The organism is Nitratireductor sp. WH36-1 (assembly GCF_058725515.1).
Map to the genome: position 1 here is coordinate 172,324 of NZ_JBZXDP010000002.1, position 57,671 is coordinate 229,994.

General features: G+C 62.5%; 51 protein-coding genes (2 of these 51 only partly in view). 17 read left to right on the plus strand and 34 right to left on the minus strand.

Annotated elements, in window-relative coordinates; genetic code table 11:
- On the minus strand, positions 1-952 hold the 5' portion of the coding sequence (gene proX / locus AC4PTT_RS19955; RefSeq protein WP_245447824.1) for a glycine betaine/L-proline ABC transporter substrate-binding protein ProX. 35 nt of this gene lie to the left of the window's left edge; only the first 952 of its 987 coding nucleotides appear in the window; the start codon lies at positions 950-952; its stop codon lies beyond the left edge, outside the window.
- Between the two features lie 325 nt (positions 953-1,277).
- Here proX and AC4PTT_RS19960 point away from each other — a divergent pair, with 325 nt between their 5' ends.
- A complete protein-coding gene (locus AC4PTT_RS19960; protein WP_475079843.1) occupies positions 1,278-1,712 on the plus strand; it encodes a YbaN family protein in 435 nt (144 codons plus the stop codon).
- A gap of 39 nt (positions 1,713-1,751) precedes the next feature.
- Here AC4PTT_RS19960 and rbsK read toward each other — a convergent pair whose 3' ends face one another.
- The 6 genes from rbsK to AC4PTT_RS19990 form a co-directional block, all read right to left on the minus strand.
- Complete coding sequence (gene rbsK / locus AC4PTT_RS19965) at positions 1,752-2,696, minus strand: ribokinase (RefSeq protein ID WP_492162834.1); 945 nt, start codon at positions 2,694-2,696, stop codon at positions 1,752-1,754.
- Positions 2,697-2,699: 3 nt separating this feature from the next.
- Complete coding sequence (locus AC4PTT_RS19970; RefSeq protein ID WP_492162835.1) at positions 2,700-3,806, minus strand: aldose 1-epimerase family protein; 1,107 nt, start codon at positions 3,804-3,806, stop codon at positions 2,700-2,702.
- Positions 3,803-4,813, minus strand: a complete 1,011-nt coding sequence (locus tag AC4PTT_RS19975) for an ABC transporter permease (RefSeq protein WP_492162836.1) — start codon at positions 4,811-4,813, stop codon at positions 3,803-3,805. The genes AC4PTT_RS19970 and AC4PTT_RS19975 overlap by 4 nt, the downstream gene beginning before the upstream one ends.
- A gap of 11 nt (positions 4,814-4,824) precedes the next feature.
- Positions 4,825-5,802, minus strand: coding sequence for an ABC transporter permease (locus AC4PTT_RS19980; protein WP_492162837.1), 978 nt, complete (start codon positions 5,800-5,802; stop codon positions 4,825-4,827).
- A gap of 9 nt (positions 5,803-5,811) precedes the next feature.
- Positions 5,812-7,308 (minus strand): sugar ABC transporter ATP-binding protein, encoded by a 1,497-nt coding sequence (locus AC4PTT_RS19985; protein ID WP_492162838.1) that lies wholly within the window; start codon positions 7,306-7,308, stop codon positions 5,812-5,814.
- Positions 7,309-7,408: 100 nt separating this feature from the next.
- Complete coding sequence (locus AC4PTT_RS19990; RefSeq protein WP_113156819.1) at positions 7,409-8,455, minus strand: autoinducer 2 ABC transporter substrate-binding protein; 1,047 nt, start codon at positions 8,453-8,455, stop codon at positions 7,409-7,411.
- A gap of 225 nt (positions 8,456-8,680) precedes the next feature.
- Here AC4PTT_RS19990 and AC4PTT_RS19995 point away from each other — a divergent pair, with 225 nt between their 5' ends.
- Positions 8,681-9,397, plus strand: coding sequence for a DeoR/GlpR family DNA-binding transcription regulator (locus AC4PTT_RS19995; RefSeq protein WP_224873285.1), 717 nt, complete (start codon positions 8,681-8,683; stop codon positions 9,395-9,397).
- A gap of 2 nt (positions 9,398-9,399) precedes the next feature.
- Here AC4PTT_RS19995 and AC4PTT_RS20000 read toward each other — a convergent pair whose 3' ends face one another.
- From AC4PTT_RS20000 to AC4PTT_RS20025, 6 genes are all read right to left on the minus strand, one after another.
- Complete coding sequence (locus tag AC4PTT_RS20000; RefSeq protein ID WP_492162839.1) at positions 9,400-10,092, minus strand: HAD family hydrolase; 693 nt, start codon at positions 10,090-10,092, stop codon at positions 9,400-9,402.
- Positions 10,089-11,618 carry an alkaline phosphatase D family protein gene (locus AC4PTT_RS20005; RefSeq protein WP_492162840.1) on the minus strand — a complete coding sequence of 510 codons (1,530 nt, stop codon included), beginning with the start codon at positions 11,616-11,618 and terminating at the stop codon, positions 10,089-10,091. The genes AC4PTT_RS20000 and AC4PTT_RS20005 overlap by 4 nt, the downstream gene beginning before the upstream one ends.
- A complete protein-coding gene (locus tag AC4PTT_RS20010; protein ID WP_492162841.1) occupies positions 11,615-12,373 on the minus strand; it encodes a glycerophosphodiester phosphodiesterase family protein in 759 nt (252 codons plus the stop codon). Before AC4PTT_RS20010 ends, AC4PTT_RS20005 begins: the two co-directional genes overlap by 4 nt.
- Positions 12,374-12,401: 28 nt before the next feature.
- On the minus strand, positions 12,402-13,325 hold the full coding sequence (locus AC4PTT_RS20015; protein WP_206552853.1) for an ABC transporter permease subunit: 924 nt from the start codon (positions 13,323-13,325) through the stop codon (positions 12,402-12,404).
- Positions 13,326-13,328: 3 nt separating this feature from the next.
- Positions 13,329-14,237 carry an ABC transporter permease subunit gene (locus tag AC4PTT_RS20020; protein WP_492162842.1) on the minus strand — a complete coding sequence of 303 codons (909 nt, stop codon included), beginning with the start codon at positions 14,235-14,237 and terminating at the stop codon, positions 13,329-13,331.
- Between the two features lie 67 nt (positions 14,238-14,304).
- Positions 14,305-15,633 (minus strand): extracellular solute-binding protein, encoded by a 1,329-nt coding sequence (locus AC4PTT_RS20025; protein WP_317088232.1) that lies wholly within the window; start codon positions 15,631-15,633, stop codon positions 14,305-14,307.
- Between the two features lie 207 nt (positions 15,634-15,840).
- Between AC4PTT_RS20025 and AC4PTT_RS20030 the strand changes: the two genes are divergently transcribed.
- Positions 15,841-16,809 carry a sugar-binding transcriptional regulator gene (locus AC4PTT_RS20030; protein WP_113156813.1) on the plus strand — a complete coding sequence of 323 codons (969 nt, stop codon included), beginning with the start codon at positions 15,841-15,843 and terminating at the stop codon, positions 16,807-16,809.
- Between the two features lie 10 nt (positions 16,810-16,819).
- Here the strand turns inward: AC4PTT_RS20030 and AC4PTT_RS20035 are convergent, their stop codons facing one another.
- Positions 16,820-17,614: a helix-turn-helix domain-containing protein gene (locus tag AC4PTT_RS20035; protein ID WP_206548552.1), complete on the minus strand. Its 795-nt coding sequence runs from the start codon at positions 17,612-17,614 to the stop codon at positions 16,820-16,822.
- A gap of 203 nt (positions 17,615-17,817) precedes the next feature.
- On the opposite strand from AC4PTT_RS20035, the gene AC4PTT_RS20040 reads away from it, so the two are divergent.
- The 5 genes from AC4PTT_RS20040 to AC4PTT_RS20060 all read left to right on the plus strand — a co-directional run bounded on the left by AC4PTT_RS20040 (position 17,818) and on the right by AC4PTT_RS20060 (position 25,022).
- The gene (locus AC4PTT_RS20040; protein WP_492162843.1) at positions 17,818-19,419 is read left to right on the plus strand and encodes an ABC transporter substrate-binding protein; all 1,602 of its coding nucleotides are present in this window, start codon (positions 17,818-17,820) and stop codon (positions 19,417-19,419) included.
- 66 nt (positions 19,420-19,485) lie between these two features.
- On the plus strand, positions 19,486-20,487 hold the full coding sequence (locus tag AC4PTT_RS20045; RefSeq protein ID WP_492162844.1) for an ABC transporter permease: 1,002 nt from the start codon (positions 19,486-19,488) through the stop codon (positions 20,485-20,487).
- Positions 20,484-21,317: an ABC transporter permease gene (locus tag AC4PTT_RS20050; RefSeq protein WP_113156809.1), complete on the plus strand. Its 834-nt coding sequence runs from the start codon at positions 20,484-20,486 to the stop codon at positions 21,315-21,317. Before AC4PTT_RS20045 ends, AC4PTT_RS20050 begins: the two co-directional genes overlap by 4 nt.
- Entirely contained in the window at positions 21,310-22,962 is a 1,653-nt protein-coding gene (locus AC4PTT_RS20055) for an ABC transporter ATP-binding protein (protein ID WP_492162845.1), read from the plus strand. Before AC4PTT_RS20050 ends, AC4PTT_RS20055 begins: the two co-directional genes overlap by 8 nt.
- Before the next feature lie 65 nt (positions 22,963-23,027).
- Positions 23,028-25,022 (plus strand): CocE/NonD family hydrolase, encoded by a 1,995-nt coding sequence (locus AC4PTT_RS20060; RefSeq protein ID WP_492162846.1) that lies wholly within the window; start codon positions 23,028-23,030, stop codon positions 25,020-25,022.
- 76 nt (positions 25,023-25,098) lie between these two features.
- Here AC4PTT_RS20060 and AC4PTT_RS20065 read toward each other — a convergent pair whose 3' ends face one another.
- The 10 genes from AC4PTT_RS20065 to AC4PTT_RS20110 all read right to left on the minus strand — a co-directional run bounded on the left by AC4PTT_RS20065 (position 25,099) and on the right by AC4PTT_RS20110 (position 37,953).
- Positions 25,099-26,469: a M20/M25/M40 family metallo-hydrolase gene (locus AC4PTT_RS20065; protein ID WP_492162847.1), complete on the minus strand. Its 1,371-nt coding sequence runs from the start codon at positions 26,467-26,469 to the stop codon at positions 25,099-25,101.
- Complete coding sequence (locus tag AC4PTT_RS20070) at positions 26,466-28,508, minus strand: hydantoinase/oxoprolinase family protein (RefSeq protein ID WP_492162848.1); 2,043 nt, start codon at positions 28,506-28,508, stop codon at positions 26,466-26,468. Before AC4PTT_RS20070 ends, AC4PTT_RS20065 begins: the two co-directional genes overlap by 4 nt.
- A complete protein-coding gene (locus tag AC4PTT_RS20075; protein WP_492162849.1) occupies positions 28,495-30,321 on the minus strand; it encodes a hydantoinase B/oxoprolinase family protein in 1,827 nt (608 codons plus the stop codon). Before AC4PTT_RS20075 ends, AC4PTT_RS20070 begins: the two co-directional genes overlap by 14 nt.
- Positions 30,322-30,359: 38 nt before the next feature.
- Positions 30,360-31,355 carry an NADPH:quinone reductase gene (locus tag AC4PTT_RS20080; protein WP_492162850.1) on the minus strand — a complete coding sequence of 332 codons (996 nt, stop codon included), beginning with the start codon at positions 31,353-31,355 and terminating at the stop codon, positions 30,360-30,362.
- Between the two features lie 28 nt (positions 31,356-31,383).
- On the minus strand, positions 31,384-32,364 hold the full coding sequence (locus AC4PTT_RS20085) for an ABC transporter ATP-binding protein (protein WP_492162851.1): 981 nt from the start codon (positions 32,362-32,364) through the stop codon (positions 31,384-31,386).
- 8 nt (positions 32,365-32,372) lie between these two features.
- Complete coding sequence (locus AC4PTT_RS20090) at positions 32,373-33,392, minus strand: ABC transporter ATP-binding protein (protein ID WP_492162852.1); 1,020 nt, start codon at positions 33,390-33,392, stop codon at positions 32,373-32,375.
- A complete protein-coding gene (locus AC4PTT_RS20095; protein ID WP_492162853.1) occupies positions 33,389-34,282 on the minus strand; it encodes an ABC transporter permease in 894 nt (297 codons plus the stop codon). The genes AC4PTT_RS20090 and AC4PTT_RS20095 overlap by 4 nt, the downstream gene beginning before the upstream one ends.
- Positions 34,279-35,256, minus strand: coding sequence for an ABC transporter permease (locus tag AC4PTT_RS20100; RefSeq protein WP_065818244.1), 978 nt, complete (start codon positions 35,254-35,256; stop codon positions 34,279-34,281). The genes AC4PTT_RS20095 and AC4PTT_RS20100 overlap by 4 nt, the downstream gene beginning before the upstream one ends.
- A gap of 113 nt (positions 35,257-35,369) precedes the next feature.
- Complete coding sequence (locus AC4PTT_RS20105; protein ID WP_206544944.1) at positions 35,370-37,013, minus strand: ABC transporter substrate-binding protein; 1,644 nt, start codon at positions 37,011-37,013, stop codon at positions 35,370-35,372.
- Between the two features lie 58 nt (positions 37,014-37,071).
- Positions 37,072-37,953 (minus strand): aspartate/glutamate racemase family protein, encoded by an 882-nt coding sequence (locus AC4PTT_RS20110; RefSeq protein WP_297558721.1) that lies wholly within the window; start codon positions 37,951-37,953, stop codon positions 37,072-37,074.
- Here AC4PTT_RS20110 and AC4PTT_RS20115 point away from each other — a divergent pair.
- Complete coding sequence (locus AC4PTT_RS20115; protein WP_432515617.1) at positions 37,952-38,767, plus strand: IclR family transcriptional regulator; 816 nt, start codon at positions 37,952-37,954, stop codon at positions 38,765-38,767. The genes AC4PTT_RS20110 and AC4PTT_RS20115 overlap by 2 nt on opposite strands.
- Positions 38,768-38,944: 177 nt before the next feature.
- Positions 38,945-40,672, plus strand: a complete 1,728-nt coding sequence (locus AC4PTT_RS20120) for a M28 family peptidase (protein WP_492162854.1) — start codon at positions 38,945-38,947, stop codon at positions 40,670-40,672.
- A gap of 76 nt (positions 40,673-40,748) precedes the next feature.
- Here the strand turns inward: AC4PTT_RS20120 and AC4PTT_RS20125 are convergent, their stop codons facing one another.
- Positions 40,749-42,227 carry a serine hydrolase domain-containing protein gene (locus tag AC4PTT_RS20125; RefSeq protein WP_492162855.1) on the minus strand — a complete coding sequence of 493 codons (1,479 nt, stop codon included), beginning with the start codon at positions 42,225-42,227 and terminating at the stop codon, positions 40,749-40,751.
- 236 nt (positions 42,228-42,463) lie between these two features.
- On the opposite strand from AC4PTT_RS20125, the gene AC4PTT_RS20130 reads away from it, so the two are divergent.
- From AC4PTT_RS20130 to AC4PTT_RS20160, 7 genes are all read left to right on the plus strand, one after another.
- Complete coding sequence (locus tag AC4PTT_RS20130) at positions 42,464-44,317, plus strand: cation:proton antiporter (RefSeq protein WP_492162856.1); 1,854 nt, start codon at positions 42,464-42,466, stop codon at positions 44,315-44,317.
- Positions 44,318-44,637: 320 nt separating this feature from the next.
- Positions 44,638-45,810, plus strand: coding sequence for a substrate-binding domain-containing protein (locus AC4PTT_RS20135; protein WP_206544956.1), 1,173 nt, complete (start codon positions 44,638-44,640; stop codon positions 45,808-45,810).
- Positions 45,811-45,879: 69 nt separating this feature from the next.
- Positions 45,880-46,644, plus strand: a complete 765-nt coding sequence (locus AC4PTT_RS20140; RefSeq protein WP_113156788.1) for an ABC transporter ATP-binding protein — start codon at positions 45,880-45,882, stop codon at positions 46,642-46,644.
- Complete coding sequence (locus AC4PTT_RS20145) at positions 46,637-47,359, plus strand: ABC transporter ATP-binding protein (protein WP_206544957.1); 723 nt, start codon at positions 46,637-46,639, stop codon at positions 47,357-47,359. Before AC4PTT_RS20140 ends, AC4PTT_RS20145 begins: the two co-directional genes overlap by 8 nt.
- A 97-nt stretch (positions 47,360-47,456) precedes the next feature.
- Complete coding sequence (locus AC4PTT_RS20150) at positions 47,457-48,488, plus strand: branched-chain amino acid ABC transporter permease (protein ID WP_113156786.1); 1,032 nt, start codon at positions 47,457-47,459, stop codon at positions 48,486-48,488.
- A gap of 1 nt (position 48,489) precedes the next feature.
- A complete protein-coding gene (locus AC4PTT_RS20155; protein ID WP_206544958.1) occupies positions 48,490-49,542 on the plus strand; it encodes a branched-chain amino acid ABC transporter permease in 1,053 nt (350 codons plus the stop codon).
- A gap of 2 nt (positions 49,543-49,544) precedes the next feature.
- Entirely contained in the window at positions 49,545-50,306 is a 762-nt protein-coding gene (locus tag AC4PTT_RS20160; protein ID WP_492162857.1) for an alpha/beta fold hydrolase, read from the plus strand.
- A gap of 4 nt (positions 50,307-50,310) precedes the next feature.
- On the opposite strand, the gene AC4PTT_RS20165 is transcribed toward AC4PTT_RS20160, so the two are convergent.
- From AC4PTT_RS20165 to AC4PTT_RS20205, 9 genes are all read right to left on the minus strand, one after another.
- Complete coding sequence (locus AC4PTT_RS20165) at positions 50,311-50,670, minus strand: hotdog family protein (protein ID WP_113156783.1); 360 nt, start codon at positions 50,668-50,670, stop codon at positions 50,311-50,313.
- Entirely contained in the window at positions 50,667-51,020 is a 354-nt protein-coding gene (locus AC4PTT_RS20170; protein ID WP_206544960.1) for a MaoC/PaaZ C-terminal domain-containing protein, read from the minus strand. The genes AC4PTT_RS20165 and AC4PTT_RS20170 overlap by 4 nt, the downstream gene beginning before the upstream one ends.
- Positions 51,013-52,503: a class I adenylate-forming enzyme family protein gene (locus AC4PTT_RS20175; RefSeq protein WP_492162858.1), complete on the minus strand. Its 1,491-nt coding sequence runs from the start codon at positions 52,501-52,503 to the stop codon at positions 51,013-51,015. Before AC4PTT_RS20175 ends, AC4PTT_RS20170 begins: the two co-directional genes overlap by 8 nt.
- 1 nt (position 52,504) lies before the next feature.
- Positions 52,505-53,284 carry an enoyl-CoA hydratase/isomerase family protein gene (locus tag AC4PTT_RS20180; RefSeq protein ID WP_492162859.1) on the minus strand — a complete coding sequence of 260 codons (780 nt, stop codon included), beginning with the start codon at positions 53,282-53,284 and terminating at the stop codon, positions 52,505-52,507.
- Positions 53,281-53,871: a TetR/AcrR family transcriptional regulator gene (locus tag AC4PTT_RS20185; RefSeq protein WP_113156779.1), complete on the minus strand. Its 591-nt coding sequence runs from the start codon at positions 53,869-53,871 to the stop codon at positions 53,281-53,283. Before AC4PTT_RS20185 ends, AC4PTT_RS20180 begins: the two co-directional genes overlap by 4 nt.
- A 163-nt stretch (positions 53,872-54,034) precedes the next feature.
- On the minus strand, positions 54,035-55,402 hold the full coding sequence (gene gdhA, locus AC4PTT_RS20190) for an NADP-specific glutamate dehydrogenase (RefSeq protein ID WP_206544963.1): 1,368 nt from the start codon (positions 55,400-55,402) through the stop codon (positions 54,035-54,037).
- 312 nt (positions 55,403-55,714) lie between these two features.
- A complete protein-coding gene (locus tag AC4PTT_RS20195) occupies positions 55,715-56,380 on the minus strand; it encodes an HD domain-containing protein (protein WP_420507667.1) in 666 nt (221 codons plus the stop codon).
- Between the two features lie 16 nt (positions 56,381-56,396).
- Positions 56,397-57,041, minus strand: a complete 645-nt coding sequence (locus AC4PTT_RS20200; RefSeq protein WP_492162860.1) for an HAD family hydrolase — start codon at positions 57,039-57,041, stop codon at positions 56,397-56,399.
- Positions 57,038-57,671, minus strand: partial view of an ABC transporter ATP-binding protein gene (locus AC4PTT_RS20205; RefSeq protein WP_492162861.1) — the 3' portion only. The gene runs 431 nt beyond the window's last position; 634 of the gene's 1,065 nt are visible here — the last part of the coding sequence; the start codon falls outside the window, past its right edge; its stop codon occupies positions 57,038-57,040. The genes AC4PTT_RS20200 and AC4PTT_RS20205 overlap by 4 nt, the downstream gene beginning before the upstream one ends.

Genomic DNA, 57,671 nt, shown 5'->3' on the forward strand with positions numbered 1-57,671 from the left:
CATCAACGGTTTTGCGATTGGCTTCAATCCACTCCGAAGCCTGTCGCTTCAGGTCTTCAGCACTGTCCTCGCCATTCCGCATTGCGGCGTTCTGGGCGAAGATGAAATCGAGCGGGATCGAAGCTTTCTCGAGCAGAACCTTCGCGGCAGGATTGGCTTCAAGAAACGCGTCGTTTGCAACCGGCCGGATATCATTGACCGGCCAGCCCAGCTGACAGGGCTCGGCAACGCAGCCTTCAACCCCCTCAACCGTCGCGAATTCGGCAAGATGCGCCTGTTCTTCCGGCAAGGCGACCTCCGGGGTCTGAATCCACACGACATCTTCACCGGGTTTCAGGGCATCAACCGTCCAGTTCGGCGTCCAGGTGTAGAACAGGATCGGCTGGCCCTGCTCAAAGGCTGCGATCGTGTCTGCCATGGAAGCGGAATATCCGGCCTTGATCGGATTGATGGCTTCACGCAGATCGAACGCATCCATGTGGAACTGAATCATCAGTTCGCAGCCCCAGCCGGGCGGGCACGCGGTCATGTCCGCCAGCCCGTCGCCATTGCGGTCAAACGCTTCGCGCACCTCGGGACGCTTGAAATCATCCAGCGTCTTAATGTCAAACTTCTCGGCGGAAGCCTTGTCTACGAGATATCCCTGCAATGCGCCCTTCTCGACCACATAGCCCGTGGGCGTAGCCGCGAAACCGGGCTGGTCGACATAGGTATTGTGGAGCGGGAACCAGCCGTCGGGATAAAGATCCATGTCTCCCTGCGACACGGATACATAGGCAACGGGAACATCGAGCGTGACCGGTTCGGCCACGTCGTAACCCAGTTCCTCAAGAAGCTGGGCGTAAACCGCGCTCATGATCCAGCCGGTATCGTCGTTTGGCTGAGCAATCGAAACCGAAACACCATCGCCTGGCTGCACAGTTTCCGCAAAGGTGATTGGCGCGGTCGCCATCAATGCGAAAGCACTTGCAGATGCCACTCCAAATTTACGAAATTTATTGAAATACATACCCATCGAAAAACCTCACATTTCACTAACACTTACGAACAGGCGTTACATAGAAATACAGAGACACATGGGTGAATGCGGCGAATTATCCATTCACAACTAATTTTGGACACCAGAGTTCTCAGATCAGCTCTCCTGCTCTGCGGCCATCACTCAGGCACAGGCGGAACCGGTCAACGACGAGGCGGCTGCGTTGATCACCACGAACATGCTTCAATGAAGCGCACTGCTGCGGTCATAGGATTTCCGCAGTTCTCGGTGTATCGGAATGGAGGTGGAAAGGTCTGTGGATCTGCCTGTCGACGGAGATCGGTCATTGAGAATTGCGCCCGCATTCGAGAATGCAAAGCGTGCAATATTGCTCGTTCTGGGGCTGGTGATGCTGTTGCTCGCCGTGATCGGCGCGTTTCTTCCCGTCATGCCGACCACGATCTTCCTGATCCTCGCCGCATGGTTCTTCGCGCGCTCATCGCCGAGGCTTGAGCGCAGGCTTATGGAACATCCGAGCTACGGTCCGGTTCTGCGCGGCTGGCGCGATCACGGCATCGTCCCGCGCCGCGCGAAGCTCTTCGCAGTCACCGGCATCAGCTGCGGCTACGTCATTTCCCTCTTTGCCTATCAGCCGGGTCTGCCGCTCGCGATCACCCTCGCCGTGGCGATGGCCGCCATCGCCGTGTGGATCGTGAGCCGCCCGGAGGGCTGAGCCAGCCGGGCAGTCATCTGCCCGACTGCGCAAGAGGCACTATTGTGGAAGCGCTTCGCAGAACGCATCGAAATCGTTGGCCGACGCATAGGACTTCTGTGTCCCGCGCCGGCCCACGGAATAGGCTGCATAGCGGGCCGCCCGGTTCAGCGCCGTCTCGGTCTCGCCCGTTGCTGCAAAGAAATGCGCGAAAGAGCCGATAAAGGCGTCGCCCGCGCCAGTCGTGTCCACCGGGGCGACGCTCACAGGCTCGATGGTCGTGAAGCGGTCCGCTGTCACACGGCGCGCGCCACGCGAGCCGAGTGTCACGATGACGGTGCCAATGCCCTTCTCGATCAGGCTGCGCGCGGCCGCCATGATCTCTTCCTCCGTGTCCGTGGGCATGCCTGAAAGAAGCGCAAGCTCGCTTTCGTTTGGAACAAGGAAGCTCAGGCTCTTGAGGTCAGAAACACTCAGCGCCGAAGTCGCGGGCGCCGGGTTCAGGATGGTCGGCACGCCCCATTCCGCCGCGCGGCGAACCGTGTGGTAGATCGTCTCCAGCGGGATCTCCAGCTGCATGAGAATGAGGTCCGCATCGCGCAGCACATCCTCGGCGGCATCGACGTCGGCCGGGAGCAGGTCTTCATTCGCACCCTTCACGATGAGAATGGAGTTCTCACCGCTCTCATCGACAAAAATGGGGGCAACGCCGGACGACTTTCCGGCGACCTTGGCGACATGACGGATATCGATCCCGTGATCGGAGAAATTCCGGAGCGTGTTGTCGCCGAACAGATCATCGCCAACCCTTGAGACCATGCTCACCTGCGAACCGAGCTTCGCAGCCGCAACGGCCTGGTTTGCACCCTTGCCCCCGCACCCGCTCTCAAAGCTTGGCGCTTCCAGCGTTTCGCCCGGCGCCGGCATGCGGGAGACATAGGTGATCAGATCGACCATGTTGGAGCCGACAACGGCAATGCGACCGGTTCTGCTGTTTGACGTCATGGCTCAGTCCTTGCTCGTCTGGTTGACTTCGGCAATTGCGGCGGGCGCTTCCTGCGCACTCAGATATCCAAGCGTCACGGGGAAACGCGCGGTCTCGCCCGGCGGCAGAATGCGCACATGCCCCTTGGCTTTCTCGGCGGTGTAACCTTCCGGCTCGCAGGTGGAGGGCAGCGCAAAGGCTGCGACCTGCGCATCGCCATCGTTCAGGATCCAGCGCACACAGTGCGGCAGATCTTCCGGGCGGTAGCTGACGGAACAGGCGTCACCCTCTGGAAGCACCATCACCAGCCGCGTGCTGCCTTCGGCATTCGTTCCAAGCCCGCGCACGTAAAACACCTGCTCCGGGCTGTAGAGCGCCGGCTCGTCCAGCGTCTGCATGCGCGCGGGGTTTCCCGAAAGGTCATCCAGAAGATCCAGAAACGCCTGCGAGGGCGTCACATGACCGGGGATGGTCCTGCGAACGACCGTGCCTTCCGGTGAAAACGCCGCCGGTTGATGGATCTGCGCGCCCGCCACGAAATCGAAATTCGCGTGCAGCATGTACATGAGCTCCATCGGATGCGCCGACAGGTTCTCAACCGCCATCTCGACCTCGATCAGCCCGCTGTCCGCGCGCAGCCGAACCCGCGGCCTTGCGATGTAATGCGGCCCGAAGCCCATCACATATTCGGTCTCGCTGCACAGCTCGACAAATGCGCCTGCATCATCGCACCCGAAGCGCAGATGCGCGCTGTCCATGCCGGCGACCGGCATTTCGCCATGTAGGGGATGATCGTCTTCCGGGCCGGGTGCGCCATTGCGCAGAACGCCTGCGTGGTAGGCGAAAGCGCCATAGGTCTCGATGATCGACGCGCCCTTGCGCGGATGGGGAAACACATTCCCCATGGTGAGCCTGCGCCCGTCGAACACGGCATCCCAGATCATCTGCCCCAGATAGGGCAGAACCGTAACCTGCCCGCGCCGGTTCTCGATCCGCAGCCCCTCGACGGACGAAGGATAGCGGAACGCCGTTACAGTGAACCCGTCGCCCGTGGCCAGCACAAGGTCGCCGCGTGCAGGGAACATTTCGGGCGAAAGGTTGAAGACGGTATCGCTGTCACGAGCGCTCATTTCGACGACCTCAGATAGTTGATTGCAATCACCAGAACCAGGAAGCCGCCCCACATCGCATCGATCAGGAAGTTGGAGGCGCGCATCATCTGCATGCCGGACGAGAGGAACATGAGCGCCACCAGCGCCAGAAGCACCCCGAGAACACGCCCCTTGCCGCCGGCGGGGTTCGTGCCGCCAAGCACAGCGATGAGAACGGCCTGCAACAGATAAGACGCACCGAAATCCGCCTTGGCCGAGTTGGTGCGGCCCGAGAGCAGAATGCCCGCAATCGCCGCCATGAGCCCGGTCAACGCGTAGCTGTAGAGGATCATGCGGGAGCTGCGGATGCCTGCAAATACGGCGGCGCGCGCATTGGTGCCGATCAGCATCAGGTTCACGCCCAGATGCGTGCGGCGCAAGAGAATGGCCACCACGGACGCCACGACGATCAGGATCCAGAACGGCGTCGCCACACCAAGCAGTTTGCCGGTGCCGATCCAGTTCCAGGTCTGCGGGAAACCGACAATGGCCGGACCGCCGGTCAGAACGAGCGCGAGGCCCGCAAATACCTGCCCGGTGCCGAGCGTCGCCAGAATGGGAATGATGCGCAGTCGCGCGATCAGGACGCCATTGACCAGCCCCGCCGCGAGCCCCACCAGAAGCGCGATGATCACGCCCATCGCCGTGTGGAGCACAAGACCGACGCCGCCCGCCGCAAGTGCTTCGGCGACAACGGGATGGCGGAAATAGACCCCCGCCGTGATCGCAGCCAGATTGGCGATAGCGACGATGGACAGATCGATGCCGCCCGTCAGCATGGCCACCATCATGGCAATGCACAGAATGCCCAGCTCGGGCATGATGTAGGTGATGGACTCGAAATTGTAGTAGCGCAGGAACTTGTCCGGGTTGAGCCCGGCCATCAGCACGAAGATCAGCACCGTGATCACGGCCAGCTGCGCGATGGAAGCGTCATTCCCAAGGAGCCGTTGAACCAGGCTCTTCTCTTCGGCTTTGGCAGTCATGTCGTCTCCCCTCAAGCCAGTTTCTTCCGGTCGCGCCATGCGGTGATGGCGGTCGCTGCGATGATGATCATGCCGACGACGACACGCTGCCAGGTGGTGTCCACCTTCATCAGGATCAGCGAGTTCTTGACCATGACGAGCGTGAACACGCCGATCATCGTGCCGAGCACGGAACCGCGCCCGCCGAAGATCGACGCGCCGCCAAGCACGACGGCCGCAATCACATCAAGCTCCAGCCCCATGAAGTCGCGCGGGTTGGCCTGCCAGATCATCGAACTGTGCAGAAGCCCCGCAAAGCCCGCCAGAAGGCCCGCCGTGCAATAGACGAAGAAGATGGTGCGCCGCGTGTTGACGCCGGCGCGCCGCGCCGATTCCGGATCACCGCCATAGGCGTAGACAGAACGGCCGGTCATGGTGTGGCGAAGGATGATGTGGATCACCAGCGCAATCGCCAGATAGACCAGGATCATTGCCGTCAGCCCGACCGTCGCCCCGTACTGCGCGGTGACGGTCGTCAGATCCTGCTTGCCGAACGCGATCAGCGCGTCGGGCATCTTGTTGATGTTCACGATGGAGGTGCCGAGCAGGCCCAGCACCAGCCCGCGAATGATGGAGGCAGTGCCCAGCGTGACGATCAGCGGGATCATCTTGAACCGGTCGATGATGAAGGCGTTGAACGCGCCGAGCAGCACACCGATCACCGACGCCGCGATGAATGGCAGCAGAACGCCGTCATAATCGAGCGCGACCATGGTGCGCACCGTGATGTAGAGGGCCGCCGCCGAAATCGCCGGGAACGAAACGTCGATGCCGCCGGATATCATGATCAGCAGCACGCCGAGCGCCATGATGCCGATGACCACATTGGCCTTCGCCAGGCTGAACAGATTGGCGACGCCCCAGAAAGCCGGATTGATCAGGCCGATCAGCACCATCACCGCCAGCAGGACGAGGGCAATCACGGCCTCCGTGGATTGGAACCTTTTCATCATACCGCCTTACTTGAGTGCCTTGAGGCTGTCGTTGATGGCGTCTTCGGTCATCTCCGCGCCCGAGAACGCGCCGACAAAACGCCCCTCATGCATGACATGAATGCGATTGCAGTTGCCGGTCAGCTCCGGCACGTCATCCGAAATCATCAGGACGGCAACGCCTTCCTCGCGCGCCAGATCGCGAATGATGTGGTGGATCTTGGCCTTGGAGCCTACGTCGACGCCCACCGTCGGACCGTTGAGGATCAGCACCTTCGCGCCGGTCAGGAGCCAGCGCCCCAGCATGACGCGCTGCGCATTGCCGCCCGACAGATTGCCCACCGCCGTTTCGGGCGACGGGGCCGCAATCTGCATGGCCGCGAACATCTCTTCCGTCTTCCCGCGCATCGCATCACGGTCGAGAAAGAGGCCACGCCGCAGACGGTCCAGAATGCTCACAACCATATTGCGCTCGATGGATTGCGTCAGGAAAAGGCCCTCGCTCAGCCGGTCTTCCGGCACATAGGCGATGCCAAGGCTGATCGCCTCCTGCACCGAGCGGGGAAGAACATCCTTTCCCGCAACGCGAAACCGTCTGGCACTGGCGTTTTCCATTCCAAAAAGCGCCCGCGCCAGTTCGGTTCGGCCGGAACCGATCAGGCCGGAAATGCCGACAATCTCTCCTGGCCGCAGCGTCAGGCTCACATCATCGACGCTTCCGGAAACAGTGAGCCCCTCAACCTCCAGCGCGGGCGCCGCGTCGGCGGGGATTTCGGGCTCATAGGGCTCTTCGTCCAGTTCAAGCCCAGTCATGGCGCGGGTGATGGCCGGTTCGTCGAATTCGCTCATCGCGCCTTCGGCAACCTTTTTGCCATTCCGGAACACGGTCAGGCGCTCCGAAATTTCCAGCATCTCGCGCATCTTGTGACTGACGAAGAGAACCGCGATGCCCTGTTTCTGGAGATCGCGAACGATGCCGAACAGCGCATCGACCTCATGGCCGGTGAGCGCCGTGGTCGGCTCGTCCATGACGATCAGCCGGGCGCGGGCAAGAAGCGCGCGCGCAATCGCGACGATCTGCTTTCCCGAAGTCGGCAACGTCTCGACTTCGGCGTCGATATCGATCTCGACATCGAGGCGGGCCAGAACCTCGCGCGCCATCTCGCGGGCGCGGGGCCAGTCCATTCTGGAACGCCCCTCCAGAAGATAGGTGTTGAGCGCGAGGTTCTCGGCAACGGTCAAATTCCCGAACAGGGAAAAGTCCTGATAGATGACCTGCACCCCCTTCTGCACGGCCATGATCGGGTCAAGCCGCGAGACTGGTGTGCCATCGATCAGGATTTCACCCTCTTCGGGTGTGTAGATTCCCGACATGACCTTGATGACGGTGGATTTTCCGGAGCCGTTCTCGCCGGCAAGGCAGTGGATTTCGCCGGGACGGATGCCAATGGAGACGCCGTCCAGCGCGCGCACGCCACCGAAGCGCTTGCTGATGTTCTTCAGCTCGATCAGATATTCGGACATGATTTTCCCGGCAGGCTGAAATGGTCGCCCGGGGTCAGAACCCGGGCTCCGGCACGGTTGAAAACTGACGCCCGGAACCGGGCGTCAGCTTCGTACGAAATCAGAAGTCGTACTTGTCCATGTTTTCAGCCGTAACGCCGACCCAGCCTGCGCCATAAAGCAGGTTCGGGTTCGCCTCATCCGGCGTCGTGAGGGACTCGTAGCCCGTCAGACCGAGGTTCAGACCCGACTTGATCTGGTCGCCCTTGCCCTCAAGGGCAGCAACGGCCAGCATGTTCATGGCGTAGCCGGCAACGGCCGGATCCCAGAACTGGATGTACTGGATGTCACCATTGCCGAGATACTCGCCAGCCACCGAAGGCAGGCCCGTACCGGCAAAGAACACCTTGTCCTTGAGACCGCCTTCGGCGATCAGGCGCCCTGCACCAGCAGACGTCGGCATCGGCGCGCCGAGAATGCCCGTGATGTCGGGATAGGTGGTCATTGCCTCTTTCAGCTTGGTGTAGTCGGTGGCCGCATCGTCATAGGTCTCGAGACGGTCGCCGACCATTTCCATGTCCGGGAAATGCTCTTTCTGGTAAGCAACAGCGCCGTCGACCCATTCCATCTGGCTCTTGGAGGTCAGCGAGCCGACGGTCGTGACGTATTTGCCCTTCCCGCCCGTGTATTTGCCAAGCTCTTTCATCAGGTTGGCGCCATAGGCGAGGTTGTCGAAGGCTTCGAGGTCGTAATCGGTGTTCTGCAGGTTGGACGCCTCGTGCGAGATCACCACAATGCCGCGGTCGCGCGCCTTCTTCAGCACCGGCTCCACCGCCTCAACGGAGAACGGCACAACGGCGATGGCGTCAACGCCCTGTGCGATCAGGTTCTCGATGAGCTGCACCTGCGCGGCTGCGTCAGCCTGGCTCGGGCCAACCATCCAGACGTCATGGTCCGTATCGCCCTTGAACTGCTCGACACCGTCACGCATGCGGTCGAACCAGGCGATGCCGTCAACCTTCACGACCGTGGCGATGGTGTATTTCTTGTCGTCCTTCGTTGCGATCAGCTCCTCATTGAGGTTCGACGTATCCACAATCTGGTCGGCCAGCGCGGATGTCCCCAGCAAAGAGAGCGCTAAAGAAGCTGCGGTCAGCAGAGATTTCATTGGTTTTCCTCCTCCTCGGTTCCGCCGAAACCCTGAACGAGACAGCGTGGCGGGAACGCATATGATTGAATTAACTCAATATTATGCGCTAATATTGATCAATTCCATTCAATATGATCATATCCAATCAAAACCTGCAACCCTTTGCAAATGCATTCATCACACTTGCGGACAACGGCTTGCGCCATGAAGTATTGTTGAAACCTCACAGGCTTGGAGAATCATGTGGCGAGACCATCAGGACGGGCAGCGCGGATTGAGGCACTCAGGAAGCTCTGCGCGTCAGGCGCCATTCTGCACATCGCCGAAGCGGCGCAGAAGCTGGACACATCCGAGATAACCATTCGCCGCGACCTGGGCGACGGCGAAAACGGCATTCTGTGCCTGGGTGGCTACATCATGTCCGCCAGCGAAAAGGGCGAGCGCTATTCGCTCTCCCACGCGCAGGGCACCAACACACAGGCCAAGACCCTCGTTGCGCGACAGGCGGTCGCCATGGTCGCACCCGAAGACACCATCTTCGTCGACTGCGGCTCCACGCTTCAGCATCTGGCGGCCAATGTGCCCCAGAACGCAAACATCACCGTCGTCACGCAGGCTCTGAACATCGCCGAGATCGTGTCACGGCTGGATGGGGTGAAACTGGTTCTGCTCGCCGGTCTCTATCACCCGGAAAGCGGCAGTTTCAGCTCCGACACGGCGCTCAAGATGCTTCAGGAAATCAACATCACCAAAGGCTTCTTTTCCGCCGCCGGCATTCATGAAAACGAAGGCGTGACCTGTTTTCACTTCCACGAAGTGGCCGTGAAGCGCGCCGCCATGGCGCGCTCCCAAAAGCGTTTCCTCGTCTCTGACGCCTCCAAATGGGGCAAGCTGCGCCCCGCCACATTCGCTCAGCTGGACGAGTTCGAACTCTGGATCGGCAAGCCGGAGAGCGATTAGGATCAGGCGGGACACGCCGCCTTTCTTTCAGCGATGATCATCGGATCAAGCAGCGCCGAAAGCGCGCCTGCCCCGGTCACGATGTGGTGCGCGCCGGCCTCCGCCAGCCGCTCGGCGCGATCGGGGCGAATGTCGGCGGGATCGACAAACCCGATCGGCAGCACACCGGCGGCGCGGGCGGCGGCAATGCCATGTGCGCTGTCATCGATCATGACGCTGCGTTCCGGCCGCGCGCCGCAACGCTCCAGACAATGCTGCACCAGATCCGGTGCAGGCTTCGGCCGGGGCACATCATCAGCGCTGAAAACCCGAGGCGCGAAGCGCTGCCAGAGCGGCGTCAGGCCAAGGCTTGCCCGCAGCCGCTCATGCCCGGAGTTTGAGGCCACGCAGATCGGCGCATCCAGCCGGTCCAGCAGATCCTCAATGCCCGCCATCGGGCGCAGATCGGAGGCGAAACTGCCGAAAAGCTCCGCCTGCCAGTCCCGGTGCAGGCCTTCGAAATCCTCGAGCCCGCGTTCGAGCAATGTCTGGCGAATGTCGCCAAGGCTTTTGCCGGTGAAATCCACCAGCGCCTGTTGCGACGAGATGGGCATGCCAGCAGTGGTCATGGCGCGGGCCAGCGTGCGGCTTGCCAGCGGCTCGCTGTCGATCAGAACGCCGTCGCAGTCAAAAATCACAAGGTCGAAAGTGCTCATATCCGGTTCACTCCGGGCTGCCCGCTGGTCAGGGCGAAACTGTAGGTAGTGCTGGCAGGCGACGCCGGATCCTTGCGGTCTTCGATGGTTACGAAGTCGCATTGTCCGCCATCGGGCGTCAGCGTCATGGTCGCATAGCCATGCTCGCGCGAGGCCAGCTTGAGATGCGGGTTTTCCGCAAGCGCCACATCGAGGCTCTTCTGGCCTGGCGCATTGGAAGAGATGGCTCCGGTCACGAACTCGGTCGCCACGGTCTCGCTCTTCGGCTGCGCGAAATCGCGCTTCACGTCGGCGGCAAAATAGGCATGGAGATCGCCGCCGATGATCAGCGGGTTTTCCAGCCGCGCCGCCTCGATGCTGTCGAGCAGATGCCGGCGCGAGGCGCGGTATCCGTCCCAGCCATCAAGGCTGTAGCGTCTGCCCGCCCCCTGCTCCAGATCACGCTCGGACAGAAGTGTGGGCTGTGCGATGACGTTCCATCTGGCGCGGGCGCCCGGCAGCGTCTCTTCCAGCCAGCGCTCCTGCTCAGCGCCAAGCATCGAGTTCCCTTCCGCCCGAGCAACTCCCTGCCCGGCGACCATTGCCGGCGTGCGATACTGGCGCACATCCAGAAGGGTGATGCCCAGAAGCTGGCCAAAACCATGCTGCCCGTAGATGCGGAACTCGCTGAAGTCCCCACCGCCATGCGGCGGCACGGGCATATGCTCATACCAGGCCTGATAGGCGGCGCGGCGCTGCTCAAGAAAGCGCTCTCCGGCAGGCGCATCGGGTGCATCATCATCGCCATAATTGTTGATGACCTCATGATCGTCCCAGATTACCAGCCAGGGAAACCGCGCATGGGCGGCCTGCAGGTTCGGGTCAGAGCGGTAGAGCGCATGGCGCGCGCGGTATTCGTCAAGCCGCGCCGGCCAGCCGCTTCCATGGTGGCGCACAAGGTTTCCGCCCCAGCTGCGCTCATAGATGTAATCGCCGAGATGCACGACGAGATCGAGATCCTCATCGGCCATATGCCGGTAGGCAGCGTAATAGCCCTGCTCATATTGCTGGCACGAGGCGAAGGCGAAACGAAGCCTGTCGGCCATGGTTTCCTGCGCGGGCGCTGTACGGGTGCGCCCCACCGGGCTCACCGCATCGCCTGCGCGGAACCGATAGAAATACCAGCGACCGGGGTGCAGCCCCGTAACCGGAACATGCACCGAATGACCGAATTCCTGCACGGCCCGCACCGTTCCGGAACGCACGGGTCGGGTGAAATGCTCGTCCTCGGCCACACCCCACGAAACGTCCACCGGCGCGCGCTGGATCACCTCCAGCGGCGCAAAGGGATCGGCCGGTGGCGGTGGTTCCGGGAATGTGAGGCGCGTCCACAGGATCACGCCCTCCGGTAGCGGACAACCGGAGGCGACGCCCAGCGAAAACGGGTACGCCTCGAACCGCGCCGCACGGGCGCGGCCCATGCCGGGCCACACCGCGGCGGCGGCAAGCCCGCCGGCGATCAGACTGCGTCGATTGCGGTCGATCATGCCTGCGCGGCCTCGCCGGCATCCAGACGTGCGCGGCGCAGCCGGTCGGCGAGCACCGGCTCATCGGTGGTGATGAAGGCAGGGCCGGCCTCCAGCCAGCGGTTTATCTCTTCCGGCGTGTTGGCAACCCACGCGCCAAGCCGGGAGAGCGGAACCAGCGTGGTGATCGCCTCCCAGTGCGTGGAGAGCATGTCCTTGTGAACCGCCACATAATCGGCCAGTTCAGCCGCTGCCGAGATGGTCTCCCGCACGCCTAGCTTCTGCGCCGAATTGTCATTGACGGAGCAGAGCCGGCGCATCTGCGGGGCGAGATCCCGGCATTCACGCAGCACATCGAGATCGAAGCTCGTCAGGCAGCAGCGATCGCGCAGACCCAGCCGGTCGATCTCGGCGAGCACAAGAGCCGGCAATCCGGGATACGCCTTTCCCTCGCCGTCATTTTTCAGCTCGACGTGAAGATCGAGCGTGCTGTCGGCGTAGATTTGCAGCACTTCGGAAAGCACCGGCACGCCTTCATTGCTGTCGCGCAGACGCAGCGTGGCGCGCGCCTCCGGCGTCAGCGCACGGGAGGGGCCGCTGCCCTCGGTCGTGCGGTCCAGCGTGGCGTCATGGATGACGAGAAGCTCGCCCGCATCCGACAGGTGAACATCGAACTCGACACCTTCGACAGGCACATCGAGAAGCTTGCGGAAACCGTCAAGCGAGTTTTCAGGCCACACATTGCGGCCGCCCCGGTGGCCGATCAGTCCAGTCATGATTTGTCCTTTCAGGAATTGTTCGGGATCACTTCCCGGCATCCACCAGTCCGCGTGCGAACCAGCGTTGCAGTGTGAGGATGACGACGGTCGGCGGGAGCATCACGATGAAGGACGCCGCCATGGCGTAGCTCCACCAGTCGGACGGATCGTCCGGCCCCGGCAGAAGCCCCTTCAGGGCGATGATCGCGGTCGTCATTTCGGTCTTGGTGGTGAACAGCAGCGGCCACAGATACTGGTTCCAGCCGAACACGAAGAGAATGATGGCGAGTGCTGCGATGTTGGGCACCGAGAGCGGCAGCACGACATCAAACAGGAACTTGATCGGCCCCGCCCCGTCCAGCTTGGAGGCTTCGCACAGATCGTCCGGCACCGTAAGGAAGAACTGCCGGAACAGGAACACGGCCGTCGCCGAGGCGATCAGCGGCAGGGTCAGGCCCGCATAGGTGTCGATCATGCTGAAATCCAGTCCGGCATTGATCTCAATGCCGGTGGTCCAGTTGATGAGCGCAGAAAGCCCCGTCACATCGAGGAACCAGCGCAGCGGACCGGCCACATCGGCAACCGCCTCATAGGTCGGCACGATGCGCACCTCCACCGGCAGCATCAGCGACATGAAGATCAGCCAGAATGCGGTCATGCGGAAGGGAAAGCGGAAATAGGTGACGGCGAAACCAGCCAGGATCGACAGCACGATCTTGCCCACGACGATCACCATCGTGACGATCAGCGTGTTTACAAAGGCGCGGCCGAAATCCGCCTTTTCCCAGGCCGTGACGAGATTATCCAGAAAGCTGGAGCCCGGCAGCATGGGCTGCGGCACCTGCGCCATTTCCGCGCCGGTGTGCGAGCCTGCGACGAAGGCGAAGTAGAGCGGCGCGCAGACCATCAGCGCGCCGGCAATCAGGATAAGGTGGCAGATGACGTTCAGAACGGGATTGCGTTCGATCATGGATCACACCTGATAATTGACTTTGCGGTCCATGGCGCGGAACTGCAGCACGGTGAACAGCACCGCCAGCACCATGAGCACGATGCTCTGCGCGGCCGAGGAGCCGAGATTCATCATGATGAAGCCGTCCTGATAGACCTTGTAGACAAGGGTGGAGGTCGAGCCAGCGGGTCCACCGGCGGTCACCGCATCAATGATGCTGAACGTGTCGAACAGGCCGTAGACCATGTTGATGATGAAGAGATACATCACCACCGGCGCAATCAGCGGCAGGCTGATCGTGCGGAAACGTTCGAGCGGCCCCGCGCCGTCAATGGCGGCGGCTTCGCGCAGGCTCTGCGGCACGGCGAGCATTGCGGCGGCCAGAAAGATGTAGTCGTAGCAGATGTGTTTCCACACCGCCGAAATGGTGATCAGGATCAACGCATCGCTGGGGCGCAGGTTCGGGTCCCATGGCACGCCCATCGCATGCAGGGCCGAGGCCGCCGGACCGATGGCCGGATTGAACAGATAGGCCCAGATGCCGCCGGAAATCACGGGCGCAATGGCGTAGGGCAGAAGAAGCACGCTGCGATAACTGACCTGCCCGCGAATGATCTGGTCCGTGGCGAAAGCCAGAACGCCGGCAATCCCGAGCGTCGCAATGTTCTGCACAATGGTGAACCAGAGGGTCAGCCAGGCGCTCTTGCGATAGGAGGGGTCGGAAAAGAGATCGACGAAATTCTGCAGCCCGACAAAGATCTCCCGTCCGCCAAAGGGGTCGACCTGGACAAAGGCCAGAGACAGCGCCTTGAACGAGGGGATGAAGAAGAAGAACAGCAGGATCAGAAGCTGCGGCGACAATAGAAGCCCGGCGAGCCAGGTCTGGGTGTAATGCGCCTTCTTCAGCCCCGTACCATCATCCCGGAGCATCCGGGCGAGCAGCAGCCGCGAGGCGGGAAGAGAGGGCGCCGCAAGGCGCCCTCCTTGATGTGCCGGATTAATTGACGCCGGCATTGAGCTGCTCGTACTGACGCAGGATCTTGTTGCCGCGTTCAACGGAGGAATCCAGCGCTTCCTGAACGGTCTTCTGGCCGGTGAAGGCAGCCTGCAGTTCTTCCTGAATCACCGCCCACCACTGGTTGGAATTGCCGAAGCGCATGCCCCAGGAATTGTCGCTCGGCTCGCCGCCGCGCGTGAGCTGCAAGAGGGCGATCTCGCGGGTCGGGTGCTCCTTGAAGAAGCCGTCCGTCTTCAGCTTGTCATAGGCTGCATGCGTCACCGGAATGTAGCCGGTCGTCGCGCTCCACCAGGCCTGCGTGTCAGGCTGCGCGACATATTCCAGGAAGGCAGCCGCCGCTTCGTATTCGGCGTCTTCCTTGCCTTTCAGAACCCAGAGGGCAGCGCCGCCAAGGTTCGAGTTCTTCGGCTCGACACCGGCCTCGTAGGGCTGCATCGTCGCGCTCCAGTCGAACTGCGCCTCGGCTTCCACGCCTGCATGGCTTGCAGTGGAAGCGGACCAGGTGGAGCAGGTGCCGGAGTTGAAGAGCTGGCTTGGCGATGCGCCCTGCCCCGAAAGCTGGACGATGCCGTCATCGACCCACTTTTTCAGGCGCTCGGCCTGTTTGGTCACCATGGTGGTGTTATAGACATACTCAGTGTCGAGCCCGTCGCGGCCATTGGCCTGCGTGCCGAAAGGCTGATCGTTGATGGTGGAATAGGCCTCGATCAGCGACCAGACATAATCCGAGTTCAGGACCATCGCGCACTCGGTGACACCCTTTTCCTTCAGGGCGTAGAGCTGCTCTTCGAAGGCGTCCCACGTCTCGGCGGGGGCGTCGTAACCGGCGGCTTTGAAGTGGTCTGCATTGTACCACATGATGCCGGTGGACGAGTTGAACGGCAGTGCGTTCACCTTGTCGTCGACCACGTAATAGGCGGCGACGGAAGGAAGGAAATCATCCTTCTTCATGTCGATGCCATTGTCTTCCATCAGCGTGTTCACCGGCACGATGGCGTTGGAGTGCAGCATGGTCAGAACGCTGCGCTCGGTCGCCTGAATGATGGCTGGATGCTTGCCTGCCCGGTAGGCCGCGATCATCGCCGCAAAGGTTTCCTCGTAATTGCCCTTGCGTACGCCGACGACCTCATACTGGTCCTGACTCTCGTTGAAGTCGGAAATCATCGTCTGGATGGCCTCTTCGATGCGGCCGCCATTGGCGTACCACCACTCGATCGAGGTCTTGTCCTGAGCGAGCGCGCCCTGGGCCACTGTGGTCAGCAGCCCGGCAAGGCCGAGGGCGGCTGCGGTTCGGAAAAAGGTCGGCATGTCGTTCTCCATCGGGATCTGGTGACGTCGCCACTTGCGCCCCAGAACATCGGTGGCTGGTTTGCCGGGCAGCGACATGGCCGAGGAATTAGGCGTCCATTGTTACAGGCCTGAGACATTTGTCGGTCATGCTGGGCAAATGCTCACCAGCTGCTTCGTGCGGCCGATGACGCATCCCAAAGAATTGAAAAGGCAGCGTTTTTCAAAATGAGAAATTCCACAGGCGACAATTATTCGGAACGGCTGGACGACGCCGCGCGGGCCGGCTGGCTCTATTACATCGCCGGCTACAAGCAGGACGAGATCGCCAGAACCATGGGCGTTTCGCGGCAGACGGCGCAGCGTCTCGTCGCCATGGCCCTGCGCGAAAAACTGATCCGGATTCGTCTGGAACATCCCATCATGCGCTGCATGGAACTGGCGGACCGACTGACCCGCGCCTTCGGGCTGGAAGCCTGCGACGTGGTTCCCTCTGCTCCCGGCGAGACGAGCCCGGTTGCGGGACTGGCCGAAGCCGGCGCGCGAGCCATGGAGCGCGAACTCTCCGCCGTGCGCGGGCGGGTGATCGCCGTCGGCACGGGCCGCACCCTGCGCGCCTGCGTGGAAGAGTTGACGCCGATGAACCGCCCGGACCACACAGTGGTGGCCCTGCTCGGGCACATGATGCCCGGCGGCCTCTCGACCCGCTTCAACGTGGTCGTGCGGCTGGCAGACCGGATCAATGCCGGGCACTACCCCATGCCGCTCCCCATCTATGCCCGCTCGGCGCGGGAGCGTGAAGTCTATCGTGAGCTCGATACGGTGAAGCAGATACACCGGCTTGCGCGGGAGGCGGAAGTCACCTTTGTCGGGCTTGGAAATATCGGCCCCGATGCCCCGCTTCTGGTCGACGGGCTCATGTCGCAGAAGGAGGTCGACAGCTACATCGCGGCCGGGGCGGTGGGCGAGATGACCGGCTGGATCTTCAACGCGGAAGGCCGCCTGATCGAGGGTCTGGCCAATGACCGGGTGAACAGTGTGCCGCTCACAAGACGGAAGGGACGGCGCGTCTATTGTCTGGCGGCGGGATCAAGCCGCGTTACGGCCATTCGCGCGGCGCTGCGCGGCAGGCTGGTAAACTGCCTGATCACGAATGAAGCGACAGCCGAGGAGATTCTCGCCCTGTCCGGCCTCTAGCCGCCCAGCCTCAGGAGGCAGTCACGGCCTCGTTTTCCGGTTCGTTTAGATAACGCCGGACGGGCAGCGGCAGCTTGCGTGATTTTTCCGACAGGACGCCGCAGCTCTGCAACAGCCGCCGCAGGTCCGGGTCGGACCCGACGGAACGCCAGATCGTTCGCCCGCTATAAGGCAGGTTTTCGCGCCGCCAGGACACGCCGATGGTGACCCCGCGCAGATAGTTGCGCTGATATTCGCCGAATGGCATCAGAATCGTTTCGCAGACAATGGGCTGCTGCCCCAGCCCGCGTTCCACAATGAACAGCCGGTTGCGCCAGAAAGCAGCCTGTCCCAGATATTTGGAGACCTGCCGGAACTCCTGTTCCTGATCGTACATGCGCTCGACGGTTTTCACCTCCACCTGACCGTCGCGCTCACGCAGCCGGGCGCAACTGCGCACGATTTTGCCCGGCCAGGACAGGCTTTTGTGAAAAAGTTCGTAATAACCGAGATATGCGCGCAATCGGCGCATGTCGCCCGGAAAAGCCTCGCTCAGAGGCGTGTCAGCCGCGCGCGGACCGGCGCCATCGGGGGACTCGAACATGGCCCTGAAGCGCATTTCCGACAATTCGAAATCTTCCGCCGAAATGCCGAAATAACGCGCGATAAGGCCCGTATTGTATGCAGATGGCAGGGTCTGGCCCGAAAGATATCTGTTGAATTGCTGCCGGTTTATCCCGATCTCGCGGCACACGCCCGCAACGGAGGGATGCGTGCTGCATGCGAAGCGCAGGTTCGCGGCAAAATTGGTTCGATCAGTGAACATAAACAGGCGAAATAGCTTCAACTAGCGTCAGTTAGCGTCAACATACGAAATTGAGACGCAATCGCAACCCTCCTACACACGTCCCACCTCAAACAATCCCAGCGCGAATCCCCGTCCGCATTTCATGCATCGGGGACGGTTTTGCCATGAAAATCGCCGCCGGGACCGCACGACGACAAGAAAAACGAAGGAAAATCGCTCGGATGAAAAATCGCGCACCCGCCACCTGCAAGACATCTCACGACAACGTGCAAGACCTCGGCCGACGCCGTTTTCTGGGTTCTGCTGCCGCTGCAGGGTTCGTGCTGAGCGCTTCCGGCCTCCTTCTGCCTTCAAACGCACGTGCCGCCGATGAAAAGCCCCAGCGCGGCGGGCATCTGAAGCTCGGCCTCGACGGCGGCCAGACCACCGACATTCTCGACCCCGGCACCTATTCCGGCAGCACCATGTTCGTGGTCGGCTTCACCTGGGGCGACCGTCTGGTGACCACCGATCCCCAGAGCGGCGAGGCGCTGCCTTCGCTTGCTGAAAGCTGGAGCTCGTCCGCAGACGCGAAAGTCTGGACCTTCAAACTGCGCCAGGATGTGCGCTTCCATGACGGCAGCCCGCTCACGATGAACGACGTGGTGCAGACGCTGCGCCGCCATTCCGACAAGGATTCCAAATCCGCCGCCCTCGGCCTTCTCGAGGACATCGAGCGGATCGAAGAGCAGAATGGCGATCTGGTGATCACCCTCAAGAACGGCAATGCCGACCTGCCGCTTCTCCTGACCGACTACCATCTGCAGATCCAGCAGAATGGCGGCATGGACGACCCGGAGAACGTGATCGGCACCGGCCCCTACAAGCTGGAGAGTTTCGAGCCCGGCGTCCGCATCACCTTCACCCGCAACGAAGATGACTGGAATGAAGACCGCGGTTTCGTCGACAGTGTCGAGATACTCGTCATCAACGACAACACGGCGCGGATTGCAGCGCTTTCCTCTGGCAAGGTGCACTTCATTAATTCGCTCGACCCGAAGACGATGAAGCTCCTGTCGCGCGCGCCGAATGTCGAAACCCTCAGCACACCGGGCAAGGGCTTCTATTCCTTCCTGATGCACGGCGACACCGCGCCGTTCGACAACAACGACCTGCGCATGGCGCTCAAGCTCGCCGTCGACCGTCAGGCAATGCTCGACAACATCCTTGGCGGCTATGGCACGCTCGGCAATGACTACCCGGTGAACGACGCCTACGCGCTTTCGCCCACGGGCATCCCGCAGCGCGAGTACGATCCCGAGAAGGCCGCGTTCCACTACAAGAAATCCGGCCACGAAGGCCCCATCAGCCTGCGCACCTCCAATGCCGCATTCTCCGGCGCAGTGGATGCCGCCGTGCTCTTCCAGTCGACAGCCAAGGAAGCCGGCATCACGCTCGACATCAAGCGCGAGCCCGATGATGGCTACTGGTCCAATGTCTGGAACAAGAAGCCTTTCTGCGCTTCCTATTGGGGCGGTCGTCCGACACAGGACATTCGCTACACCACCACGCAGCTTTCCACCTCCATCTGGAACGACACCCGGTACAAGAACCCGGATTTCGACAGGAAGCTGCTCGAGGCGCGCGCCGAGACCGATCAGGAAAAGCGCGCCGCGCTCTACCAGGAAATGGCGATGATGGTGCGCGACAACAGCGGTCTGATCCTGCCCGTGTTCAACAACTATCTGAACGCGCAGGCCAAGAACGTGAAGGGCTGGGTCGACGATCTGGGCAACGACCTGTCCAACGGACAGATCGCCAGCCGCCTCTGGCTTGCCGCCTAATCCCTGAAACGGAGACGCCGCGCGGGCTACTTCCAGCAGCCTGCGCGCGTCCGACCAATCAGACACATGAATGATCACATTCCGGTATTTCCCCTCGCGCGGCTGCATGGCCGCTATCCGCTGACAACCCGCATCGTCGGAAGGCTCCTTTTGAGCCTTGTCCTCCTCGTGGCCAGCTCCCTGCTGATCTTCGGCGGGATTGAAGCTCTGCCCGGCGACTTCGCAACAACCTATCTCGGACAGGCCGCAACACCGCAGGCCGTGGCCAATATCCGCGCGGAACTGGGCCTCGATGCGCCCGCCTATGCGCGCTATCTCGACTGGGTCGCCAGCCTTCTGCATGGCGATTTCGGGCACTCCTGGGCCAGTGGCCAGGATATCGGCCCGCAGCTCGGCAGCCGGCTCAGCAACTCGCTGCTGCTCGCCAGCGCAGCCGCTATCATCGCGGTGCCCCTGTCCATCGGGCTTGGCCTCATCGCCGTGCTTTATCGCGACCGCCTCATCGACAGGCTCATCAACCTGTTCTCGCTCGCCGCCGTGTCGCTGCCCGAGTTCTTCGTCGCCTATCTGCTGATCCTGTGGCTGGTGGTCAAAAACCCCGTCGCCGCCTTCCCCGCGACCGTCTATGCGAGCATGGGGCTTGGCGCGAAACTCGTGACCATCGCCCTGCCCGTTGCAACGCTGGTGCTCGTGGTCATCGCCCACATGATGCGCATGACCCGCGCAGCGATCATCAACGTGATGGATTCGGCCTATATGGAAACGGCCGCGCTCAAGGGGCTCAGCCGCTGGCGCGCCATCCTGCTCCACGCAACGCCAAACGCGCTTGCGCCGATCATCAATGTGGTGGCGCTCAACCTCGCCTACCTCATCGTCGGTGTTGTGGTGGTCGAAGTGGTCTTCGTCTATCCGGGCATGGGGCAATACATGGTCGATGCCGTGACCGTGCGTGACCTGCCCGTCGTGCAGGCCTGCGGGCTGGTGTTCGCCGCCATCTACATTCTCCTGAACATGACCGCGGACATTCTCTCCGTCCTCGCCAATCCCCGTCTGAGGCACCCGCGATGAAACAGACGCTGCGCTCTATTCCGGTCTCCGCGTGGATCGGCATGGCGGGTATCACCGTTGCCGTGATCTGCGCCCTCTTTGCGCCGTGGCTTGCGCCCTATGGCGAAAACCAGATCGTCGGCGATCCCTGGGCTCCCTCCAGTGCGGAATATCTGCTCGGGCTCGACAATCTTGGCCGGGATCTCCTGTCCCGCCTGATCTATGGCGCGCGCACGACGCTCTTCGTCGCCTTCGTGTCCACGGTCCTGGCCTTCTCGCTCGGCTCGTTCCTGAGCTTCGCCGCTGCCGCCATGCGCGGCCCGGTCGATGTCGGTCTGTCGCGCATCAACGATCTCCTGATGTCGATCCCGACGCTGATCTTCGCTCTCATCGTCCTGAGCGCGCTGCCCCAGAACATGACCGTTCTCATTTTGGTTATGGCCGTGCTCGACGCCACCCGCGTCTTCCGTCTCGGCCGCGCGCTGGCGCTCGATCTTTCCACGATGGACTTCGTGGAGGCCGCAAGGCTGCGGGGCGAAGGCACGCTGTGGATCATCTTCCGCGAAATCCTGCCCAATGCCCTGACCCCGCTTCTGGCGGAGTTCGGTTTGCGGCTCGCCTTTGCGGTTCTGTTCATCTCCACCCTCTCGTTTCTTGGTCTCGGCATTCAGCCGCCAACCGCCGACTGGGGCGGCATGGTCAAGGACAACAAGGATGGCATCATTTTCGGTGTCTCCGCAGCGCTCGTGCCGGGCGCGGCGATTGCCGTGCTCACCGTCTCCATCAATCTGGTGGTCGACTGGCTCCTGAAGCGCACATCAAGCCTGAAAGGAGGGCGCGGCGATGGATAAGCCCCTCGAAAACGACAAAAGGCCCCTGTTGCAGGTGCGCGATCTGCGCATCGGCGCGACCGCTTACCCGCCCGGCGAGCCGCCGCGCAAAATCGAGATCGTCAAGGGCGTGAGCTTCGATCTGGAACGCGGAAAGGTGCTAGGCCTGATCGGTGAATCAGGTGCCGGAAAGTCCACCATCGGCCTCGCCGCACTCGCCTATGGGCGCGGCGGCGTGAAGATCACCGGCGGCAGGGTTCTTCTCGATGGCGAAGACATTCTGGGTCTCGGCCGCCGGGGCATACGCGGCGTGCGCGGTGCGCGGGTCTGCTATGTCTCGCAGTCGGCGGCAGCCTCGTTCAATCCGGCCCACCGGCTCATGGATCAGGTGATCGAGGCCACGCTGCGCCATGGCCTTGCCACCGCAGACGAGGCGCGCGCCCGTGCGGTGCGCCTCTTCGGCCTGCTGGGTCTGCCGGAACCCGAAACCTTCGGCAACCGCTTCCCGCATCAGGTTTCCGGCGGTCAGCTTCAGCGCGCCATGACAGCCATGGCGCTTTGCCCCGAGCCGGAACTGATCGTGTTCGACGAGCCCACCACGGCGCTCGACGTGACCACCCAGATCGACGTGCTTGCTGCCATCAAGAGCGCCATAGAGCAGACCGGCACGGCGGCCCTCTACATCACGCACGACCTTGCCGTTGTCGCGCAGGTGGCCGACGACATCATGGTGCTGCGCCATGGGGAAACCGTGGAACATGCCGACACGCGCAAGATCATCGAGAACCCGGATGAAGACTACACCCGTGATCTGGTGAATGTGCGCGCGGTGCGTCACACCGAGGCTGCGGAGCAGTCGGACCGCTTCTTCGAAATGGCGGGCATCAACGCCGCCTATGGCCCGACACCCGTGCTGCATGATGTGTCCCTTCACGTGCCCAGAGGGCAGACGCTCGCCATCGTTGGCGAGAGCGGTTCGGGCAAATCGACGCTTGCCCGTGTCGCGACCGGCCTCCTCGCCCCGAATACGGGCGACGTCCGCTTCGATGGCGAAACACTGCCGCCGCAGCTGAAGCACCGCACGCGCGAGCAATTGCGCCGCATGCAGATGATCTACCAGATGGCCGATACGGCCATGAATCCGCGCCAGACCGTCGGTCAGATCATCGGCCGTCCGCTGCGCTTTTACGAAGGGCTGCGCGGTGCCGAACAGCGCCGGCGCGTTGGTGAGCTGCTCGATCAGATCGAGATGGGCCAGGGCTTCATCGACCGCTATCCCGCAGAGCTTTCCGGCGGGCAGAAACAGCGTGTGGCCATCGCCCGTGCGCTGGCGGCAAAACCGGACCTGATCATCTGTGACGAGCCCACCTCGGCGCTCGATCCGCTGGTGGCGGACGGCATCCTCAAACTGCTGACCGGACTGCAGCGCGAACGGGGCCTGTCATACATTTTCATCACCCATGACATCGCCATCGTGCGCGCCATCGCCGACAGCGTCGCCGTGATGCATCGCGGCCGCCTCGTCCGCTTCGGACCGAAATCCGGGGCGCTCAGCCCTCCCTTCGACGCCTACACCGATCTCCTGCTCAAATCCGTGCCGGAGATGCGGCTTGGCTGGCTCGAAGAGGTGCTCTCCACCCGTCAGATCGAGAGCGCCGACAACTGACCCGTCGCCCGGGCGATCAAGGAGATCACCGGGCGACACGCATACCCAACTCAAGAAGGTTCATCATGTCGCAACAAGGCTTCACGACATCCGAAGATCACTGGATCACACTCAGGGACGGCACGCGTCTGGCGACCCGCATCTGGATGCCCGATTGCGCGCAGGACCGCCCGGTGCCGGCGGTTCTCGAATATCTGCCCTATCGCAAGCGGGGCGGCACGGAAGCACGCGATGAATCCACCTATCCGGTCTTTGCCGCAGCAGGCATTGCCGGCGTGCGCGTCGACATTCGTGGTTCCGGCGAATCCGAAGGCGTGATCGACGGCGAATACACGCCACGCGAGCTGTCCGACGCCTGCGAAATCCTCGAATGGATCGCCGCACAGCCCTGGTCCAACGGCAATGTCGGCATGATGGGAATTTCCTGGGGCGGCTTCAACGGCCTTCAGGTCGCAGCGCTCCGGGCGCCGCAGCTCAAGGCGGTGATTTCCATTGCCTCCACCACGGATCGTTACAACGACGACATCCACTACAAGAATGGCACGCAGCTTTCCGCGCAGGCCTCCTGGGCGGGAACCATGCTCGCTTACCAGTCCCGTTCGCCCGACATTGCCGTGGCCGGCGAGAGCTGGCGCGAGATGTGGCTGGACCGGCTGGAGAACGAACCTTTCTTCATGGCCGAATGGCTCGCGCATCAGCGCCGCGACGCCTACTGGCAGCAGGGCTCCATCTGCGAGAATTTTGCCGACGTCACCGTTCCTTCGCTGGTCATCGCCGGCTGGGCCGACGGTTATCGCAACACCCCGCTCAAGGCGATCGAGGGCATCGGCGATACGGCCAAGGCGCTGATCGGCCCCTGGGTTCACAAATACCCGCACTTCGCATGGCCCAGACCCCGCGTCGATTTCCACGCCGAGGCCATCGCCTGGTGGAAACACTGGCTTGAGGATGGCGACACGGGTGCGGAAAACCTGCCGCAGATGCGCGCCTACATCATTGACGGCGCTCGCCCGCTGCTGCGCCGCGAAGTGGACCCCGGCTTCTGGGTCGCCAAGCAACGCTGGGAGACGCCGCAGAACGACCTTTACGGCGTCTCGGCTGGCGGCGCCCTTGCGCCCGGCGAAGAGAACGAGGGAACGGGCCTGCACTTCCTGCGCTCCCCGCTCGACACGGGCACTGCGTCCGGCGACTGGTTCACCACCGCGCCCGGCCCGGAGCTTGCCGGCGATCAGCGGCCCGACAATGGCGGTTCGCTGTGCTTCGAGACTGCGCCGCTTGAGGAAGAAGCCGTCTATCTCGGCATGCCGGAGCTCATTCTGGACGTGCGCTGCAGCGCTGACTGGGAGAACCTCGCCGCGCGGATCATCGACGTGCATCCCGATGGCACGGAAACCCGTGTGTGCTATGGCGTTCTCAATCTTGCCCACCGCAATGACAATGCCGCGCCGGAAGCCATGCCGCATGACGAGCCCACCCGCATCCGCATGCAGCTCGACAATATGGGCTATCGCTTTGGCCCCGGCCACCGGATCAAGATTGCACTCTCGACATCGTACTGGCCGCTCATCCTGCCGTCGCCGGATGCGCCGGGCCTGACGATAGACACGGGCAGCCTGCGTCTTTCCATGCCCCTTCTCGGCGCGCATGAGCGCATCACCCTGCCCGAACCGGCCAACCCCGATCCCCTGCCCAAATACGACATGCCCTCTCCGGCAAAGAGCAGGCGCGAAGTGGTCAGGGATCTGATCGCCGGCGTCACGCACTACCGGCTCCAGGAAGACACCGGCGCGGAAGTGCATCCGGTCCACGGGCTTCAGATGCAGGAGATCCGCGACGAGGACTGGTCCATCTCGCCCGACGATCCGCAATCCATGCGCGCCGATATCAAATGGACCACGATCCAGTCGCGGCCGGGCTGGGAGACCGTCACGAAGATCACGTCGACACTTTCCTGCACGCGCGATCAATGGCTTGTCAGCGCACGCGTGAGCGCTTTCGAGAACGGCCAGCCGCTGTTCTCGAAGACCTACGAGAAATCCATTCCCCGTGATTTCATGTAAGCGCGGTCTCATCGCATGAAAAAGGGCGCACCAGCTTCAAGGCACGGTGCGCCCTTCATTCAAGCAACACTGACAGCTAGCGCATGCGGCCGATCTCGGTCAGCAGCGCAGCACCCGTCTTGATCCCATCAATGAAGCGCTCAATCTCGAGGTTTTCGTTGGGGGCATGATTGGCTTCGTCGGCATTCGCATAGGGCACCACGAAAGCCGGCTTCTTCAGGATCTTCGTGAAGACATAATCCGGCAGGCTGCCGCCAACCGTCGGATAGAGCAGCGGCTCCACGCCGCGCGCGGCCTTCACGGCCTTGCTGATCGCCTCCGCATAGGGCGAGTCCATCGGCGTCTTGGAAGGAAGCATGCCGTTCAGCGGTATGAATTCGACATCCGGCGCGTGACGCTCCACATGCGCTGCCACCTTATCGAAGACGTAGTCCGGCGTCAGCGGCTCAACCAGCCTGATATCGCATTTCACGAATGCCTCGCAGGGCAGAACCGTCTTCATGCCCGGTCCGTCATATCCGCTGTGAAAGCCGTTGATCGTCAGGGTCGGGTGGAACATCAGGCGATCGAAATAGCCCCGCTCCAACGGACCATCCAGTTCGGCCAGTCCGAGTTCGGCCTTGACCTCCTCCACGTCGAGCGGAATTTTCGAGATCGCCTCCCGCTCCGAGTTCGTCGCCGGGATCACCGGTTCCGTCAGCCCTTCGATGGTGATCTCGCCTGCGGCGTTCTTCATCGTCGAAAGGAGATGGACCAGTTTCCAGGCGGCGTTCGGCACGACACCGCCGAAATTGCCGGAGTGAACATCGCGCCCGGCTGTTTTGGCCCTCAGTTCAAACCCCGCCACACCACGCACGCCAAACGTGACCACCGGCAGCCCCGTCTCATGCAGCGGCCCGTCCGAGGTCACCACAAGATCGGCCTGCAGGCGATCCGCATGTTCGCGCACGAAGTCGGCAATGTGCGGACTGCCAATCTCCTCCTCGCCTTCCAATAGAAAGATGATGTTGCACGGAAGATCGCCATGAACGGCCAGATGGGACTCGATGGCGAGAATCTGGGCGAAGTGCTGGCCCTTGTTGTCGCCAATGCCCCGCGCATAGATCCTTCCGTTGCGGATCGTCGGCTCGAAGGGCGGGCTGTCCCATAGCTCCAGCGGGTCCGGCGGCTGAACGTCATAGTGACCGTAGAGCAGGATGGTCGGCTTGTCGGGTGAGACATCGCGCCTGGCAAGAACCATCGGATGGTTCTTTGTCGCAACCGTTTCCGCCTCCATGCCGAGCCCTTTCAGCATGTCGACGAGCAGATTGGCGACCTCGCGAATGCCGATGTCGTGAGCGCTGATGCTCGGATGGCTCACATAGTCCATCACCCGCGCGATAAACGCCTCGCTGTTGGCGTCCACATGGTCGAAGACTTTTTGCAGCTCGTCATCAGAAGCACTCATGCAGCCGTTCCTTCCTGTCGTGTGAGGATGATCGCTCCAACCGCATGCGCCTCGCCCGTCCAGCCCGGCGGCACGAGAATCGTTGTGTCGAGCTGCGTGAGAATAACCGGTCCGTCGAAGCGTGTCCCGGCCCCGATTGTGTTGCGGTCGATCAGCGGAACGTCACGGGCACCATTGGCAAACTGCACCGGCGCATGATCGTAAGCTTCAAGGGGACCACCCGGTTGAAGCCCGTCACGCGGCGGTTCCGATGTCAGGCCCGTGGCCTCAACCCGTAGCGTGACCAGCTCGATTGGCGCATCAAGCGCAAAGCCGTAAAGCGCCTTGTGTTCGGCGGTGAAAGCCTCTTCCACGGCTTCGCGCGTTCCCGCCCAGGGGATCGCGATCTCGCCACCCTGCCCGTAATAACGCAACAGCGCCACGCGATCCGTCTGCCGCTTGTCTTCGGGAACGCCCTCCACCGTCAGCCACGCATCGGCCTGCTGTTCAAGCTCCCCGAAAATGCCTTTCGCGGTCACGACATCAATCGCCCCGGCTTTTGGCAGGGTCCGGCTGAACTCGGCCTTGAGATCGGCTGCAAGCAGCCCGTCGGCACAAAGCACACCCGGCGCGGGCGGGATCATCACGCGCGAAATGCCCAACAGCTCCGCAAGGGCGCAGCCATGCAGCGGGCCGGCCCCGCCGAAGGGGACCAGTGTGAAGTGACGCGGATCGTGCCCGCGCTCGACGGACACCACACGAACAGCGCCAACCATGTGGTTGTCGACGATCTGGAGAACGCCGCGCGCTGCTGCCTCGAGCGACAGGCCCAGCGGTTCGGCGACCCCTTTTCGCACCACCTCGCGCGCGGCCTCGACATCAAGGCCCATGCGCCCGCCCAGCAGCTTCTCAGGCAGATGACCAAGCACCACATGGGCATCGGTGACGGTCGCATCCTGCCCCCCATGGCCATAGGCCGCCGGCCCCGGCCTTGCGCCGGCGCTGCGCGGCCCAACGGTCAGGGTCGCGTCCTCGACGGCGGCAATCGATCCACCGCCGGCACCGATCGTCACCATGTCCACCATCGGCAGCGGCAGCGGCCAGTCGCCGACCTTGCCATGCTGCGTGAGATCGACCCGGCCATCCTTGATCAGGCAAATGTCGGCGCTGGTTCCGCCGATATCGACGGTGATCAGATCGCGAATGCCACATGCGGCGGCAATCGCGCGTGCACCGACCACCCCGGCCGCTGGCCCCGACAACGCCGTAAGCGCTGGCGCTTCGCGGATTGCCGCCGCACCGGCCACTCCGCCATTCGACTTCATCAGAAGCAGCGGGGCGGCGACCTTTTCATCTTCGAGCCGGCGTTCCAGCCGGCCCACATAGCTTGTGACCCCCGGCATCACCGCAGCATTCAGCGCAGTGGTGAGCGAACGCTCATATTCACGCACCACGGGCAGCACATCGGTCGAGATCGTCACCGCAATGTCCGGCAGTTCCTCCCGCAGAATTTCGGCCACCCGCCTTTCATGCGCGGGATTGGCGAACGCATGCATGAGGCAGACACCAACGGCTTCCACATTCATGGTGCGAATGGCGCTCGCCGCCTGCCTGACACTGTCTTCGTCAAGCGTTTCCAGAACCGCGCCGCCTGCCGCAAGCCGTTCATCCACCTCGACGATCCGCGACGCGGGAACCGGGCGCTCGGGCTTCACCCAGTTGTAGAGATTGGCCTTGCGCGGGATGTCCTGCCGGCCGATGGCGAGCACGTGGCGAAAGCCCCGTGTGGTGACAAGCGCCGTACGCGCGCCCTTGCCCTCAAGTATCATGTTGGTGGCGACGGTCGTGCCATGCAGCACGCGGGCAAGTTCGCTCGCCTCCGCGCCCGCATCCGCGAGCGCCAGTCTTATGCCGGTCAGAAAGGCCTCGGAAGGATCCTGCGGCACGCTGGGCGTCTTGGCCCGCCACACTTTTCCGCTCGACCGGTCGAGAAGGGAGATGTCGGTAAAGGTGCCACCAATATCGACAGCGATGGCGAGGGAAGATTCAGCTGAGGACATCGACATACTCCTGACGATGGAAACGACGGTGGGCAGGACGTTCGGCGCGGGTGGCAACGGTGGCATCGGCGTCCACCCGGTTGCCTTCCATCACCACGCCATAAAGGCTTCTGGCTGCTTCAGGGCTGACGAACCCGCCCAGAACATCCTCGATCACCTTGCCGACCGGACGGTCGAAGGGATGGCCATGGCCGCCGCCCCCACCGGTCTCGATGCGCAGAATGTCGCCGCGCACCAGCCTGTTGCCGTCCGAGAGCGGTGCCAGAACCTGCTCCCGGTCGGTTCCCGGATTGACGATGGCCCGGCCGGAACCGCCACCCTGCCCCCCATCGATGCCCCAGGGAGGGTTCTTCACACTGTCGATGCGAACCGCCAGCACCGCGTCCTCGGCCATCACCTCGTATTCGCGCACGATCCCGCAACCACCGCGGTGGCGTCCTGCGCCGCCGGAGTCCTGCGCGATGCCATAGGTGCGCAACCGCACCGGATAACCAAGTTCGAGGAATTCGACCGGATAGTTTTCCTGCGCAACGAAATAGACCGCATCGATGCCATCGGCATCGGGGCGCGCGCCATATCCGACGCCAATCCCGTCTGCCAGAAGAAAACGCTCCAGCTCGCCCGCTTCATTGCGGAAATTGCCGCGCATGATGCTGATCACATAGGCTGAATTGGCAGCCGGCGCTTCGCCTTTCGCAACATTCACCAGCCCGCTCATGGCGGAGATGACGCGCATCGCCGTCAGTCCGCGCATGCCAAGAGGTGCGGGGAAACGCGGCGCAAGCAGCGAACCTTCGCGCAGCTTGACCGCATCGATGGCGTTCGGGCCACCCGCATTGCAGACCTGCGCCGGGTCGCCACCCAGATAATAGAGGCCGAGCGCCATGCCCGGCACACCCTCATTCATGAGATAGTTGACCGGGCCGGGAGCCTGATCGTCTGTCTCGGTTGCGTCGAAGGTGAAACGGTCTTCCCCGTCGCTGCCCTTCTCGCGCGAGAGCGAAAAGCGGATCTTGAAAGGCCCGTTTCCGTGCCCGTCTCCATCGATGGCATCGGTGAAACTATGCGTACCGTAATCGAAGGTCTCGGCCAGTTTCGTGCGCACCAGACGCCGCGTGCGGGCAAGTAGCTGGTCGAATGCATCGGCAACCACATCGGTGCCGAACCGGTCGATGATTTCACCGACACGCCGAACACCAAGATCGACGGACGCCATCAGGGCGCGCATGTCGCCATTGCTCTGCTCGGGAAAACGCGAATTGCGATGGAAGATCGACAGCGCGGCCTCATTGGTCTGCCCCGCATCGATCAGCTTCGTAACGGGAACAATGATGCCTTCCTGAAAGATCTCGGTCGCATCGGGGCTGATCGAGCCCGGGCGAATGCCGCCGATATCGGCAAAATGCGCCCAGCTCATCACGAAGGCGCAGCGCCGGCCATTGCGGAACACCGGTGCGAGCAGAACCTGATCGTTGGAGTGCGAGACCGCTCCGCGCGAACCGTAGCAGTCATTGTACCAGTAGAGGTCGCCCGGCTGCATCGTGTCGGCGGGAAATTTTTCAAAGACCGGACCGGTCATGTCGCCGAAGATTGGCACCATCGAACCAACGGCCATCACGCCGTCTGCATCGAACAGCGCGGTGTAAAAGTCCTTCTTCTCGCGAATAAACGCGGAAATCGCGGTGCGTTCCAGAAGCGCTTCCATCTCGGCCTGCGCGGCGGCGATTGCGCCGCGAATGATCTCCAGCGAAACCGGGTCGCAGACCGGCGTTTCGCATTCGGGCGGTGGGGTGGATGGCGAGGATTGAAGCATTTGCTTTCCTTATCAATGGCCGGTGCGACGTCGCTTCGTCACACGCTGACAACGATATTGCCGAGGCTTCCGCGCTCGACATGCTCATGGGCATCCGCGATCTCGCGGAGGGGATAGGTAGCGCCGATGGCAACGTGCAGACGCGCCTCCTCGGCAAGACGGGTCAGCATCGCCTCTCCGGCGCGCCGGGAAGCAGACGGAATATTGAAGCCCTGAATGAAGCGCAGGTTCGCGCCTTTGTTGGCGAAGGCGTAATAGGGGAGAACGGGCTCGGGATCGCTGCTGCAGGAATAGGAAGCAATGGTCCCGTTGGCTTTCAGAATGGCGATGTCGCTCAGCCGGTTCGCGGCAAAGTCCACCTCGATGATGCGGTCGACCCCCTCGCCCTCCGTTATGTCCAAAACGCGCGCGACAACATCCTCGCGCTTGCGGTCGATGATCTCGCTTGCGCCGGCTCTCCGGGCATGGCTCGCCGCCTCGTCACTGCTCACGGTCCCGATGACGCACGCACCGCCGGCCCTGGCAAGCTGCACCGCAAAATGACCAACCGCACCCGCAGCGCCATTGACCAGTATCGTCTGACCCTCCACCGGCCCATCGGCGAAGACCGCGCGATAGGCAGTCATCGCCGGCACGCCGAGACACGCTCCGTCCTCAAAGCTCAATCCTTTGGGAAGCGGCGCCGCCTGATCGGCAGGGATCGCCACATATTCCGCAGCCGTTCCGAATGCTCGGCCTGCGGTTCCGTAGCCGCCCTGCGCGTTCCAGAGCCAGACACGCTCACCGACGCGCGTGCGGTCCACACCCGCCCCCACATCGGCGATTTCGCCTGCGCCATCCGTGTGAGGGATCGCCAATGCGTGTTCCATCGCCATGCCGTGCCAGCCAGCCCGGCGTTTCACGTCGGCGGGATTGATGCCCGATGCACGCACCCGCACCAGAACCTCGCCCTTGGCCGGAACAGGCGCTGCCTGTTCGCCAAGTTCAAGCACCTCCCGGGCCGGCCCTGTGCGCGTGTAGAAAGCTGCAAGCATTGTTTCGTCCAGTCCTGGCGGTAACCGTTCAGAAAAGATGACAGGCGACCTTGCGGCTGCCCGCCGGACGCAGCGCCGGCGCTTCTTTGGCGCAACGGTCGAAAGCGAGCGGGCAACGGTCTCGGAACACGCAACCCGAAGGCGGATTGCGTGGATCAGGCGCGCCACGGCCAATGGGAAGCGGATCATGGCTCTGGTCGGGATGCGGCACCGGAACGGCCGCCACCAGCGCCTTGGTGTATGGGTGCAGCGGCTCGTGGACGATGTCCTCGGTCGGTCCATCTTCCATCATGCGACCCAGATACATGACGATGGTCCGCTCGCACACATACCGCACAAGGGCCAGGTCGTGACTGATGTAGATCGCAGTCAGGTTCAGCCGGTCGCGCACATCGCGAAACACGTTCAGAACGCCTGCACGCACCGACACGTCGAGCATCGAAACCGGTTCATCTGCAACCACGAAGTCGGGTTGCAGGATGAGCGCCCGCGCCATCACCACGCGCTGCAACTGGCCGCCCGATAATTGGTGCGGATACCGGTCAAGATATTGCTGTGGCTGTGGCAGGCGCACGAGTTCCAACGCTTCGATGATGCGCCCTTCACGATCGGCTGCCGGAATGCCGGCATTCTCCAGCGGTTCGGCCAGTGTGGCACGGATCGTGAAGCGCGGGTTCACCGCTTCAAACGGGTTCTGGAAGATGAGCTGCGCCTTGGCGCGATAGCGCTTGAGCGCCGGTCCCTTCAGACCGGACAACGCATCGCCGGCGAACTGGATCTCGCCACCGGTCGCCTCTTCAAGCTTGAGAAGCAGCCGCCCCATGGAGGTCTTGCCGCAGCCGGATTCGCCCAGAAGGCCGACACTCTCGCCCTTCTGGATCTCGAATGTCACACCGTCCACCGCCTTGACGACGGAGGAGTGGCCACGCATCGCCGAAAAGGCGCTGCCGACCCGGTAATGGAGCTGGGCATCCTTGACGGAGACCAGCGGCTTGGGTGGTTTCGACACAGCCAACCTCATGCGTCTGCGAGCCATGTTTCGGTGCGGGCCGCCTCCTGCCGCAGCTTGACGGCTTCATCCGCCCGGTGGCAGCTGACGCGGTGGTCAGGCGCGACCATGCCGAGCGCCGGCTGCTGCGTGGTGCAGGTCTCCACTGCGAACGGGCAGCGGGGCGCAAAGCGGCACCCCGATGGCGGAAAGGCGAGATTGGGCGGCGCGCCCTCAATGGGCGTCAGCACACCGCTCGCCGCCCCTTTCAGATCGGGAAACGCATTGCGCAGTCCCATTGTGTAGGGATGCGACGGCTCCATCAGAACGGCGTCCATCGGGCCGGCTTCGGCAATGCGCCCGGCATACATCACCACCGTCCGGTCGCAGACATAGGCGACGACCGAGATGTCATGCGTGACGAGGATCACCGAAATGCCCAGCATCGATTGCAGTTCGCGTAGCTGGTCGAGGATCTGCCGCTGAACGATCACATCGAGCGCCGTCACCGGCTCATCGGCAATCACCAGCTTGGGATTGAGCGCAAGGGCCAGAGCGATGGCCACGCGCTGGCGCATGCCGCCGGAAAACTGATGCGGATAGTCGCCAAGCCTGCCGGCCTCGATGCCAACCATCTCGAACAGTTCTTCGCATCGCGCCCGCGCTTGCCTGCGCCCCAGCCCACCGCGTCGCCGCAGCACCTCGTTGAGCTGATATTCGACCGTGTAGACGGGATCGAGCGAGTTCATGGCGCTTTGCGGAATGAACGCGATGTCACGCCAGCGCAGCGCATTCATCTCACGTTCCGGCAGTGCCGCGATATCCTGTCCGTCGAACAGGATCTGACCGCCGGTAATGCTCGCATTGTCGGCGATCACCCTTGTCAGCGCTCTGGCGACGGTGGTTTTGCCGCAGCCGGACTCGCCAACAAGACCGACGATGGAGCCACGCGGCACGTCGAAACTCGCGCCATCGACAGCATCGATTGAACCCTTGCCAACCTGATAGCTGACCTTGAGATCACGAACGGAAAGCAGTGTTTCAGTCATCGGCCAAGCTTCGGAAACAGGAGGTTTTCATAGCCACGGGTAATGAAGAAGCCCGCAGACACGACGAGGATGATGCAGACGCCGGGAGGCACGAACCAGTAGTAGGCCTGCTTCGCGAGCGCCTGGCTGGCGAAGGCGTCCTGCAGCATGTAGCCCCAGCTGATCGACTGGGGATCGCCAAAGCCGAGAAACGAAATCGACGCCTCCGTCAGAATGGCCCAGCCGATGGCGATGGACCCGTAAAGGAAGGAAAGCGGGAGGATGTTCGGCGCGATGTGCCGCAGAATGATCTTGAAATCCGAAGAGCCTGAAACCCTTGCCGCATCCACATAGCTGCGGGACCGCAGCGTGAGGACCTGGCTGCGGATGACCCGCCCCGTGTCTCGCCACAGAACGAGCGCCATGGCGATGACGACGTTCCAGATCGACGGTTCAAGGAAGGCGGCAAGCACGATGACGAAGGGCAGGAAGGGTATGCCGAACGCCACATCTGCCAGCCGCATCAGGAGCGCGTCCACCCAGCCGCCGAAATAGCCGGAAACCAGCCCGACGATCGATCCGATCAGCGCCACCATGAAGGCCGCTGTCAGTCCGATAAGCAGCGCGGAACGCGTGCCGTAAACAATCTGCGAGAAGATATCCCGGCCAAGGCTGGTGGTGCCGAGAATGAAGCCGTCTTCACCCGGACGCAGATCGGCGGCCAGATCGTAATTGGGCGTGTAGAGGATCTCCGTCGGATCGTATGGCGCAATGGCGTCGGCGAAGATCGCGGTCAGGATGAAGATCGCATAGATGGCGAGGCCGGCAACGGCGAAGGGGTCGTTCAAAGGCAGACGCAGGCTGCGAAAGAAGCGCGCGACGAAAACCCGGCCTGGGAAGCGTGGTATCAAGCATGGCTGATCCTCGGGTCGAGCAGGGAATACAGAAGGTCGGCGATGAGGTTCATCAGGATGACCACCACTGCGATCATCAGGAACGCGCCCTGCGCCAGCGGATAGTCGGATGCCGAGACGGCATTGACGAGTTCGCGTCCAAGCCCCGGCCAGGAGAAAACGGATTCAACGACCACATTTCCCTGAAGCTGGTAGCCGACGGCGATGGCGAAGGATGTCATGACCGGCAAAAGCGCGTTGCGCGCGGCATGGCGCACCACGACCGACCAGTTGGACAGTCCCTTGATGCGGGCCATGGTGACAAAGTCTTCCTTCATCACATCCAGCATGTTCGAGCGCATCAGAAGAAGCGGCAGTCCCTGACTGTAAATCGCCAGTGTCAGGGCCGGGAGCGCCAGATAGCTCAGGAACTCCCGCGAGGTGTAAAGCGCCCACAGGCTGTCATAGCTGGCGCCGGCCGGTCGTGTGCCGCCGGCGGGAAACCAGCCGAGCCAGAAGGAAAACACGGCAAGCAGCACCATCCCGAGCCAGAATTCAGGCATGGCGCGCGTCGTCAGAACCAGCGGAATTGCCGTGTTCTCGACGACGCTTCCGCGCCGCCAGGCGAGATACGCGCCGGCAAGAATGCCGAATGTGTAGGCCACGATGAGCGAAGAGAATGTGAGAATGAGCGTGTTGGGCAGCAGCGTCATCAGCCGTTCTGCCACAGGCTCTCGATAGCGAAAGCTCTGACCCAGCTCACCCTGCAGAAGATTGCCGAGATAGATGAGGTATTGCTCCCACAATGGCTTGTCGAGGCCGAACTGCGCCATAAGCGCTTCCTGCTGTTCCACAGTGAAGGTGGGGTCGATATAGGCCGCCATCGGATTGCCCGGCATCAGGCGGAACATGAGGAACAGGATCGTGACGACCGCCCAGAGGACGAGAGCGAGTTGCAGCGCTCTGCTGGCCATCGCCTTCAAATGGGACATGAACAGGCTTCCCTTGTCTCGGCGCGAAAATTCTGGCCGCGTCACCTCAGGGCGCGGCAGCGTGGCGCGTCGGGAGGAGACAGGCGCACCGTGACAGTGCGCCTGTCAGGGCGTTATTCGGCCAGCGTTTCCTTCTGGTCGCCGGGATAATGCAGGCGGTCACCCTCGAGCGTGTAGCCGGCATCCTCAAGGATCTTCACCGCCACATCGTGGCCAGCCTCGAAGCCTTCGACCACCGCTTCATTGTGCCAGAAGCCCAGCGCGGGAGAGACAACGGAGTTGGAAGGCTCGGCGTAACCGCGATAGGCAGCCTTGACGATCAGGCGACGGTCCACGGCCGAAGAAAGCGCGCGGCGGAATGCCGGATCATCGAAGGGCGGACGACGGTTGTTGAACGCGACATAACGGAAGCCCATCTCGACGGTCGAAACGGTTTCCAGATCGCCATCCTGCTCGGCTGCCTGCAGCAGCACCTGCGGATCACCGGAGAACTCGGCGAGGAAGTTGATCTCGCCGGAGCGCAGCATGCCCAGCGCCGCTTCAACATTCGGCACGATGCGCAGAATCCAACGCTCGGCCTTCGGTGCGTTGAAGTGATCCTTGTTGGCGGAAAGAACGATTTCCTCATTGGTGAGCCAGCGCTCGAACCTGAACGGCCCGGAACCGATGGGTGTCTCTTCCTGATAGCTTTCCGCGTTCTCTTCCTTCGTCTTCAGATCGGCGATGATCGGCTCCCAGACATGCTTGGGAATGAGATTGATCTTCGCCAGGCTCGACGTGACGAACGACGCCGCCGGCTGCTTGAGCGTGAAGGTGATCGTGGAACCGTCAATCGCGATATTCTCGATATTGGTGGCGAATGGCGCATACATCGGCGCTTCACCGCTGACGGCGGTCTCGAAGGAGAATTTGACGTCTTCCGGCGTCACAGGCTCGCCGTCATGCCACTTCATGCCCTCGCGCAGCGTCACCGCGATGGTCTTGTCGTCTTTCCACTCATAGCTTTCGGCCGCCCAGGCCTTGGGCAGGCCGTCGGGACCGACACGCACGAGCCGGTCATAGACCAGTTCGAACACCCAGCTGTCCACGCCGCCGGAGATGTAGAGCGGGTTGATCGCCTGCACATTGTCGCCGGAGTTGAGGATGATGTCCTTCTGTTCGCCAACCGGCGTCAGCGACATGAACGTCCACGTGTTGCGAATGCCAATGCCGCTCTGCTCGACAACCGAGGCCGGGTCCCAGACCGTCTTGTCGAACGCGAATGTCTGTTTGGGATGAACAAGCATCATGTTGGGCTGGTCGGCGGCGAGGATCTCCTGCGCCTTGTCGATCAGCTCCTTGCGCTTGGCTTCGTCGATCTCGACCCGCTCGGCTTCAACGACCGTGTCGTATTCCGGGTTCAGGTAACCGATGAAATTGTAACCCTTGTCCGCCGTGGTCGAATGGAACAGGTTAAAGACGATCTCATCGGGGTCCGAGCGCTCGGGCCGACCGACCATCTGCCAGGCCGTGGCGTCCCAGTTGTCACGCTGATACCAGACGACGTCCGACATCTGCTCCCAGGGCATGACCCGCACATTCACATCGAGACCGAGCTTGCGCCACTCCTGCGCAATGAGCTGGATCGACTGGAATTCCTGTGGCTGCGCCGCCTGCGGGCGGGTGAACAGGTCGATGGTTCTGATCTGATCGCCGGCAAATGCCGGCGTTCCGGCAAGAAGGGCGAGAAACGCGGTCGAGACAACCGCTCTGCGCATTGGTATCATCCTGCTTCTCCTCTGAAGATTTTTGTCGTTGTCTTGTCGGCGCGCAGGCTCAGGCCACCCGCAGCGCCTCGAAGGACTGGCCGGCCCGCATTTTGGCGGGCATCGGATAGGCTGTCTTGGAGTGGGAGAGCCCCATGGAAACCAGCGTTTCCGCGTGCTTTAGCGCGGCCTTGCCGGCATTGATGGCCGGCGCGCCCACGGCGGCGGAAACCTCGTCCGCAAGATCCAGAAACGACATCGTCATGCAGCCGAACAACAGAGCGTCGGCACGGTCCTGCTTCACGCAAAGCGTTGCCGTCTCGATCAGCTTCTCGCGCGTCTGATCCGGGTTTTTCATCAGCTCCAGAACGGGAATGCCCGTGGCCCGCACGGAAGCGAGCTTTTCAAGGACACCCGCCCGGTAGGCAAGCAGCTCCTGCCCGGCAACCATGCTTTCGAAGATGGTCAGCACGGAGAGCTTGTGCCCCAGGCTGGCAGCCAGAAGCAGCGAACTTTCGCATGGGCCAACAACCGGCATGGTCGTCAGTTCACGCGCGGCCTCCAGGCCCGGATCGCCAAAACAGCCGATAATCGCTGCATCAAATCCTTCGCGCTCGCAACGCATGATCACGTCGATCGTGGCAGGAATGCACAGCGCCTCTTCATAAGCGGATTCGATTGATGCTGGTCCGTCCACAACATCAATGACCGACACTTCGGTGCCGGTGAATGCCCACGCATTCAGCAGCGCTTCGCGCCGCTTCATCTCCTTCAGCCCCATCGGCCCCTTGGACATCGGCCCCGGTACGACATAAGCAACACGCATTTCATCGCCCCTCATTGTTTTATTGTGTGAAACATTGTTTCTTATTTCCGTTGAGTAAATCACAAATCTGCAATATTGCAACCGTGCAGCAGACAACGATAATGCGAGAAACAGGAGCGCAGCCATGAACGAGACAGCCCCCAAGGACTACAGGATCGCTGCTGTCGACCGCGCATTGCTTGTCCTTGAAGCACTCGCCGACCAACCGGATCAGGGGGTCACAGCGCTCGCAAAATCGCTTGGCCTGACGAAGTCCATTGTCTTCCGCCTGCTGCATACGCTCGAAGAGCGCGGCTTCGTGTTCCGGGATCCGGAGCGCGCCGTCTACTCGCTCGGCTATCGCGTTGGTGTGCTGGGAGAACGTGTTGGCCGCGAAGGCAGCCTCCTGTCTGCTGCGCGGCCTGTGATGGATGCGCTGCGCGACCGGACCTCCGAGAACGTGAATCTCGTCGTGCGCGACGGATTGCGCTCGCTCGTTGTTGCGACGCGCGAGGGCCTGCATTCAATTCGCCTTTTCGCGCAGGCGGGACGCAACGGCCCGCTTCATGCCGGTGGCGGTTCGCTCTGCATTCTAGCATTCAGCGAGAAGAGCATCATCGACCAGGTGCTCGCCAGCCCGCTGGAAGCTTTTACCCCCTACACGATCACCGACCGTGAAAAGCTCCGGCAAGCGCTGGAACGCATTCGCGCGAACGGATGCAATGTCGCAATTAACGATCTCGATGAAGGTGCCTTCTCCGTTGCGGCCCCCATCATTGCGGCCGATGGCAACGTTATTGCAGCGATTTCCGTTGCCGGCGCAGTCGTGCGCTTCGATGAAGAGCGCCGCGAGGCTTACATGCAGGCCGTGCTGGCAGCAGCCGGTGAAATTTCGCAGCGCCTGTCGCTGCACCGTTCCGACAAGGACGAAGCCGAGAGCAAAGCCCGCTCCGCCGGCTGAACCCAGCCCCCAGAGCGCAATAGAATCATAAAATGCGCAGCCCGCTTCCGCGGGCTGTTTTCGTTTGCCTGGCTTCCCAATGCTTGGGCCAGCGCTTGCAGCCACGCAAACGCTCTGCTAGCTTTTCTTTATTACGAAACATTGTTTTGTTGAATGAAACAAATGGGAGCTTCGCGCATGAACAATCTCGAAAAACAAATTCTCGATTCCGTCTCGCTTGACGAACCCTGGGGGCTGGTCGAGAGCTTTGCGACTTTCAAGCGCGAGCACCCCACCGATGTGAACCGCGGCATGGACGAAATTGTCTCACGGCTGCGCAAGCACGGTGTCGAGGTCACGGTTCATGAGCCGAGCCTCTATCTCAGCCTGCCCGGTCAGGCCCGCGTCGAGGCTGAAGGCAAGACGTTCCGCGCCAAGCCGCCGGCATACAGCGTCGACGCCAGCAATGGCGTCACGGGCGAACTTGTCTATGTCGGCGCGTATCACAACGCGATGATCACCGACATGTTCGAGCAAAAGGTGGACACCACGCAGGAGCTCGCCGATCGCGTACGCGGCAAGATCGTGATTTCCGAAGGTTTTGCGAGCCCCGGCCTGGTTTCCCAGTTCGAGGAAATCGGCGCCATCGGCGTTATCGGCATCAATCCCGGTGTCGACATCCACTGGGGCATCTGCACCAGCATCTGGGGCACGCCGGATCTGGACGACCTGCCGCGCAAGCCGAAGATCGCCGCTGCGGCGGTCAACAAGGATGACGGCGCGGCGCTGGTCGCCATCGCGGAAAAGGGCGGCAGCGTCACGCTGTTCACCGAGATGGAAGAGGGCTGGTTCACGTCTAAACTGCCGGAAGTCTTCATCAAGGGCACCGAAGAGCCGGAGAAATACGTCTTCCTGCACGGCCATCTCGACAGCTGGGATGTGGGCGTGGGCGACAACGCAACCGGTGATGCGAGCATGCTCGAAATCGCCCGCGTGCTCTGGGAAAATCGCGGTTCCCTGAAGCGCTCGGTGCGCATCTGCTGGTGGCCCGGCCACTCCACCGGACGCTATGCCGGTTCGACCTGGTTCTCCGACAATTTCGCGCTGGACCTCGAGCAGAATGCCGTTTCGCAGGTCAACTGCGACAGCCCGGGCTGCCGCTGGGCAACCGAATTCATCAATCTTTGCCGGATGAGCGAAACCGAAGACTTCCTCGCTGAAGTGATCGGCGAAGTGGCCGGCAAAACGATGGAAGGCGAGCGCCCGCACCGCGCCGGCGATTACTCCTTCAACAATATCGGCATTTCCAGCTACCTGATGCTGTCATCGACCATGCCGGACGTCCAGCGTGAGGAGAAAGGGTACTACACGGTGGGCGGCTGCGGCGGCAACATTGCCTGGCACACCGAGAATGACACGCTGGAAATCGCCGACAAGGACATTCTCCTGCGCGACATCAAGGTCTATCTCCTTGCCGTTCTGCGCAATGCGAATGCCGAGATCCTGCCGTTTGACTGGCGCGCCACGGCAAAGGAATTCGCGCAGACCGTGGCCGAGTATCAGGCCAAGGCCGGCGACCGCTTTGACCTGTCGGCATCGAAGGACGCTGTCGAGGCGCTGGCTTCAACGCTCGACAGCTTCTATGCGGGCATCAAGTCCGGCAAGATCGACAGGGCAACGGCCAACAGCGTGATCCAGGATCTCGCCCGCATCCTCGTGCCGATCAACTTCACCCGCGTGAACCGCTTCAGCCACGATCCGGCCCTGACAATCCCGCCGCTGCCTTCCATCGCAGCAGCAGCGGATCTGGATGGTTTTGACGAAAACACGCTTGGTTTTGCGAAAACCCAGCTTGTTCGCGGACAAAACCGCCTCATCTCCGCCCTTCGTCAGGCACAGCGCCACATCGAGCTGCTCGCGGGCTAAGCAACGCACAAAAGCATGATCGACCGCTGCGTCTCTCCTGAAGAGAGGCAGCGGTCTTTTCATTTCCGGCCTTGCCTCAGAGCCTGCGATATTCGACGCCGCGCGCCCTTGCCAAGGAGAGGATGAACCGATCCGACGAAAGGCGCTGAAGGCAGATCCGACGCCCCATCGCGTTGAACAGCCAGCGTCCATTGCCAAGCGGCTTGAGGGTCGTTTCGGTTTGAAGCGGTCCTGCACCCCAATGGAGTGTTCGGCCCCGGATCGTCACAATCGCGTGGTCACTGATCCAGCGCCCGTCCAGCTCCGGTTCCTCGTCGCAATCGCCCACCGGAAACAGCCGGACGGGCTGATGGAACAGATCGCCGCTCAGCGCTCCGTCCGTATACGCCAGCCGCATGCGCGCATGCGGCGCTGCGGAAACGAATTGGCCGTCATCGCCTGCAAAGAGCGCTTCTTCCGCATCGCGCACCACGATGGCGTTCTTTTTCACTTCGGCCCAGAGGTCCCCCTCTTCCGCCACATAGAGACCGGACGGCGCCCAGTCGCCGGCGGGTTTCGGCATCTGCGCCTGCGGCACGCCACGCAGCCGCGCCCACACGCGCGCCGCAAGCCCGGTCGCATCGCCATCGTCGCGATTGCTCAGGGCCACGAGCGCGATGCCCTCCTCCGGCGCGCACAGAAAGCCCGCGCGATAGCCGGCCTGCGCCCCGCCATGACCCGGCACGCGCTCCGCGCCGATCTGCGTCAGCGCAATGCCAAGCCCATAACCGGTCGCCTCGCCTGAACCGAGAGGCAGAGGCCGGGCGATCTGCGCAAAAACGTCTCGCGCCATGAGGTCCGACAGCCAGACCGCCAGATCCCGCGCCGAACCCGAAAGCGAGCCGGCCGCAGAAAGATGCATTCCCTGAAAGCCTTCCGACCAGCCGGGCGATGCAGGTTCATGGCCGGGCACAAGCCCCGGCGCCGGATCAGTCCAGTATTCGGACGCCCGCATGCCGATGCCCAGCCTTTGTGCGTGATCCGCCACCATGTCGGAGAACACGAAACCGCGCCGCGCCAGCGCCGTTTCCAGAAGACGGTAGCCGCCATTGGAATAAGCGACCTCATGGCCGGGCCTGGCGTTCAACCAGTCAAAACCGGCCATCCAGTGGTGAAGCGGCGCGGCCTCGGTGCGCGTATGCGATCCGAAACCCAGAAGGGTCAGGCTCTCGCGCGGGTCGGGCAAGCCGCCCTGCATGGCAAGCGCCTGCGCTACCGTTACGGATGCCGGGGCCGCCGCGAGTTCCGGAAGCGCCTCGCCCAGCGTCATGTCGAGCGGCAACACACCGCTTTCGACAAGACAGGCCGCAAACACATGCTTGGTGACAGACGCCCAGCGAAACACGCTGTCAGTCCCAAGCGGCGCGCCTCCGACGCCCGCATGCCCCGCCGCCGCAACCAGCCGAACCGATCCGTTCTCAATGCCAAGCACCACGCCGCCCGGGCCATCCGCCGGCCAAGCTCCGAGCCTTTCAAGAGCAGTATTCTCCGCCGCAGCCCAATCGCGTTCAGCCATTCGTCATCTCCCCTGATCGTCCGCGAAGAATGCCGTTTTTCGTGACATACCTGCAGTCCATGGACACTGGCTTTGCCGCTACACGCGCGACAATCAAGCAGATTTCACAACCACAGGTCTTTTCAACAGGCTCCCGCTTCTGTAGCCCGAAAACTGGATGATCCGCGGAAGCGCGAACCCAATGGCTCCCACGCGGCACATTGCAAAACGCCGAAACGTTTGAACGGATATGTTGCATGCATGACATCGGATTGAAGATCGCGCTTATCGGCGTCATGGGCATGGGCGCGCAATGGCTTGCCTGGAGGCTCCGCCTGCCGGCCATCGTCCTGCTCCTGATCGCGGGCATGGTCGCCGGGCCGGCCACCGGCTTTATCAATCCGGAAATGGATTTTGGCGAAATCTATCGCCCGCTCGTGTCGCTCGCCGTGGCAATCATCCTGTTTGAGGGTGGTTTGACGCTGAACTTCAAGGAAATCAGCGAAACCTCAACCGCCGTGCGGCGCATCATCCTGATCGCCGGACCGATCGTATGGGTGATGACCGCCCTCTCCGCTCATTATGTCGGCGGCCTCACCTGGCCGACAGCCATAGTGCTCGGCGCCATTCTCGTGGTCACCGGCCCCACCGTCATCACGCCGCTCCTGCGCCAGGCGCAGCTTGCCTCGCGGCCCGCCTCCCTGCTCAAATGGGAAGCGATCGTCAACGACCCCATCGGCGCGCTCTTTGCTGTGGTGGCTTTCGAGGTCATTCTCGTCTTTCTCGGCCTGCATCAGGGCGGCAGCCTGGCCTATGTGGTGGTTGCGGCCTTCGTGGTCGCCGTCGCCGGCGGTTTTGCCGCCGCCAAGCTGATCCAGTGGGCGTTCGTGCGCGGCTATGTGCCCGAATTCCTGAAAGCGCCCATATTGCTGGCCGCCGTTCTTCTGGCCTATGCGCTCACCAATCTGGTGCTCGAAGAAGCCGGGCTCCTGACCGTCACCGTGATGGGCATCGTGCTTGCAAACACCCGCATTGCGAGCCTCGCGGAGATGCGCCGTTTCAAGGAAACCATCACCGTTTTCCTGGTCTCGGGCATCTTCATCCTGCTGACCGCCTCGCTCACCATCGAGGATTTCCGAAGCCTCGACTGGCGCGCCGCGCTGTTCGTCGCCTCGCTTCTCTTCGTGGTGCGGCCACTCGCCATCATGATCGCCACCACCGGCTCCGGCGCAACAATGCCCGAGCGCATTCTGACAAGCTGGATCGCGCCGCGCGGCGTGGTCGCCGTCGCGGTTTCAGGCCTGTTCGGCGCAGCTCTTGAAGAAGCAGGCATCATCGATGCGGATCGCATGGTCGCCTTCACCTTTGCGGTGGTTGTCACCACAATCGTTCTGCACGGCTTCACGCTCGGCCCCCTCGCCTCGCTTCTAAAGCTCAAGAGTTCGGAGAAGCCCGGCCTTCTCATCGTTGGCGGTCCGCGCTGGGCAATCGATCTCGCCAAGAAGCTCAAAAGCGTTGAAGTGCCGGTGATGATCGCCGACCCGAACTGGAACCACATCGCCGAGGCGCGGCTTGCCGACATTCCCGTATTCTTCGGAGACATATTGTCGGAAGAGGCTCATCACACGATCGATCCCAAGCGGTTCTCGAACCTCATCGCCGTCACCGACAACGATGCCTACAATTCTCTCGTTTGCACCGATTTTGCGCCGGAACTCGGCCGTTCTCACGTGTTTCAGCTCGGACGCGGCGGAGATCAGCCGAAACGCATGTCGCTGAACTTCACGCTGGGCGGGCGTCCGTTGACCAAAGACGGGCTGGAGTTCCGCGCACTGCGCGAACGGCACTGGCAGGGCTGGACGTTCCAGGCGACCCGGCTGACCGAGGCCTTCGACTACAACGCCTATCTGGAAAGCCGCCCGGAAGACGCAATCGTTCTCCTGTGGGTAAAGCCCTCCGGCGCAATGGTTTTCGCAAGCGACGCGGCCAACACGCCTTCCATCGATGACCGCATCATCAGCTTTACGCCGGCAAAGGATCACCTCGGCGAACGCAATGGCAGCACTAAGAAATCAAAAGAGAAATCCGCTTCAACCGCCGAGCCGGAGTGAAGGTGCCCCAAACCATTGATGAAGGATCGGAATGGTCTGAAAGCCAGATTCCATTTTTCAATCCCCCCAGACGGGGGGATGTCGATGGCAATCGAGATTTGACGCATTCAGGGTCACCCGCAGCTTTAGCGCAGTAGAACGTCCGGCATCACCCGTAACGGGCAATGCAAGCAGCACATCGAAAATGGTGTGATCTCCATGTTCCTCCACCCTCCCGGCGCACCATTGCCGATGTGCGTTTGTGACAGAACTCGCGCTTGACATGAATATTGATTCAGGTTTCATATTTGCCAGACGAGAAAATCGGGAGGATCATTCTCATGTACCGGACAATCGCTCTGGCTCTGGCCGCTTCGCTGGCGGCGACGCCATTGGCGGCGGAAATCCGCATCGCGCATGTCTATGGCAAGACCGGGCCGCTCGAGGCCTATGCCAAGCAATCCCATGACGGCCTCATGCTGGGCCTCGAATACGCCACCGACGGCACGATGGAGATCGACGGCGAGCCAATCGTCGTCATCGAGAAGGACACCCAGCTCAAGCCCGATATCGGCAAGGCGCTTCTGGCCGAGGCCTATGGCGACGATGACGCGCATATCGCGGTCGGCCCCGTCTCGTCCGGCGTCGCGCTGGCCATGCTGCCGGTGGCGCAGGAATATGAGCGGCTGCTGATCGTCGAGCCCGCCGTGGCGGATTCGATCACCGGCGAAAACTGGAACCGCTACATCTTCCGCACCGGGCGCAACTCCTCGCAGGACGCCATCTCCAACGCCGTCGCCCTTGGCGGTGAAGGCGTGACCGTGGCGACGTTGGCGCAGGACTACGCCTTCGGACGCGATGGCGTGGCGGCGTTCAAGGAAGCGCTGGAAGCCACCGGCGCAACCGTGGCGCATGAGGAATATGTGCCCACCGACACCACCGACTTCACCGCTGCGGCCGAGCGCATCTTCCAGGCCATGGGTGACATCGAGGGTGAGAAAAAGCTCTTCATCATCTGGGCTGGCGGCGGCAACCCGATGGGCAAGATCAACGCCATGGACCCGTCGCGTTTCGGCATCGAGATCGCGACCGGCGGCAACATCCTCGCCGCGCTGACCGCCCACAAGGAACTGCCCGGCATGGAGGGCGCGACCTATTACTATTACGAGATCCCGCAGAACCCGGTGAACGAGTGGCTCGTGAAGACCCATTTCGAGCGCCACGGCACGCCGCCGGACTTCTTCACCGCAGGCGGCATGTCCGCCGGCATGGCCATCGTAGAGGCCATTCGCAAGGCCGGTGGCGCCGAGGACACAGAAGCGCTGATCACCGCCATGGAAGGCATGGAGTGGGAGACGCCGAAAGGCACGATGCGCTTCCGCCCTGAAGACCATCAGGCGCTGCAGACCATGTATCACTTCCGCACCGAGGTTCAGGAAGACAAGGACTACGGCGTTCCGGTTCTCGTTCGCGAGATCGGCATCGAGGACATGAACATCCCTGTCCGCAACTGATGCGCTGAATCCGGACGGGGCGGCGAAAGACCGTCCCGTCACCTTTCTCGACCAAGAGCGACCTTCCTGATGACCCAGCCACTTCTGGAAACCGACGGGCTTGCCGTGCGCTTTGGCGGCCATGTCGCGGTGGACGCCGTGACATGCAGCTTCCATGCCGGAGAGCTCACCGCCATTGTGGGGCCGAACGGGGCCGGCAAGACGACCTATTTCAACCTGATTTCGGGTCAGATCACGGCCACGGCCGGTCGGGTCCGGCTGATGGGCGAGGACATCACCCGCGCCGGCATCGCCGAGCGCTGCAAGAAGGGCATTGGCCGGGCGTTCCAGCTCACCAACCTGTTTCCCGATCTCTCGGTTCTGGAAAATGTGCGCCTGGTGATACAGGCAAAGCAGAACAAGGGCTTCAGCCTCTTTTCGATGGCCGACAGCCACAGCGAAATCACCATGGCCGCGATGGCGATCCTCGAACGGGTGCGGCTGGACCCGTGGAAGGACCAGACCGCCGCCGAACTCAGCCACGGCAACCAGCGCAAACTGGAAGTTGCGCTGCTGATCGCGCTCGACCCGATGGTCTACATGTTCGATGAACCCACCGCCGGCATGAGTGTGGACGAAGCGCCCGTGGTGCTCGATCTCATCGCCGAACTGAAAGCCGAAACCAACCGCACCATTCTGCTGGTGGAGCACAAGATGGACGTGATCCGCACCCTCGCCGACCGGATCATCGTGCTGCACAACGGCGCGCTGGTGGCCGACGGCCCGCCCGCAGAGGTGATGGCCTCGGACATCGTGCAGGAAGCCTATATGGGCAGGGAGCTGGAAGATGTCTGAGCCCGTGCTGAAACTGAAGGGCGTGGAAACCGACATCGCCCAGTATCACATCCTGAAGAAGGTCGATCTGGACGTGCCGCGCGGCTCGGTGACGATGCTTCTGGGGCGCAACGGCGTGGGCAAGACGACCACGCTGCGCACCATCATCGGCCACTGGCAGGCGCGGGCCGGCTCCATCACTTTCGACGGAAACGACATCACCCGCCTGCCGGTGCCCGACCGCGCCCGCGCGGGCATCGGCTTCGTGCCGGAAGACATGGGCATCTTCGCCGACCTGACGGTGGAGGAAAACATGATCCTCGCCGCCATCAGCGGCCCGCTCGATGCGGCCCGGCGCGACTGGCTGTTCTCCGTCTTTCCGCCGCTGCGCACCTTCTGGAACGCGGCGGCGGGCAATCTCTCCGGCGGCCAGAAACAGATGCTGTCGATCGCCCGCGCCATGGCGGAACGCCGCACGCTCTATCTCATCGATGAGCCCACCAAGGGCCTCGCCCCCGCTATCATTTCAACCATGGTCGGGGCGCTGCGTGAACTGAAGGCGCAGGGCGCCTCGATCCTGATGGTGGAACAGAATTTCGCCGTCGCAAAGGCGCTGGGCGACCACGCAGCGGTGATGGATGACGGCCGCATCGTGTGGACCGGCAGCATGGCGGAACTGGCCAACGACGCGACCCTTCAGGAACGTCTGATGGGCCTGAGCATGGAAATGCAATGAAGACCGTTCTCTCGCAACTGCCCTCCCGTTCGCGGCAGGGGCTCAAACAGCCGTCCTGCGCCGCGAAGAAACCGCTTCGATCCAGCGAGGCCCGCACATGACCATTGCACCGACCCACAAACCCACCTTCGCCGACATTCCGCTGTCGGAACGGCTGGCGAAAGCCACACCGCTTCTTCTGGTGCCCGTTCTGGTTCTGGTCGGGCTTGCCGCCATAGGCAATCCGTCGAGCTGGCTGACGCTCACCGTATCGGGCCTCGCCATGGGCATGATGATCTTCATCATCGCTTCGGGCCTGACGCTCGTGTTCGGCCTGATGGATGTCATCAATTTCGGCCATGGCGCGTTCATCTCGGTCGGCGCTTTCGTCGGCATTTCCGTGCTTCTGGCGCTTGGCGGCTGGGCCGGCGCGCCTTCGCTCCTGCTCAACCTTCTGGTCGTGCTTCTGGCCGTGATCGCCGCCATGATCGTGACCGGCGGTCTTGGCTGGGCCTTCGAAAAGGTGATCGTGCGCCCCGTCTATGGCGCGCATCTCAAGCAGATTCTCGTCACCGTCGGCGGGTTGATCGTGATCGAACAGCTCATCGCCGTTGTCTGGGGACCGGAAGAAATCTTCTTCTCCCGTCCCGAAACGCTGAAGGGCGCGTTCACCTTCTGGGGCGCCGCGCTCGAGAAATACCGCATCCTGGCCGTGGCCGTGGGGCTTGGCCTCTTCGTCGCCATGCGGCTCGTGTTCCGCCGCACCAAGATCGGCCTGATCGTGCGCGCCGGCGTCGAGAATGGCGAGATGGTCGAGGCGCTGGGCTATCGCCTGAGCCGCGTCTTCATCGGCGTTTTCATCGCCGGTTCGGCGCTTGCCGGTCTCGGCGGCGTGATGTGGGGCCTCTATCAGGAAGTCATCACCGCCAGTATGGGCGAAGAACTGATGATCCTTGTCTTCATCGTGGTGATCATCGGCGGGCTGGGCTCGGTGGAAGGCGCTTTCATCGGCGCGCTTCTGGTGGGCCTCCTGCAGAACTATGTCGCCTTCCTCGAGCCCAAGCTGGCGCTGGTGTCGAACATCGCGCTGATGACCGCAATCCTCATGTGGCGGCCGCAAGGCATGCTGCCCGTCGTGAAGGCCAAATAAGATGCTCGTCAAGCTTCTCTCCGGTGACAAACCCCGCTCGCTGGCGCTGACCCTGATCCTTCTGGCGATCCTCGTCGCGCTGGCGCTTGCCCCGTTCCTGTTTCCCGGCGTGCGGTCTCTGGAAACGGCGGCGCGCATCTGCATCTTCATCGTGCTGGTGGCGAGCTACGACCTGCTTCTGGGCTATACCGGCATTGTGAGCTTTGCTCATACGATGTTCTTCGGGCTTGGCGCTTACGGCGTGGCGCTCGCCTCCATCCACATGGGGCGCGGCTATGACGCGCTCCTGACCGGTACCGTTCTCGGAGCCCTGGCGGCCGCCCTTCTGGCGCTTGTGATCGCCATGTTCTCGCTGCGGGTTCGGGCGATCTTCTTCGCCATGATCACGCTCGCCGTTGCCTCGGCTGTGGCGGTTCTGGTGTCGCAGATGTCCGGTGTGACCGGCGGCGAAGACGGCCTGAACTACATGATCCCGCGCGAACTGACACCGGCCTTCCGGCTGGGCGAACTGTTCGGCGTGCGTATCAATGGCAAGGTGCTCAACTACTATCTCGTCTTCTTCGCGTCTCTGGGGCTCTTCCTCCTGATGCTGCGGGTCGTCAACTCGCCCTTCGGGCGCGTGCTCAAGGCAATTCGCGAGAATGATTTCCGCGCAGAATCCATCGGCTATAATGTGGTCTGGTACCGCACCATCGCCACATGCCTTTCCGCCGCGACGGCAGCCGTGGCCGGCAGCCTGTTTGCGATCTGGCTGCGCTATGTCGGCCCCGACACGACGCTCTCCTTCGAGATCATGCTCGACATTCTCCTGATGGTGGTGATCGGCGGTATGGGCACCATGTATGGTGCGGTCATCGGGGCGACCATCTTCGTGCTGGCGCAAAACTATCTGCAGACGCTGATGGGCGCGGCCTCTGAGGCAACGGGCGGCGTGCCGCTCCTGCCGCAGCTGCTGGACCCCGACCGCTGGCTTCTGTGGCTCGGCATCCTCTTCATTCTCAGCGTCTACTTCTTCCCCACCGGCATTGTCGGCAGGCTGCGGGCCGGACGCTGAACGTGACGCGCTCCATCCTGTTCCTGCATGGCTGGACGATGCGCGGAGCCGTGTTCGACCGGCTAATCGCCCGCATCGGCCCGGATTTCGACTGCCATGCGCCCGACATGCCGGGCCATGCCGGAGCCGCCCACCTGCCGCCGACGCTCGATGCCTGCGCGGACATGATCGGCGAGGCGCTCAACGCCCTGCCGGACAGGAAACCGCTGGTGGTGGGCTGGTCGATGGGGGCAGCCGCCGCCTGGCGCTATCTCGCGCGCCATGGCAGCGCCGGGATCGGCGGGCTGGTCACCGTCGACATGAGCACACACATCGTGCCGGCTGCGGACTGGCCACACGGCCTGAAAGGGCAGACGGCTGAGAGCGTGGCGCAGTCGACCCGGCGCTTCCGCACCGACTGGGATGGCGCAACGCACGGCATCGCCGCCACCATGTTTGCCACACCCGAAGGCGCACCCGGCTTTTCGCGTGAAGACGCGCGCAGCGTGATCCTTAGTCAGGATCCGGAGAAGATGCGCACCATGTGGGATGATCTCGTGGCCATGGATGCGCGCGCACTGGCGCCCGATTTGAACCTGCCATGGCTCGTCTGCTCAGGCGCAAAAAGCCGGGTCTACCCGGCCTCGGCCTCCGACTGGATTGCGCAGACGGCCCCGAACGCGAAGCGCCATGTCTTCGCAGCCTCGGGCCACTCGCCGCATCTGGAAGAAGAAGAGGCCTTCGCGCAGGCGATTATCGATTTCGCCGCAGGCCTCAACGCCTGAACCGTCAGGCCCCGACATCCTTTGCCTTGACCAGCGAACGGCCCTCGCAGATCACCGTGCCATCAGGTGCGGTGCAGCGCGCCCATAGATCGACCAGATGCTTTTCCGGCCGAAGACGGGTGATCTCGACTGTCGCCGTCAGTTCGGTGTCGAGCGGCGCCGGTGCCTTGAAAGCCAGTTCCTGCTTGAGATAGTTGGTGCCCGAGCCCGGAAGCTTTACGCCCAGAAGATAGGAAAACAGCGCCGCGATCAACGGTTCTGGCACCTGGCTTTCCGGGGCCGCGCCGGAAAGCGCTGCATAGGCCGAAAGATCGGCAGCGGAATAGGTGCGGCGCACGGTGGCGCTCTGTCCGGTCTCCATCATGCGATCCTTGCCTCCCCGACAAGCAGTTCTGCGGCGTCTGCAACCCGCACCGCCTTCATTTCAAGCGTTCCCGGCGCGGTTTCACGAACCGTCAGCGCAACCTCCTCACCGGCAAAGGCGGGGTTGGGAAACATCATTGTCTGGCTGACCTGGCGTGCGCCGGGCTCAGCCTTCTGCAACAGCCCCCAGAGCTTGGAATAGATCAGCATGCCATGGCTGACGGTGCGGCCAAAGCTGGTGCGGGCCGAGAATTCGGGGTCCACATGGATCGCGTTGTCGTCACCCGACACCGCAGCAAAGGCGTCGAACTCCTCCTGGCTGGGCAACCAGCGGGCGGACAGATCAAGCATCGGTCAAAAACTCTCTGAGATCGGGTTTGCGCACCTTGCCGGCGGCAGTGCGTGGAAAATCCTCCAGCACGCAGAAGCGCACCGGCACCTTGTAGCCGGCGAGCCTTTCGCGGCACCACGGCCGCAGCGTCTCGACATCAAGCTCGGCGTCGGGGCGCAGAACCAAAAAGGCGACGCCCACCTCACCCCATTTTTCGTCCGCGCAGCCCACAACGGCCACCTCCAGCACGGCGGGATGCGCGTTGAGCGCGCGCTCGACCTCGGCCGGATAGACGTTTTCGCCACCGGAGACGAACATGTCCTTGATCCGGTCAACAATGAAGTAATAGCCATCCGCGTCGCGCCGCCCCACATCGCCGGTATGCAGCCAGCCATCGGGCGTGAAGGTCTTTTCCGTCGCTTCCGGGTTCTCGAAATAGCCCGGCGTGATGTTGGGGCCGCGCAGCTGGATCTCGCCGGAGCCGGGCGCGCCATCGGGGACGCCCGCAAGGCGCACATCCGTCATCATCTGCGCCCGCCCGACCGAACCGATCTTCTCGGCAGCGCGGGCGGCATCCATCAGGAACACGGTGGGCCCGGTTTCCGTCATGCCGAAACCGTTCAACACATAAGCCCCGCGTTCGGCGAAGAAGCGGATCAGCGGTTCCGGCAGCGGCGCGCCGCCGCAGCCACAGCGAATGGCGGTCCAGTCGACGTCTTCGATGCCCGGCATGAGCGACAGCGCCTGATAGATGGCCGGCACGCCGAATACCTGCGTCAGCTCGCCCGCGCGCAGCATGGCGAGCAGTCTTTCGGCATCGAATTTCGGCAGGACAGTCGAGCTCGCGCCGTTCAGGAAAACCGGCAGCGTGTAGAGATTGATCCCGGCCGTGTGGAACAGCGGCAGGAAGTTCACCGAACGATCCTCTGCCGTAAGGCCGATGGCCTGCCCGATATTGATCGCATTCGCCCAGGCCATGCGCGCAGTCTGGATCACCGCCTTGGGCCGTCCGGTCGTGCCCGATGTGAACAGGAGATACCAGGGGCGCGTCGCGGGCACCGCCGCGCGCAGCGCCGGACCACCCTGCGCGATCCAGCCATGAAGCGCATCGTCGAAACCGAACGACGACGCGCCGACCCTCGCGGCCACATCGGCCGCCAGACCGGCATGCATCGCATCATGCAGGATGGCCTTTGCATTCACCGGCTCCAGCGTTTCAACCAGTTCGGGTGCCGGCTGCCGCCAGTTCAGCGGACACAGGATGATGCCTGTCTTCTGGCAGGCGAACAGTGTGAGGAAGAACTCCACCCGGTTCAGACAGAGGATCGCCAGCCGGTCGCCCTCGCCCAATCCGGCCCGGCGCAGCCCCTCGGCAATGCCATCGGCTGCGGCATTCACATCCGAAAAGGTCCACGCGCGGCCTGTTCCGGCATCGCGAAAGGCCAGTGCATCGGGTGAAATCTCGGCCCGTTTGCAGGCCATGTCGGGAACGGTCTCGAACATCTCAAGCCTCCTTGCCAAGAAATGCCGCCATCTTCGCCCGTGTCGCCTCAAGCGGGATCAGTGTGCGAAAGGCTTCGGTCTCTGCTGCAAGCCGCGCCTCCACCTGCGCCCGTCTTGCGGCATCCCAGATGAGCGCCTTGCCGGCGAGCGCCATATCGATGTCGAGCGTGGCCAGCCGGGCGAGCGCGGCATTTTCGGGATCAGGGTCGACGGCGCAGGCGAGCCCGCGCGCCATGAGCTCCTCCGCTCCAAACCGCCGGTCGTTCAGGAGCCAATCCTGTGCAGCGCCCGCGCCGATCCGCTCCGGCAGCGTGGCCGTCCAGCCGCCATCAGGCGCAAAGCCCATTACCCCGTAATAGGGCTGCACGAATGCATCGGGAGCCAGAACGGCCAGGTCGGAAGCAAACAGGAAACCGGCGGATCCGCCGGTAATCGCACCCCGGCCAGCCAGAGCGACAATGGCCTTCTGGCCGATCATCCGCAGCACGCAGCGCTGTAAAAACGGCACGACCCGCTCGGCATAGGCCACCGCCTGCCCGTCGCAGGCCGCTTCCAGAAACCGGCCGACATCGCCGCCAGTGGAAAAATTGCGTCCGCCGCAGATCAGTGCGCGGCGGAGGCCGGTATCCTCGAAATCTTCCTGAGCGGCCTCAATTGCGGCCAGAAAATCCGGCTCCAGCGCATTGGCGCGGGGCGCGGCCAGGGTGATCACGAAACAGTCGCACCCGCCGGGCGCGCTGCGAATTTCAGTTCGAACGAACGAGGGTTCGTGCGAACTCATGGGGCAAGCCCGTGACAGATCATCTTATGTGCCTCCTCAACCACCCGCTCGATGTCGGGTGTCTCCTCCCACAGCACGTAACGGTCTCCGAGCGCCTTGGAGATGCCCATCAGCGCATAGGCCCGCACCTCCGGATCGCCCGCAGAAATCTCGCCGCGCTTCTGCGCCTCGCGCAGGCCAAGCGTGTAGGCCTGCCCGAAATGCCAGAAATAATCCCGATAGGCCTCCGGATCGACGAACCGCGCCTCCTCAACGATCCGGTAGAGCTGCGGCCTTTCGGCGACGAAGCGTAAAAAGGCTTCGAGCCCCGCCCGCTCCGCGCTCAGACGGTCGGGCGCATCGCTGATCGCCTCACCCACGATCGCGCGCGTGATCCGCCCCATCTCCAGCACCAGCTCGCGGAAAACCTGTTCCTTGCTGGTGAAATACACGTAGAATGTGCCGAGCGCCGTATCCGCCAGCCGTGTGATCTCGGCAATGGACGCGGCGGAAAAGCCCTGGTCGCCCATGACCGTCTCGGCTGCTGCAAGGATCTTGGCGCGCCTTATCTGGCCGCGTTTCGTCTTCGGTTCTGCCATGACATACATGAATAATGATTCAGGTTTCAGTTTCAAGCAAAATCCGCACTTGATCCGGCTGCGATTTTCCTCCGTTTGCAGATTTTAAGCCCCAAAAAGCGGAAACCCATACGAAAAACCCGCGCGAAACAGGTCGCGCGGGCTCGTTTCTCTCGAATGCCGATAGAGGGCGTCAGATCACGCCAAGCGCGTCCATGGCTTCTGCAACGCGCACAAAACCGGCGATGTTCGCGCCCAGAACATAGTCGCCGGGCGAGCCGTATTCATCGGCGGTTTCGGCACAGGTGTCATGGATATGCGCCATGATCTCGGCCAGGCGCTCTTCCGTGCGCTCGAAGGTCCAGCTGGCACGCGATGCGTTCTGCTGCATTTCCAGCGCCGAGGTGGCGACGCCGCCTGCATTGGCCGCCTTGCCCGGCGCGAACAGGATGCCGGCTTCCTGGAACACGCGCACGGCCTCCGGCGTCGACGGCATATTTGCGCCTTCGCCAACGGCGATGAGGCCGTTCTTCACCAGTGTCTGTGCGTCCTTGCCGGTCAGCTCGTTCTGCGTGGCCGAAGGCATGGCGACATCGCAGGGCACATCCCAGATGGAGCCCTTCTCGACAAAGTGCGCACCGGCGCCCTTGAGCTTCACATATTCCGAGATACGGCCGCGACGCTTCTGCTTGATCTCCTTGACCAGATCGAGGTCGATGCCGTTTTCATCGACGATGTAGCCGCCTGAATCCGAGCAAGATACGATGACGCCGCCGAACTCGATGATTTTTTCCATCGCGTAGGTGGCCACATTGCCCGAGCCGGAAACGCTGACGCGCTTGCCCTCGAAATCCATCTTGCGGGTGCGCAGCATGCGGTCGACGAAATAGGCCGCGCCGTAACCGGTCGCTTCCTTGCGCGCCTGCGAGCCGCCATAGGAAAGCGCCTTGCCGGTCAGAACGCCGGCCTCATAGCGGTTGGTGAGCCGCTTGTACTGGCCGAACAGATAGCCGATCTCGCGACCGCCGACACCGATGTCGCCGGCCGGCACGTCGGTGTACTCGCCGATATGACGGTGCAGCTCGGTCATGAAGGACTGGCAGAAGCGCATCACTTCCGCATCCGAACGACCGCGCGGATTGAAGTCCGAACCGCCCTTGCCGCCGCCGATCGGAAGACCGGTCAGTGCGTTCTTGAAGATCTGCTCGAAGCCAAGAAACTTGACGATGCCGAGATTGACGGTGGGATGAAAGCGGATACCGCCCTTGTAGGGGCCGAGTGCGGAGTTGAACTGAACCCGGAAGCCGCGGGAGATCTGCACGTTGCCGGCATCATCGACCCATGGAACGCGGAAAATGATCTGGCGTTCCGGTTCACAGATGCGCTCGATCAGCGCGTTGTCGGCATATTCCGGGTGTTTCGCGATCACCCGACCAATGCTCTGGAGAACTTCCACCACTGCCTGGTGAAATTCCGTTTCTCCTGCGCTACGGCGTAATACGTCTGCAAGAATAGGCTCAAGTTTTTCGTCAACCGTACTCAAAAATTCATCCCTTTTCATTTCCCCCGACGCAAAAACCGCGTCGCCGTTTTACTCAAAGCATTGACGATGAAAGACCCCACGCACGCTGGCGCGGCATCGCCCCTCATCGAGAAAGAGAATTCAGTAGACCTGCCCCGGAAAAGCAGTATCGAAGCGAACTCGACTGGAGAAATATTCGCTTATCCGCCATCCGACAAGGCGAATTTGAATTTCAACCCATGCGTGTTGGATTTCCACACTCTGAGCATTTGGAAGTGGATGAACATGTTTTGAGCGCCGCAGAACGCCGCGACGCCCCGGATTGCGGCCTTCCGGCCGCACGAACGCAGACTAGCCCCTTGCGCCCTGAGGAAGGGCAGCGCCGAGTTCCTCGGCCAAATCCGCCAGAAAACGACGCAGCACATCGGCGCGCCGATCCGCGAGCTGTCGCCCCATGGAGGTCTGCATCGTCTCCGGAAGACGCAGCAGCTTCACCTCGAAATGATCCACCGAGTAGCGCTTGTCATCGAGCGGGCGATTGACGGCAAAGGGGTCTTCTCCGTCGAACAGGCTGGAGCCGAGTTGGCCGGAAATGGCGAAAGTACGCGCCAGCCCGATGGCCCCCAGCGCCTCGAGACGGTCCGCATCCTGCAACGCCTTCGCTTCCAGCGTTTCCGGCGTAATGCCCGCCGAGAAACTGTGCGCCACGATGGCGTGACATGCAGCCTCGCGTTCAGCCTCGTCAAAGCCCAGCGATTCGAGAATGGGGCGTGCGGCCTCGGCGGACAGGGCAGAGGCCCGCGCGCGATCCGGGTGGTTCTTCGGCAGGTTGATCCAGTCATGGAGATAGGCTGCGGCGATGATCACGCGCTGATTGCCGCCGCCTTCCCCCGCAGCGATCTCAAGTGCGGAACGCATCACGCGGCGCGCATGGTTGATGTCGTGGCTGTTGTCGCTGCTGTCGTCATGCGCCTCGAAGGCGGCTTCGAGGTCAGCGATCAGTTTGCTATGCGGCATGAAACTCGTTCTCTTTTCAGGCATTCAGAATATGTCCGGCGGCGTCCGCCAGATTGTCGAAAACGGGCGCGCCCGTTGCAAGCAGCGCATCCCGTCCCTGCATGCCGGTCGTCACCAGCGCGGTCCTGACGCCAAGCGGCGCAGCCGCCGCGAAGTCGTCAACCGTGTCGCCGATCAGCCAGCACGCTCGCGGGTTCACATCAAGCGTCTCGCAATGACGTTCGAGGCTCTCCCGCTTGGTCGGGTGTCCGGTTCCCGTAAACCCCTGCACCAGCGTGAAATGGCTCCCGAGGCCGTGATGCTCGATCAGCTGTTCGATCTGGCCATGCGGCGCCATGGACAGAAGCGACTGGTTGGTGCGTTCTGCCAGTGTGGAGAGCGCGTCCAGCGCATCGATGGCGAGCGGAAGTCCGTGCATCGCCGGATCGTAGTTGCGCTCATAGGCGTCGCCAAGATGGCGAAGCTCGTCTGGACGCGCAGTCCGCCCCAGAAGCGCACTGAAATACTCCGACAGCGGACGCCGATAATGCTCCCGCACCATTTCGGGCGTCACGCCCGGCCGCCCGAGCTCTGCAAGGGCATCGGCGGTAATCTGTGCGGTGATGGCGAAATCGTCCAGCAGAGTGCCGTTCCAGTCCCAGATCACGTGATTGTTTTTCATGCTGCACCCGCCACGCGTTTGCCTTTCTCATCGAAGTAGTGAAGCGCCCCGGCCGGAATGTGGAGTTCGAGCCGGTCGTCCGGCCGCACCACTTCTTTCAGCCGGGCGCGCAGCGCAAGCCCGCCGCATTCCAGATGAACGAGGCGTTCCGAGCCCATCAGTTCCGAACGCCTGACGGTGACCGGCAATGTGGCCTTCTCGCCGTCCACCGGTCCCAATTGCACGTCTTCGGCGCGGAAGCCGAGGCGGAACATTGGCGAGAGCGGGGCCTTGGGCAACCCGTCCAGCCGCACCGCGCCCGATGTGACGAAAACCCTGTCTTCGGAACGCGTCACATCGACAAGGTTCATGGAGCCCAGAAAATCGGCGACGAAGGTGTTTTCCGGGCTCGTGAAGATGTCTTCCGGCGCGCCCTGCTGCTCAATGCGGCCATCGCGCATGACGATCAAATGGTCGGCAAGCGCAAGCGCTTCCGTCTGGTCGTGGGTCACATAGACGGTGGTGGAGCCGATCTGGCGCTGCAACGCGCCCAACTCTGCCCGCATCTCGATCCGCAGCTTGGTGTCCAGATTGGACAGCGGCTCATCCATCAGCAGAACCGCCGGGCCGCGCACGATGGCGCGCGCAATG

Bases quoted from the DNA above. Each gene is read 5' to 3' on its own strand.
- AC4PTT_RS19960 (WP_475079843.1), top strand. From the start codon at position 1,278: ATGGAGGTGGAAAGGTCTGTGGATCTGCCTGTCGACGGAGATCGGTCA.
- rbsK (WP_492162834.1), bottom strand. From the start codon at position 2,696: ATGACGTCAAACAGCAGAACCGGTCGCATTGCCGTTGTCGGCTCCAAC.
- AC4PTT_RS19970 (WP_492162835.1), bottom strand. From the start codon at position 3,806: ATGAGCGCTCGTGACAGCGATACCGTCTTCAACCTTTCGCCCGAAATG.
- AC4PTT_RS19975 (WP_492162836.1), bottom strand. From the start codon at position 4,813: ATGACTGCCAAAGCCGAAGAGAAGAGCCTGGTTCAACGGCTCCTTGGG.
- AC4PTT_RS19980 (WP_492162837.1), bottom strand. From the start codon at position 5,802: ATGAAAAGGTTCCAATCCACGGAGGCCGTGATTGCCCTCGTCCTGCTG.
- AC4PTT_RS19985 (WP_492162838.1), bottom strand. From the start codon at position 7,308: ATGTCCGAATATCTGATCGAGCTGAAGAACATCAGCAAGCGCTTCGGT.
- AC4PTT_RS19990 (WP_113156819.1), bottom strand. From the start codon at position 8,455: ATGAAATCTCTGCTGACCGCAGCTTCTTTAGCGCTCTCTTTGCTGGGG.
- AC4PTT_RS20000 (WP_492162839.1), bottom strand. From the start codon at position 10,092: ATGAGCACTTTCGACCTTGTGATTTTTGACTGCGACGGCGTTCTGATC.
- AC4PTT_RS20005 (WP_492162840.1), bottom strand. From the start codon at position 11,618: ATGATCGACCGCAATCGACGCAGTCTGATCGCCGGCGGGCTTGCCGCC.
- AC4PTT_RS20010 (WP_492162841.1), bottom strand. From the start codon at position 12,373: ATGACTGGACTGATCGGCCACCGGGGCGGCCGCAATGTGTGGCCTGAA.
- AC4PTT_RS20015 (WP_206552853.1), bottom strand. From the start codon at position 13,325: ATGATCGAACGCAATCCCGTTCTGAACGTCATCTGCCACCTTATCCTG.
- AC4PTT_RS20020 (WP_492162842.1), bottom strand. From the start codon at position 14,237: ATGCTCCGGGATGATGGTACGGGGCTGAAGAAGGCGCATTACACCCAG.
- AC4PTT_RS20025 (WP_317088232.1), bottom strand. From the start codon at position 15,633: ATGCCGACCTTTTTCCGAACCGCAGCCGCCCTCGGCCTTGCCGGGCTG.
- AC4PTT_RS20030 (WP_113156813.1), top strand. From the start codon at position 15,841: ATGAGAAATTCCACAGGCGACAATTATTCGGAACGGCTGGACGACGCC.
- AC4PTT_RS20035 (WP_206548552.1), bottom strand. From the start codon at position 17,614: ATGTTCACTGATCGAACCAATTTTGCCGCGAACCTGCGCTTCGCATGC.
- AC4PTT_RS20040 (WP_492162843.1), top strand. From the start codon at position 17,818: ATGAAAAATCGCGCACCCGCCACCTGCAAGACATCTCACGACAACGTG.
- AC4PTT_RS20045 (WP_492162844.1), top strand. From the start codon at position 19,486: ATGAATGATCACATTCCGGTATTTCCCCTCGCGCGGCTGCATGGCCGC.
- AC4PTT_RS20050 (WP_113156809.1), top strand. From the start codon at position 20,484: ATGAAACAGACGCTGCGCTCTATTCCGGTCTCCGCGTGGATCGGCATG.
- AC4PTT_RS20055 (WP_492162845.1), top strand. From the start codon at position 21,310: ATGGATAAGCCCCTCGAAAACGACAAAAGGCCCCTGTTGCAGGTGCGC.
- AC4PTT_RS20060 (WP_492162846.1), top strand. From the start codon at position 23,028: ATGTCGCAACAAGGCTTCACGACATCCGAAGATCACTGGATCACACTC.
- AC4PTT_RS20065 (WP_492162847.1), bottom strand. From the start codon at position 26,469: ATGAGTGCTTCTGATGACGAGCTGCAAAAAGTCTTCGACCATGTGGAC.
- AC4PTT_RS20070 (WP_492162848.1), bottom strand. From the start codon at position 28,508: ATGTCCTCAGCTGAATCTTCCCTCGCCATCGCTGTCGATATTGGTGGC.
- AC4PTT_RS20075 (WP_492162849.1), bottom strand. From the start codon at position 30,321: ATGCTTCAATCCTCGCCATCCACCCCACCGCCCGAATGCGAAACGCCG.
- AC4PTT_RS20080 (WP_492162850.1), bottom strand. From the start codon at position 31,355: ATGCTTGCAGCTTTCTACACGCGCACAGGGCCGGCCCGGGAGGTGCTT.
- AC4PTT_RS20090 (WP_492162852.1), bottom strand. From the start codon at position 33,392: ATGACTGAAACACTGCTTTCCGTTCGTGATCTCAAGGTCAGCTATCAG.
- AC4PTT_RS20100 (WP_065818244.1), bottom strand. From the start codon at position 35,256: ATGTCCCATTTGAAGGCGATGGCCAGCAGAGCGCTGCAACTCGCTCTC.
- AC4PTT_RS20105 (WP_206544944.1), bottom strand. From the start codon at position 37,013: ATGCGCAGAGCGGTTGTCTCGACCGCGTTTCTCGCCCTTCTTGCCGGA.
- AC4PTT_RS20115 (WP_432515617.1), top strand. From the start codon at position 37,952: ATGAACGAGACAGCCCCCAAGGACTACAGGATCGCTGCTGTCGACCGC.
- AC4PTT_RS20110 (WP_297558721.1), bottom strand. From the start codon at position 37,953: ATGGCTGCGCTCCTGTTTCTCGCATTATCGTTGTCTGCTGCACGGTTG.
- AC4PTT_RS20120 (WP_492162854.1), top strand. From the start codon at position 38,945: ATGAACAATCTCGAAAAACAAATTCTCGATTCCGTCTCGCTTGACGAA.
- AC4PTT_RS20125 (WP_492162855.1), bottom strand. From the start codon at position 42,227: ATGGCTGAACGCGATTGGGCTGCGGCGGAGAATACTGCTCTTGAAAGG.
- AC4PTT_RS20130 (WP_492162856.1), top strand. From the start codon at position 42,464: ATGCATGACATCGGATTGAAGATCGCGCTTATCGGCGTCATGGGCATG.
- AC4PTT_RS20135 (WP_206544956.1), top strand. From the start codon at position 44,638: ATGTACCGGACAATCGCTCTGGCTCTGGCCGCTTCGCTGGCGGCGACG.
- AC4PTT_RS20140 (WP_113156788.1), top strand. From the start codon at position 45,880: ATGACCCAGCCACTTCTGGAAACCGACGGGCTTGCCGTGCGCTTTGGC.
- AC4PTT_RS20145 (WP_206544957.1), top strand. From the start codon at position 46,637: ATGTCTGAGCCCGTGCTGAAACTGAAGGGCGTGGAAACCGACATCGCC.
- AC4PTT_RS20150 (WP_113156786.1), top strand. From the start codon at position 47,457: ATGACCATTGCACCGACCCACAAACCCACCTTCGCCGACATTCCGCTG.
- AC4PTT_RS20155 (WP_206544958.1), top strand. From the start codon at position 48,490: ATGCTCGTCAAGCTTCTCTCCGGTGACAAACCCCGCTCGCTGGCGCTG.
- AC4PTT_RS20165 (WP_113156783.1), bottom strand. From the start codon at position 50,670: ATGATGGAGACCGGACAGAGCGCCACCGTGCGCCGCACCTATTCCGCT.
- AC4PTT_RS20170 (WP_206544960.1), bottom strand. From the start codon at position 51,020: ATGCTTGATCTGTCCGCCCGCTGGTTGCCCAGCCAGGAGGAGTTCGAC.
- AC4PTT_RS20175 (WP_492162858.1), bottom strand. From the start codon at position 52,503: ATGTTCGAGACCGTTCCCGACATGGCCTGCAAACGGGCCGAGATTTCA.
- AC4PTT_RS20180 (WP_492162859.1), bottom strand. From the start codon at position 53,284: ATGAGTTCGCACGAACCCTCGTTCGTTCGAACTGAAATTCGCAGCGCG.
- AC4PTT_RS20185 (WP_113156779.1), bottom strand. From the start codon at position 53,871: ATGTATGTCATGGCAGAACCGAAGACGAAACGCGGCCAGATAAGGCGC.
- gdhA (WP_206544963.1), bottom strand. From the start codon at position 55,402: ATGAAAAGGGATGAATTTTTGAGTACGGTTGACGAAAAACTTGAGCCT.
- AC4PTT_RS20195 (WP_420507667.1), bottom strand. From the start codon at position 56,380: ATGCCGCATAGCAAACTGATCGCTGACCTCGAAGCCGCCTTCGAGGCG.
- AC4PTT_RS20200 (WP_492162860.1), bottom strand. From the start codon at position 57,041: ATGAAAAACAATCACGTGATCTGGGACTGGAACGGCACTCTGCTGGAC.